The following is a 55,417-nucleotide window of genomic DNA, read 5'->3' as shown; positions in this document are numbered from 1 at the left end:
CCAATGACCCTTTGATTCAGAAGCATCTCCTTATGCTGGGAGAGGCAGTGGATACTGTGGGAGGACCGCAGATTAGAAATATGGGAACCATTGGAGGAAATATCTGTAACGGTGCAACCTCTGCGGATTCTGCGGCAAGTATCAGAGCGCTGGATGCGATAGTACATTTGGTAGGGCCGGAGGGAGAGCGAGAGGTGCCGATTTCCGAGTTTTATACCGGACCGGGAAAAACCGTTAGAAAATGGAATGAAGTCTGTACGGGCTTCAGAATTCCAAGAGAAAATTACGAGGGCTGGAGCGGAAAGTACATTAAGTACGGAAAGAGAAAGGCCATGGAGATCGCTACTCTTGGCTGCGCCGCTATGGTAAAGCTGAGTGAAGATAAGAAGAGCATTCTGGATTGCAGGCTGGCTTACGGGGTAGCGGCTCCGACGCCGATTCGTTGTAAGAAAGCGGAGGAAAGCTTAAAGGGTGCGGATATCCATGATGAAAAGCGGATGGAGGAATATGTAAAGATTGCTTTAACAGAAGTGAATCCCAGAAGTTCTTGGAGAGCTTCCAAGGAATTCCGTTTACAGATTATCGCGACTCTGGCAAAGAGGGCATTAGAGGAGGCAATTCGCCTGCAGGGAGGAGAGATTCATGCTTAAAATCATTCATTTTACCGTTAACGGAAAAAAAGTAGAGCTTGCCGTAGACGAGCGTGAGTCCCTGCTCGATACCCTGAGAAACCGCTTGGATCTCACTTCGGTGAAGAAGGGCTGTGAGGTAGGAGAGTGTGGTGCCTGTACCGTTTTGGTAGACGGAGAGGCGATAGACAGCTGTATCTACCTCGCAATGTGGGCGGATGGAAAATCGGTCATGACAGTTGAGGGATTAAAAGGCGAAAATGGAGAGTTAAGTCCGATTCAGAGAGCTTTTATCGAGGAAGCAGCCGTACAGTGCGGTTTCTGCACACCGGGGATTATTATGTCCGCTGTAGAGATTGTGGGATCCGGTAAGCGTTACACGAAAGACGAGCTTCGTAAGCTGATTTCCGGGCATCTTTGCCGTTGTACCGGTTATGAAAATATTTTAAAGGCAGTAGAAAGAGCAGTAGAGGAAACTTATTTGGCAACACATAAGTAAGCCGCAGGAGGTTAAAATGGAGCAATATCGTTTTATTGTAAATGGTCGAGAAGTGGGAACGGAGGAGGATAAGCCTCTCCTTCGCTATCTAAGAGATGATTTAAAGTGCAAGTCGGTAAAGGACGGTTGCAGTGAGGGAGCTTGCGGAACCTGTACTATCATTATTGATGGTAAGGCTATGCGTTCCTGCATTTTGACAACCAAGAAGGCGGTAGGGAAGAATATCGTGACCGTGGAAGGGCTAAGTACTAAAGAGAAGGAGGCCTATGTCTATGCCTTCGGCCGCTGCGGTTCCGTGCAGTGCGGTTTCTGTATTCCCGGTATGGTGATGAGTGCGAAGGCGCTTATCGATGAGAATCCGAATCCGACGGAAGAGGATATTAAAAAAGCCATTCGCGGAAATATTTGCCGTTGCACGGGATATAAGAAGATTATCGAAGGAATTGACCTGGCAGCTAAGGTGCTTCGCGGAGAAGAGAAGATTCTTTCCGGATTGGAGTGCGGAGAAGACTTCGGCATCGGGCAGTCCGCATTCCGTGTGGATGTCCGGGAGAAAGTACTTGGTACAGGAGAATACCCGGATGATGTGGAGATGGAAAATATGGCCTACGGCGGTGCAGTACGTACCGAGCATCCGAGGGCGAAGATTTTGAAAATCAATACGGAAGCTGCGGAAAGTCTCCCCGGAGTACTTTGCGTCTTAAAGGCGGAGGACGTTCCGAACAATAAGGTCGGACATATCCAGCAAGACTGGGACGTTATGATTGCCGAAGGGGACATTACCCGCTGTATCGGAGATGCGCTTTGTCTGATCTGTGCAGAGACTCCTTCTATTCTGGAGGCGGCTAAGAAACTTGTGAAGGTAGAATACGAGGTCTTGGAGCCGGTAAGAAGCATAGCGGAGGCCAAGGCGGAAAATGCCCCGAAGATTCATCAAAACGGAAATCTCTGCCAGCAAAGACATGTAAGTCGCGGAGATGCGAAGACAGCTATTGCGAACGCAAAGTATGTTGTGACGGACAGCTTCTCCACACCTTTTACAGAGCATGCCTTTATGGAGCCGGAGTGTGCTGTTGCCTTCCCGTATAAGGACGGTGTAAAGGTCTATACCACCGACCAGGGGGCATACGACACCAGAAAAGAAATTTCCATTATGATGGGCTGGGATCCTTCCCGTATTGTAGTGGAGAACAAGCTGGTCGGCGGCGGATTCGGCGGTAAGGAAGATGTTTCCGTACAGCATATTGCAGTGCTTATGGCTTTGAAGGCGAACAGACCTGTAAAGGTCAAGTTCTCTCGTCAGGAATCCATCAACTTCCACCCGAAGCGTCATGCCATGGAGGGAACCTTTACTCTGGCCTGCGATGAAAACGGCATCTTCCAGGGGCTGGATTGTGAAATCAACTTTGATACCGGAGCTTATGCTTCTCTTTGCGGCCCGGTTTTAGAGAGAGCCTGTACGCACTCCGTAGGTCCGTACACCTATCAGAATACGAATATTTTGGGATATGGGTATTATACCAATAACCCTCCTGCAGGAGCTTTCCGAGGCTTCGGTGTTTGTCAAAGTGAGTATGCTTTGGAAATGCTGATTGACAGGCTTGCGGAAATGGTGGGAATCAGTCCTTGGGAGATTCGCTTCCGTAATGCCATCGAACCCGGAAAGGTGCTTCCGAACGGGCAGATTGCGGATTGTTCCACGGCACTTAAGGAAACGCTTCTTGCGGTAAAGGATGTTTATGAAGCCCATCCCGGAAGAGCGGGCATTGCCTGTGCTTTAAAGAATGCCGGAGTCGGTGTAGGACTTCCGGATAAAGGTAGAGCAAGAGCGGAAGTGTTAGACGGAAAGCTTAGAGTCTATACCGCAGCTTCCGATATCGGACAGGGCTGTCGTACGGTATTCACCCAGATATTACAGAGTGAAACCGGCCTTCCCATAGAGAAACTCAGTATTTCCAGAGGATCCACCGAGGATTCCCCGGACTCCGGAACGACCTCCGGATCTCGTCAGACGCTGATTACCGGTGAAGCGGTTAGGGGACTGGCTGCCGAGGTTAAAAAAGATCTTGATGCAGCAGGAGGGAAGCTGGAAGAGCTGAACGGAAAAGAATATTTTTACGAGTTCTTTGATCCGACAGATAAGCTTGGTGCGGATCTCCCGAACCCGAAATCCCATGTAGCTTATGCTTTTGCAACCAATGTGGCTATTTTGGATGATGAGGGAAGAGTGACGGATGTATATGCCGCTCATGATTCCGGAAAAGTTGTGAATCCGGTATCCATTCAGGGACAGATTGAGGGCGGTGTACTCATGGGAATGGGCTATGCCTTAACCGAGGACTTCCCCTTAAAGGACTGTGTGCCTACTGCGAAATTGGGTACCTTGGGCCTTCTGCGTGCAAACCAGATTCCGAACATCCATGCCATTTATGTGGAAAAAGATACCCCTCTCCCGTTCGCACACGGCGCAAAGGGAATCGGAGAGATTGCAAGTATTCCTATCGCTCCGGCCATTGCAAATGCATACTATGCCTTTGACCATGAGTTCAGAACGAAGCTTCCGCTGGAAGGAACCTTCTATCGGAAGAAAAAATAAGGTATTTCTAACAGAATAAGTATTGGAGAAGCAGGTTAAAATCGAAAAGTACTTCTATTTTCGTCTTGCCTGCTTCTCTTTTTTTGTTTTTTCACAATATCAAAAAATTTGATAAAGGAAGGATGCCTTTTTATTCCTTTTTATTACCTAAAACGGCTATTTAAGAGGCTCAATCGCCTCAAAATAGAATGAAACCTTATCCGAATATGAAGTATAGAAAGAAAGTATGTTCTGTGTTATAATGCCAAAAGTCGAAGCTTTAAGCGTAGAAGAAGAAGGAAACAATACTGTTGCTGGAGCTTGTGTGACGGATACCCGTGATAAAAAAATTCTTATCTTATTGGAAGAGATATGTAAAAAGGAGAAAATATGGCTAGTAAAGTGAGTAAGGCCCCGGTAGTAGCGCTGGTGGACCATGAGGAGAAGCTGAAGGCACTGGATGCCGCCTTAACAAAGATAGAGAAGGACTGCGGAAAAGGATCCATTATGAAATTGGGAGATGCCGGAGTCAATAAGGATATCGAAGTGGTACCTACAGGCTCCCTTTCCGTGGATATTGCACTTGGTGCGGGCGGCTTTCCCAGAGGCAGAATTATAGAAATCTACGGGCCGGAGTCTTCCGGAAAAACCACATTGGCTTTGCATGCCGTTGCAGAGGTACAAAAGAGAGGCGGCATTGCAGCGTTTATTGATGCGGAACATGCTTTAGATCCCCGCTACGCGCAGGCAATCGGTGTGGATATTGACAATCTATATGTATCTCAGCCTGACTCCGGAGAGCAGGCTCTTGATATTGCGGAAACCATGGTTCGTTCCGGCGCAATGGATATTCTGGTTGTAGACTCCGTTGCTGCACTGGTACCCAAGGCGGAAATCGATGGAGAAATGGGAGACAGCCATGTGGGGTTACAGGCAAGACTGATGTCCATGGCACTTAGAAAACTGACAGCCATTATTTCGAAGTCCAATTGCATTCTTATTTTCATCAATCAGCTTCGTGAAAAGGTGGGCGTAATGTTTGGAAATCCGGAGACAACAACCGGAGGAAGAGCGCTGAAATTCTATGCTTCCGTGCGAATCGATATTCGGAAGGGAGAGTCTATTAAGGCGGGGGAAGGAGAGTTTAGCGGAAACCGTGTAAAGGTAAAGATTGCGAAGAATAAGATTGCTCCTCCCTTTAAGCAGGTGGAGTTCGACATCAGCTTCGGCAGTGGTATCTCCAAGGAAGGAGAGATTTTGGACCTGGCAGTAGAAAAGAAGATGATTGAGAAGAGCGGAGCATGGTTTGCTTATCAGGGCAATAAAATCGGACAGGGTAGAGAGAATGCCAAGACCTTTTTGAAGGATCATCCCAAGCTTATGGCGGAGCTCGAAAAAGAGCTTCGGAAGGAATACGGTTTAAAAGAGGATCCGTATCTGGAAGCGGTAATCAATGCGGTAGAAGAGGAAGAGAGCGCTGTGGATACCTCTGCTCAGGAAGCTTAAAGAATCAGAACGATGCTTTTTTCTATCAGAGAAGGAGTAAAAGTCAATGAAGGAATGGGAAGCAAGCATAGAAGTACATAATCCTTTGGACAGAGCTTCCCTCTCTTCGGAAGAAAAGCTTTTGCAAAGATGTAAGGAACGCAGTCTCTATCTTCTTACAGGGACAGCGAAAACGGAGAGGCGCCTCAGAGAAAAGTTAGAAAAGTCCCGGCGGTATCCGGAAGAGATTATTGCAAAAACAATGGCTTTTTTAAAGGAATATGAATATCTGAATGATTATCAATATGCTCTTCGTTATCTGGAAGAAAACGGTGGAAAGCGTTCCCTTCGCGATATGAAGGCAAAGCTCTTCCAACGAGGGGTGGATTCTGCGTCTTTGGCAGAAGCGATAGAAGCCTTTCAGGAAAAGCAGAGAGAAGAAGAGAACAATCCGGAAAGGGTGGCTCTCCTAAATTGCTTGGAAAAGAAAAAAAAGTCTTTAGACCTTACAGATCCGAAAGATAAAAAGAAACTCTATGCTTTTCTTATGAGAAAGGGCTTTTCTTATGACTTGATTCGGGAGGCCTTAAGCTTGGAGGAAGAGTTATAGGAAAAGTGTTGACATAATCAATTTGATTGTATACAATTGTTTTGATTCCAAGAGAAATCTTGCAGTTCACATAGATTTCGCTTTTGTAAAGGGCAAACAGGGTATCACAGGATTTGCCAAGGGCAATGAAGGTGATGGAAAAAGGATGATAAGATTCTTTTTGCAAAGCCCGATTCGTTTTGATTGATAGAGGAGGTTAAGTTATGTCAGCACCAAGTGTTACAGCAAAGGATTTTGAAGAGAAGGTTTTGAAGGCAAAGGAGCCGGTTTTGGTGGATTTTTGGGCTAGCTGGTGTGGACCTTGCCAGATGCTTTCCCCGATTATCGGAGAGATTGCGGAAGAGGCAAAGGACTTTAAAGTTTATGCAGTTAATGCGGATGAGGAGCAGGAACTTATGGTTCGCTATGGCGTGCGTGCCATCCCGACTCTCATCGTATTTAAGGACGGTCAGATATATAAGCAGAACACCGGCTTCCTTCCAAAGGAACAGGTTTTAGAACTTTTAAAATAAGGGCTATAGTCGAAGGCACAAAAAGGGCGGCTATGGCCGTCCTTTTTTGCGAGATAGACTTTGTTTCGAAGAGGGAGAAAATATGTTTGATTTAGTTATTATCGGAGCAGGAACTGCAGGGCTTTCCGCAGCAATCTATGGACTTCGTGCAGGAAAATCCGTTCTGGTTTTGGAGGCCTCCACTTATGGCGGACAGATTATCAATACTCCTGAGATAGAGAACTATCCTGCTATACAGAAGATTTCCGGTTTTGAATTTGCTACAAATCTATATAAGCAGGCGAAGGATCTGGGGGCGGATATACGGATTGAGAAGGCAGTCGCCATTAAAGAGGATGGAAAGTACAAAGTCGTAGAAACGAAAAACAATGTATATCAGGCAAAAACAGTTATTATAGCTACAGGAGCAAAAAACAGGACCTTGGGAATAGATAAGGAAGAAGAGCTTGTAGGGAAGGGCGTTTCTTATTGTGCAACCTGTGACGGGATGTTTTATAGAGGAAAGGTCGTTGCGGTAAACGGCGGTGGAAATACGGCGGTGGAAGATGCTGCTTTCCTTTCCGGTTATGTAGAGAAAGTGTATCTGATTCATAGAAGAGAGGAATTCAGGGCAGATAAGGCTGAGGTGGATCGCCTGATAGCACAGCCCAATGTGGAATTGGTTTTAAACTCCACCATTAAAGAATTAAAGAGCGACGAGAGCGGCCTTACCGGAATTGTAGTGGCGGATAAGGAAGGCGGCGAAAGAGACATTCAATTGGACGGACTTTTTGTTGCTATCGGACAGGTTCCGGACAACGGGGCTTTTGCGGGACTTGTGGATTTAGACAGTAAAGGTTATGTTTCTGCGGGGGAGAATACCTTAACGAGAACGGCGGGAATCTTTACAGCGGGTGATTGCCGAACCAAGGAAGTACGTCAGTTAACAACAGCAGCTTCTGATGGAGCGGTTGCGGCATTGGCCGCAGTGAATTACATTCACGAACATGAATTGTAAGTAGTTAAGGGTTGATTGAATCGGAATGAGCAATATTGCCCCATTTTATAACAAGGGAAGGAAAGAATAATGCAGGGAGAATATGAGGCGTTAAGATTGGAGAATCAGCTTTGCTTTCCTCTTTATGCATGTGCCAAGGAAGTAACCAGAAGGTATAAGCCTTTTCTGGATCCCTTGGGTTTGACATATACGCAGTATATTACCATGATGGTGATGTGGGAAAAGAAGGAAGTAAGAGTAAAGGATTTGGGTGAGGTCTTATATTTGGACTCCGGTACGCTTACTCCGCTCCTTAAGAGATTGGAACAGAAGGGCTTGATTAGCCGTTCCCGTTATCAGGAAGACGAAAGAGCGCTTTGTGTACGTATTACAGAAGAGGGAGAGAAGTTGCGGGAGACTGCGAAGTCGGTTCCGGTGGGTATGCGTGCCTGTATTCCGTTAAGTGATGAAGAAATGCTGGTTATGAAGAAGCTTTTAAGCAGGACGCTGGATGCTATCGAACAGAAGGATTAGCTTCAGGGAGAGATAAGAAGCTGCGAAAAAGCGAGTTTATGAATAGCTTTTATGTAGGATGGGTCTGAAAAAGAGGTACTATGATTGTGTCTCCATTTCGGACCCATTCTGCTAGACGGCGGAGTATGAATAGAGTAAAGATTTTCTCGGTTAAAATACGTAGACAGCTATAATAAAGAGTGAAAATTTGTTAAAATAGTCTGAAAGATTGTCGATACATAGAAGAGGAGTAGAGTATGGAAGATTTGGATTACCTTGTAGTAGGGGCAGGACTTTTCGGCGCCGTATTCGCACATGAGGCGAAGCAGAGAGGAAAGAAGGTCCTCGTCATCGACAAGCGGGACCACATCGGAGGCAATGTATATTCCTATGAGAAAAATGGGATTATGGTTCACCATTACGGAGCGCATATTTTCCATACAAACAATACGAAGGTTTGGAATTATTTACAGCAGTTTGCGGAATTCAACCGTTTTACGAATTCCCCAATAGCCAATTACAAGGGAAAAATCTATTCGCTTCCTTTCAACATGTATACCTTTAATGCAATGTGGGGAGTCATTACACCGGAGGAAGCCGCAGAAAAGATTGAAGCGGAAAGGCGGGAGGCTGGCATTACAGAACCGAAAAATCTGGAAGAGCAGGCGATTTCTCTTGTCGGAAAAGAGATTTACGAGAAGTTGATTAAGGGGTACACGAAAAAGCAGTGGGGAAGAGCCTGCAAGGACTTACCGGCTTCTATCATTCGCCGTCTTCCGGTGCGTCTCAGCTATGACAACAATTATTTTAATGCGCTCTATCAGGGAATTCCTGTAGAGGGTTATACCGCCATGGTAGAGAGGATGCTGGAAGGGGTTCCGGTAGAGCTTTCGGTGGATTTTCTGAAAAAAAAGGCAGAGTGGATGAGTAGGGCAAAGAAGGTCATTTTCACAGGAGCAATCGATGCCTATTATGACTACTGTCTTGGGGAGCTGGAGTATAGAAAGGTTCGTTTCGAGGTAGAAGAGCTTTCGATTCCGAACTTTCAGGGAAATGCAGCCGTAAACTATACGGATGAAGAGAGTCCATATACGAGAATTATCGAGCATAAGTGGTTTACCTTCGGAAAGGACCGAGAGGGAAAGGATATTCCGACAACCATCATCTCCAAGGAATACAGTGCAGAGTGGAAGAAGGGGGATGAACCCTATTATCCGGTTAATGATGAGAAAAACCAGGCTCTTTATGAACAATACCAAGCGCTTTCGAAGAAAGAGGAGAAGCTGCTTTTCGGGGGGCGACTCGGTGAGTATAAGTATTACGATATGGACGCGGTGATTGCTGCAGCACTCGAGTTTTCTGAAAAAATACTAGGATGAAATGGAGGAATCCGATAAAACGGAGGGGTTCAATAAAACGGGCATTTCGTAATGGTGCTGAAAGGAGGGGAGATGAAAAGTCTTGGCTTAATGGGAAGAGTTGCGGTCAGCTTCTGTGTCAGTACACTTTTGCCCATTTTCCTCTTTTTCCTCTCCACACAAGGTCTTACGACAATGGAGCAAAATATATTTATTCTTGTGATTGCCGGTATTTTTCTTGTGGCTTGGATTTATAACGGAATAGTTAAGCCGATTGATACTTTAAAAAATGCCGCCAGACGAATCGAAGGCGGAGACCTGAACTTTACCCTGGAAGCGGAGACGCATGACGAATTCGGGGAGTTGACGCAAGCTTTTGAAAAAATGCGTATCAAGCTGAAGCAGAATCAGGAAGAGAAGATGCGGGATGAAGAGGAAAATCGAGAGTTGGTCAGTAATATTGCACATGATTTAAAGACTCCGATTACGGCAATTCGAGGTTATGCAGAGGGGATATTGGAAGGCGTTGCTTCTACAGAAGAAAAAAGACGGAAGTATCTGCAAACGATTTATCATAAGGCAGTGGAGATGAATCGCCTGATTGATGAGTTAAACTATTATGCGAAGATAGAAACCAACAGGATTCCCTATCATTTTGTACGTCTGCCCGCACTGGAATATTTTCAGGACTATAGTGTGGAAATTGCAGTTGATTTGGACAGTCTGGGCTTTCAGTTCGGTACCGATTTTTTTGTGGAAGACACGGTGGAGGTCATTGCGGATCCGGAGCAGTTACGGAAGGTTTTAAACAATATTGTCTCCAATGCCGTAAAATATATGGATAAAGAAGAGCCGAAGATTCAGTTCAGTCTTTTGGATGCAGGTGATTTTGTCGAAATTGTTATAAAAGACAATGGAAAGGGAATAGAAAAAAAGGATTTACCGTATATCTTTGAACGGTTTTTTCGCTCGGACACAGCAAGAGGAACGGAAACAGGGGGCTCCGGCATAGGCTTATCCATTGTAAAAAAGATTATAGAGGACAGCGGGGGACGTATCTGGGCCGAAAGTGAGTTGGGAGAAGGAACAAGCATTCATTTTGTGCTCAGAAAATACTTTATGGAGAGTGGTACGAAGTCATAGCAGAGTTTGATTCGGAGAATCATTTCTTTCGCCAAAGGAAGGGGAAATATATGGATGAGAAACAGAGAATTTTAATCGTGGAGGATGATGCCTCTATTGCAGAACTGGAGAAGGACTATCTGGAGCTTTCCGGCTTTTTAGTGGATATGGAAAAGGACGGGGAAAAGGGGCTGCAACGGGCTCTTAGCACGGACTACGATCTTCTGATTTTGGATCTTATGCTTCCCGGTAGGGACGGTTTTTCCGTTACACAGGAGCTTCGAGCAAAAAAAGATATCCCTATTCTTTTGGTTTCAGCCAGAAAGGATGATATCGATAAGATTCGAGGACTTGGACTTGGGGCGGATGATTATTTGACCAAGCCTTTTTCAGCAAGTGAACTGGTGGCGAGGGTGAAGGCGCATCTATCCCGCTATAAGAGACTTAGAGACAGCGGAAAAGAAGAAAATGAAATCATAGAGATACGCGGACTGCGTATCGATACAACGGCAAGGAGGGTTTTTGTAGACGGCAAGGAAGTCAGTTTTACCTCCCGTGAATTTGACCTTTTGGCCTTTCTTGCAGCGCATCCGAACCGGGTATTTACAAAAGAAGAGCTTTTCCAAGAGATCTGGAAGATGGACTCAATCGGGGATATTGCGACGGTGACGGTGCATATCAAAAAGCTTCGTGAGAAGATTGAAATGAGTAATGCGGTAAAACCGCAGTACATTGAAACAATCTGGGGCGTAGGCTATCGATTTAAGGCATAGAAATATGAAAAAATCCGGATTTATCCCATTCGTCCCTTTACTTAAAATGCCCTGTCGTATATAATTCCGCTTAGTGCGTATTTGCCTATATTTAGGGAAAGCACGGGTTTCAAACAGGAAAATGTACATCATGTACAGCATTCAAACTTATCTTCTTTACATTCATTTGTAAGAGAGACATATAAGGAGGTTAAAGATGGCAAGAAAGTGGGTTTACCTCTTCACGGAGGGTGACGCAAGTATGAGAGAGCTTCTTGGCGGTAAGGGAGCAAACCTTGCGGAGATGACCAATATCGGTTTACCGGTTCCGCAGGGCTTCACAATCACAACAGAGGCTTGTACACAGTACTATGAGGACGGCAGAGAAATCAATGCGGAAATCATGGGACAGATTGAAGAGCATATCAAGAAGATGGAAGAAATTACGGGAAAGAAGTTTGGAGACCATGAGAATCCTCTTCTTGTATCCGTTCGTTCCGGTGCAAGAGCTTCTATGCCGGGTATGATGGACACGATCTTAAACCTTGGTTTGAATGAAGATGTAGTAAGAGTTATCGCAGAGAAGTCCGGAAATCCCAGATGGGCTTGGGACTGCTACAGAAGATTTATCCAGATGTACTCCGACGTTGTTATGGAGGTTGGAAAGAAATATTTCGAGGAACTCATCGACAAGATGAAGGAGAAAAAGGGCGTTAAGCAGGACGTTGAGCTTTCCGCAGAAGACCTTCATGAGCTTGCAGAGCAGTTTAAGGCAGAGTATAAGGAGAAGATCGGTAAGGATTTCCCGAGCGATCCGAAGGAACAGCTTTTCGGTGCTATCAAGGCGGTATTCCGCAGCTGGGATAACCCCCGTGCAAACGTTTATCGTAGAGACAACGACATCCCCTATTCTTGGGGTACAGCCGTAAACGTACAGTCCATGGCATTCGGTAACATGGGTGACGATTGCGGAACCGGTGTGGCTTTCACAAGAGATCCGGCAACCGGAAACAAGGGACTTTTCGGTGAGTTCTTAACCAATGCACAGGGAGAAGACGTAGTAGCCGGTGTTCGTACACCGATGCACATCAATGAGATGGAGCAGAAGTTCCCGGAGGCATTTAAGCAGTTTACAGAGGTATGCAGTACTCTGGAGAAGCACTACAGAGATATGCAGGATATGGAGTTCACCGTTGAGCACGGAAAGCTTTACATGCTCCAGACCAGAAACGGTAAGAGAACCGCACAGGCAGCACTTAAGATTGCGTGTGATTTAGTAGATGAAGGAATGCGTACCGAGGAAGAGGCAGTTGCCATGATCGATCCTCGTAACCTGGATACCCTTCTTCACCCGCAGTTTGATCAGAAGGCGTTGAAGGCTGCCACTCCGCTTGGAAAGGGACTCGGTGCATCTCCCGGAGCTGCTTGCGGTAAGGTGGTATTCTCCGCAGACGATGCTGAAGCTTGGGCAGCTCGTGGCGAAAAGGTGGTTTTAGTACGTTTAGAGACTTCTCCGGAGGATATCACCGGAATGAAGGTGGCACAGGGTATCTTAACCGTTCGTGGCGGTATGACTTCTCATGCAGCCGTAGTTGCTCGTGGAATGGGAACTTGCTGTGTTGCCGGTCTTGGCGATATCGTTATGGACGAGGCAAACAAGAAGTTCACTCTCGGCGGAAAGACCTTCCATGAGGGAGACTGCATTTCCATCGACGGAACTACAGGAAATGTATACGAGGGACTTATTCCGACAGTAGATGCAAGCATCGCCGGTGAGTTCGGTCGTATCATGGGATGGGCTGATAAGTACAGAAAGCTTGCTGTTCGTACCAATGCCGATACTCCTGCCGATGCAAAGAAGGCAAGGGAGCTTGGTGCTGAAGGAATCGGTCTTTGCCGTACAGAGCACATGTTCTTCGATCCGGAGAGAATCTTCGCTTTCCGTGAGATGATTGTTTCCGATACAAAGGAAGAGAGAGAAGAAGCTTTAGAGAAGATTCTTCCTTTCCAGCAAGGTGACTTCGAGGCTCTTTATGAAGCTCTTGAGGGGAATCCCGTTACCATTCGTTTCTTAGATCCGCCTCTCCATGAGTTCGTACCGCAGGAGGAAGAGGAGATTGAGAAGCTGGCTAAGGCAAAGAATAAGTCCGTTCAGGAAATCAAGGATATCATCACTTCCTTACATGAGTTCAACCCGATGATGGGACATAGAGGACTGCGTCTTGCTGTAACTTATCCGGAGATTGCCGTTATGCAGACAAAGGCTGTTATCCGTGCGGCAATCAACGTACAGAAGAAGCATCCGGATTGGAAGCTTGAGCCGGAAATCATGATTCCGCTTACTTCCGAAGTAAAAGAGTTCAACGTTGTTAAGAAGGTCGTTGTTGAGACTGCTGATGAGGAAATCAAGAAGGCCGGCGTGAAGCTTGCTTACCAGGTAGGTACCATGATTGAGATTCCGAGAGCTTGTCTCACCGCGGATGAGATTGCAAAGAATGCAGACTTCTTCTGCTTTGGAACCAATGACTTAACACAGATGACTTTCGGTTTCTCCAGAGATGATGCAGGAAAGTTCTTGAATGCTTACTATGATAGTAAGATTTTCGAGTCCGATCCGTTTGCCAAGCTGGATCAGGTCGGTGTAGGAAAGCTGATGAAGATGGCTATCGACTTAGGAAAGCCGGTTAATCCTCACTTACATGTAGGAATCTGCGGTGAGCACGGTGGAGATCCGTCTTCCGTTGAGTTCTGCCATAATATCGGCTTAGACTATGTATCTTGCTCTCCATTCCGTGTGCCGGTAGCACGTCTTGCTGCAGCACAGGCTGAGATTAAGAATCCGAGAAAGTAATAGAATTACCCGGTTAGAGGGAGTTGAGTTTGAAGGAGTCGTGGAACCTCACGGCTCCTTTTCTTTGACAGTTTTTCCTAGAAATACGGGAGAAGCATGGTATAATAGCCGTTATGAAATGAAGGATTGGGGCTCACAAGCTTAAATGACAAGGACAGGTGGATAAAAATGAACAGAGAAAAAAAGAATGGTTTGCACAAAGTCGGGATTTATATTGTAGTGTCGGGTCTTACTCTTTTGACTCTCTCTTCCTGTAAGCCGACATATGGAACCAAGGAAACTCCGGTTATGACGACTGCGGCGGCAGATGTGGATATTCCTATGGATTTTGACCAGATTCATGATGATGTTTTGGATGAGATGAATCCGAAGGATTATCCTTTTGTAAAGAACTTAAACATTTCCGGAGATAATGCATCAAAGACCGTGGAGGTCCAGGTGGAGATTGTTGATAATGTAAGTCAGGAAGCCCTGGCTGTCTTTATGGATGAACTGATGAAAAATATTGCAAATGAAGCTTTCATTCAGGACTTCCGTTATACCAAGTCCACGGATACGGAATATGGCAGCTTTTTCCGGAAGTATGCCGTACATTATATCATTACAAAGGGAGAGGAAACGGTAGAGGATGTTACGGTAAGTCCCGGAGAGAAATTTCCTTTTAAAGCATAAATCAACAACATGGAGTGACTGAGTATTCATGGAAAAAGAATTGAAAAAAAAGAAGGACGGATTTCGATTAGAACACTGGCATATTGTGGCCTTCGGACTTATGATTTACGATGCCTTGGCACTGGGGATTTCTTATCTTATTGCCTTGTGGTTACGCTTTGATCTGCGGTTCTCGATGATTGATCCTCCATATATAGAAGCTTGGAGGAGATTTCTCCCCATTTACGTCCTCTTTTCTTTGGCAGTTTTTTGGTATTTGAAATTATATAAGAGTATATGGCGGTTTGCCAGTTACTCGGAGCTGCTTCGAGTCAGTTTGGCAACCATGGTCAGCTCCCTCTTCCACATAGTAGGAATTACCATACTTTTTCGCAGAATGCCGGTTTCCTATTATTTTATCGGAGCATTGCTTCAGTATTTTGCGGTTCTGGGGATTCGCTTTTCCTATCGCTTTATTCTTCTGATTCGGAAAATCAATTCCAAGAGAATACAGTCGCGTATTATGGTGATTGGGGCAGGGGCAGCAGGACAGATGCTGGTTCGTGACATTCATCGTGCCGGTGAAGTGGGGGGCGACGTGGTATGTATTATCGACGATAACCAAAACAAGTGGGGAAGACTGATTGACAATATTCCTGTTGTAGGAGGAAGAGAAAGTATCTTGGAAGCAGTTGAAAAGTTTGCTGTCGATAAGATTTTTTTGGCAATTCCTTCTGCCACGGCAGAACAGCGCCGTGATATTTTGAATATCTGTAATGAAACCAGTTGTGAACTGAAAAACCTCCCCGGCATGTACCAGTTGGTTCTTGGAGAAGTAACAGTTTCCGCGATGAGAAATGTCTCTGTAGAAGATCTATTGGGAAGAGACCCTATTCGTGTTGACTTGGAGGATGTTTTTCGTTTTATCAACGGGAAAACCGTACTGGTTACCGGTGGAGGCGGAAGCATCGGATCGGAGCTTTGCAGGCAGATAGCGGCGCATAACCCGAAGGAACTGATTATCTTTGATATCTATGAAAACAATGCTTACAGTATTCAGTTGGAGCTGAAAGAGAAATATCCCAATCTGCGTCTTACGGTATTAATCGGTTCGGTCAGAGATTCCCGTCGTATGTTTCAGGTTTTTGAGGATTATCGCCCGGATATTGTTTATCATGCAGCCGCACATAAGCATGTTCCTTTGATGGAAGAAAGCCCTTGTGAGAGCATTAAGAATAATGCATTGGGGACTTATAAAACGGCATATGCCGCACTGACGCACGGCTGTCAGCGCTTTGTGCTGATTTCCACCGATAAGGCGGTCAATCCCGCCAATATCATGGGTGCAAGCAAACGTCTTTGCGAAATGATTATCCAAGCTTTTGATGCCAAAATAAAAGCAGGAAAGGCGGAAGAGATTCCACAACTTTATACCCATAAGGGAATGGAAAATGCGGATAAGGCCGGAGATGGAACTGTATTCCACAATATTCATACGGAGTTTGTTGCGGTTCGCTTTGGAAATGTTTTGGGATCCAATGGCTCTGTAATCCCTATTTTTAAAAAGCAAATCGAAAAGGGTGGTCCTGTTACAGTAACCCATCCGGATATCATCCGTTACTTTATGACTATTCCGGAGGCGGTAAGCCTTGTACTGGAAGCGGGAAGTTTTGCAAAGGGAGGAGAAATCTTTGTCCTGGATATGGGGTCTCCGGTAAAGATTGATACTTTAGCTCGGAATCTTATTCGTCTTTCCGGTTTTAAGCCGGATATGGATATCAAGATTCAATACACCGGACTTCGCCCCGGAGAAAAACTGTACGAGGAAAAGCTTATGGCGGAAGAGGGGCTGGAAGAAACGGAAAACAGCCGTATTCATATTGGTAAACCCTTGCATTTCGATATTGATGCGTTTTTGAAAAAGATAGACGGACTCATGCAGTGTGCCTATAAAAACAAGGATGCGGATGTCCGGGAAATGGTACAGGAAATTGTGGAGACCTATCATCCGGCAGAAATTCACTAGAGCAACACCCGGAGGGGCTGTAAAAAAAATCAAAATAATTTTCTAAGCAATATAGGTCTGAACTTGGGCACGCTCTCGCTAGCTTCGCCACGTAACGGATACTAAGCGAAAAACTGCATTTCTCTTGTTTTTCGCAAGTACCGACGGGCTCAGACTACCCCGCATTCAGACCTATATTGCAAAAATCACTTTATTATTTTGATTTTTTTTACAGCCCCTTTTTTTAATTAAAAAAGGTTATAAAATAAAAAAACTAGTCGATTTGCTATATGTGGAATATTTTAGACGAGAGGAGTGTCTATTTAAGTAAAAAGAAGCTGTCCGGATGTCAAAGCTCGGAGGTCTTATTCCGTGATGATTTTATAAGATATATTGAGGAAATCATCGAAAAATATTTATTAAACAGCATAAAAATTGTATGTGGAATAGTTTTTTGTGCGACATTACAATAGAGAAAGAATTATTACTGCTTGCGTGATGTATATGCTATTTAGGAGGAAAATAAATGAACATTGCTTGTGTGGTTCGCTTGGGGAATGATTCGGACATTGAAAAAGAGCTGAAAAATCTGGTAAGACTGGGTCTTCATAGTTGTCAGCTTATTTCATGGGACAGAAAGTTTTACAATTCAGAAAAGAATGCACAGAAAGTGAAAGAGGTGACTGCAGCTTTAAATGTGCAGATTAGTGCTTTTTGGTGTGGATGGGAAGGTCCGAAGTTTTCCAATTTCTTCGAGGGACCGATGACTATGGGATTGGTTCCGGAAGCGTATAGGATGGAGAGACTCATAAGCTTAAAGGAAGGATCTTTCTTTGCTAAGGATATTGGAGTTTCCGATTTGGCTACCCATGTGGGATTTTTACCGGAAGATCCTAAAGATCCAAAGTATGCAGGCACAATTTTAGCGCTGAAGGAATTGATGAAGGTCTGTGAAGCCAACCAGCAGTATTTTCTATTCGAAACAGGGCTGGAGACACCGGCTACCCTTTTGAGAGCAATGGAAGATGTCGGATCGGAATTCCTTGGTGTTAATCTCGATCCTGCAAACCTTCTCCGATATGGCAAGGCCAATCCGATTGATGCAGTAGAAATGTTTGGAAGCAAAATCCGCGGTGTACACGGAAAGGACGGCTTCTATCCGACTTCCGGACAGGAGCCGGGAGAAGAAGTCAGAATCGGTGACGGAAGAGTGAACTATCCTTTGTTTTTGAAGAAGCTGCAGGAAGTAGGATATCAGGGGGATATCACAATAGAAAAAGAAATTACCGCTGAAAAGATAAGAGATATTCTGTATACTAAGCAATTTCTTCAGGGACTGTTGGAAAAAATGTAGACTCATCAATGCGATGCATAGAGGTGGTGCAGAAGATAGTATTGTTTTCAAAAAGAAGAGACTTTTGTCTCTTCTTTTTTAATAGCTAAAGATATGACATTAGGACGAATTATGCATAATGCACAAAAAATATGATAAAATATCATAAAAACTATGAATAGATTTATTTGTAAAGTGACATTACAATTATGAATACAATAGTTATATATAATAATTCGAAATTGCTCGTGTTAATTTTTATAGAAAGATAAGGAGGGTTCCATGAGGATTGGCTTTATCGGTGTAGGAGGAATGGGATATACCCATTTGCTCTGTTTACAAGAAATTGCTAGTAAAGAAGATATTTTCGTGTCTGCAATTGCGGATAAACGAAAAGAACGTCAAGAGATGGCGGAAAAAATTTTTCCTGATGCCCAAATATACACAGATGGAATAGAACTCTTGGAAAAGGAGAATTTAGATACAGTATTTATCATTGCGCCAAGCTATGAACATTTTTCACTAATGAAGAAAGCGATGGAGAAGAAGCTTTCTATTTTTTGTGAAAAACCGGTATGCTTATCCCTAAAGGATTGCGATGCACTTGTAGCTATGGAGAAAGACTATACAAAACCTATATGTATTGGACAAGTGGTAAGACATATGCCTGAATATCGATTTTTGAAGTCATGTATTGAATCGGGAAAATATGGCAAGCTTCTAGATTTATCCTTTGAAAGGCTTTCTGGGGATGTGGGTTGGGGCTATGAAGATTGGTTCCACGACGAGAAAAAATCCGGGAGTGTTATTTTGGATTTACATATCCATGATTTGGATTTTATGAGATTTGTTTTAGGTGAGCCATTAAAAGCTGAAGTTATTCATTTTACGAAGTTTGAAAGCGGAATGGTGAATCATGTTTTGACTAAGGCCAAGTATTCTGATTTGGAAGTATTAAGTGAGGCTAGTTGGTATCATTCCGATTCCTATCCATTCCAAGCAAACTATCGTGCGGATTTTGAAAAGGCGACTATACAATATAATTCTGCGATTGATAAAGAGCATATTTTTCTATGTGCAGATGGAAAGCAGGAGAAGGTAAGGACTGCTGGAGATGAGATAGAGATTCAGAGTGAAATCAACATCAAGAGCTTGGGAGCCTACTTGATTGAAGATCGGAAGTTTATTTCTTACCTGCTGGGGAAAGATGAGGAAAAACCGGTATCTCTGCAAGATGCTATTGAGTCGGTAAGACTTGGGGTAGAACTTTGGGAACAAACAAAGCAAAGTTAAAAGCAGACCTTAGAGATAAGGTCTGTGTAGGAAAATATTTAAGTAAAGGAGAAAGTGTATGAAAAAAATGATGGCAGTAATGATGGCGGTGAGTCTTTCTGCTATGCTTCTTTGCTCTTGCGGGCAGAAGGCGGAAGAGAAGGAGAATCAGGCGGGGACGACTGTCTCTAAGGAGACAGAAAAAGCGGAGGAAAAAAAGGATGGACAGGAAATAGTCTTAAAAGTTTATGATTCCATGGCATATGGAATTGAAGCCTATGATGAAGTAATTAAAAAATTTGAGGAGAATCACCCGGGTGTAAAGGTGGAAATTCAGCATGCTGCAAATGATAGTAATACTCTTTTACAGTCTAGATTTAATTCTGGAGATATCCCTGATATTTTCTTAAATGAGCCAGGAGCAGGCGCTCAGCTTTACTACGAGTACTCTTATGACTGGTCGAAGGATGCAGAGATACTGGCGAAGTTCAAAGAGGATGCTTTAAACCTTACTAAGACTGAAGATGGTGCAATCTACGGTTTGCCTTGGACTTATGAGACTATGGCTCTTATTTATAATAAGGATGTTTTTGATAAGGCGGGCATAACAACACTTCCCAATTCTGTTGAAGAATTAGGGGAAGTTTGCAAGAAGCTTCAGGAGAATGGAGTAAAGCCTCTTTCCATTGCAGGAAAGGAAAAGTGGGCACTGGGACAGATGGCAACCCACTTTATTATGGATAAGACTTTGGATGCAGAAGGTACAGTAAAGGCTTTGAAGAGCGGGGAAAAAACCTTTAAAGATCTTCCACACTGGGATAACTTCTTTAAACTTTTAGATTTGGTTAAAGAGTATGATGGGGATAAGGCTGTGGAGACTGGTTGGGAGCCTGCTGAAAATGCAGTAGCTACAGGAGAAGCGGCAATGCTTCATATGGGAGACTGGGCACAGGCTAATTTTACAAAGATGGGACCGGATACTAAGCTGGCATTCCTTCCTGTTCCGGTTGGCAGTACTGAAGCAGATAATACAATCTTATCTTCTGTAGGTTGGGTATTTCAAGTTTATAAGGATTCTCCAAATCTAGATCTTGCAAAGGAATATTGCGAATATGTTCTCTGTAGTGAAGACGGCGCAAAGTGGATGACAGAGGGCGTTGATGCCGTTCCTGCAAGTACGACTTCTGATTTACAACCTTCTGGTGATCTTCCGCAGGATGCTCAGAAATACATAAAGGCTGGAAAGACTAATGGATGGATTCATACCATTTGTGATACGACCTACTCTGATACAGTAGGGCCATTGATTCAGGGTTATATTCTTGGAGAGTATACAAAAGATGAAGTAACGCAAGGCTTTGAGGATTACTTTAAAAATTTGCAATAAAAGCTTAAGGCTGGATCTATGGAGTTAATATACATTTCAATAAATTAAGAATTCATTTGATTAAGAACCGGGGCCAGTCTTGGGCTGTGCTCCGGTTCCTAATCAAAATAGGGATAGATGTTTATATATAGGATCCGGAGAAAGGAGAAGGTATGGGAAGCATACATCGAGGTCGGAGGCAATATATCCATTTTATACTCTTTGTTCTTCCGGCACTGTTTTTTGTGCTACTGGCTACGGATATACCATTCGTTTTAAATATGGTGTATTCCTTGTTTGAATGGAATGGAATCTCCAAGTCAGCAACTTTTGTGGGCTTGCAGAATTTTGCGAAAGTATTTCATGATAAAGTGTTTTGGAAGAGCTTTCTTTTTACCATGCGTTATACTTTTTTCTATGTTATTCTCGTGAATATTTTATCTCTTTTTGTGGCACTCCAATTATGGAAAAATACTTTTACAAGTAAGGTGGGAAGGACCTTGTATTATGTTCCTCACATTATATCTCTTACAGCAATAAGTTTGGTTTGGCAGTTTATATTGGGACCTGTGTTTTCCGGATTTTATGATATTACCGGTATTCCATTCTTTCATTATAGCTGGTTGGGAAGACCGAAACTTACTTTTATTATCATTTTAGTAATGACCATCTGGCAGAATATCGGTTTCTATATGGTGAACTATATTGCGGGTATTATTACAATTCCAAGAGAGCTTGTGGAAGCGGCTGTAATTGATGGGGCAAGCAGTAAGCAATGCTTTATGAAAGTGATGCTACCCCTAATGATCCCCTCCCTCTCTATTTGTATTCTCTTATCTATGATGTTCGGATTAAAGCTATTTGATATTATTATGGTTTTCACTCAAGGTGGGCCGGTGAATAGTACAAATACAGTTTCTTTTAACATTTATAAGGAGGCTTTTAGTGCAAACCATTACGGTCTTGCAACTGCAAAATCACTTTTCTTTGTAATGGTTGTACTTTGTATTACTGTTGCCCTGTTCCGACTTAGAAAAAAATGGGAGGTGGAGATGTGAAAAAGGCAATTCTTAGTAAAGGGATTTTCGTTATCACTATTTTTTTATCTCTCTTTTGGCTTATGCCTCTTATCTTTATCTTTATGAATTCTTTTAAGGGAGATGCAGAGATTATTAACCATTTTTTGGAGCTTCCTAAAGAATGGACCTTGCAATACTATTTTGCGACTTGGAACAAGTTTAATTTTCCTTTGCTCTTGAAGAATACGGTTTTTTATACTGTGATTACAACGGCAATGGTTTTACTTTTAGCGCCGATGGCGTCCTACTTTTTGGCAAGAAGAAAGCATATGTTCCTTTCTAAAATTAGCCTTATGCTACTTCTCCTTCCGATTATGGTACCATTTCAGACCTATATGATTTCTTTGACCAAATTTCTAGGAGGTTTTCGCCTCATAGGAACTCGTATAGGATATATTTCAGTGACTGTGGGCTTGTTATTACCCTTGGCAGTTTATATTATCTATAATTATATCAATACAATTCCTTTGACTTTGGAAGAAAGTGCGTATATTGATGGGGCGAATATTTATCAATGCTACTTCTATATTATTTTGCCTCTTTTGCGGCCCATACTAACGACGGTATTGGTCTTGGACGCTCTTTCTACTTGGAATGATGTTATTACGAATCAGTTAATTGTTGGAACAAAGATGAGTTCTATGAATATCCAGAATGCCTTATATATGTTTTTCTCTGTTCAAAGTACAGACTGGTCTCATGCTTTACCTGGTACGATGATGAGTATCATTCCAAGCTTGCTTTTTTTCTTAATTATGCAAAAGTATATAGTAACAGGAATAACAGCAGGAGCTGTAAAAGGATAGGAGATAAATCATGAATATCGGATGTGTTGTTCGCTTAAATTGTAGCTCGGATATTGAAAAAGAGTTTAAAAATTTAGTTGATCTTGGTCTTTACAGTTGCCAAGTGGTGTCGTGGGATAGAAAGTTTTTTAATTCTGAGAAAAATGCAAAAAAAATAAAAGAGGTGACAGAAGCACTAAAAGTGCATGTTACTGCCTTTTGGTGTGGATGGGAAGGACCTACATTTTGGAATTTTACAGAAGGACCAATTACCTTGGGTTTAGTTCCGGAGACATTTAGGATGGAGAGATTAATAAGCTTAAAGGAAGGTTCTTTCTTCGCTAAAGATTTAGGTGTTTCTGACTTGGTCACGCATGTAGGTTTTCTGCCGGAAAACCAGAATGATCCGCAGTATACAGGGACTCTTGCGGTCTTAAAGGATTTAATGAAGGTGTGTGAAGCAAATCAGCAGTATTTTCTTTTTGAAACAGGACAGGAGACACCTATAACACTTATGAGAATGATAGAGGATATAGAATCGGATTTTTTGGGAGTAAATTTAGATCCCGCGAATCTCTTATTATATGGTAAAGCGAACCCTGTAGATGCAGTGGAGATTTTCGGTAGTAAGATACGCGGAGTTCACGGGAAGGATGGCCTTTATCCTACTTCTCCTAAAGCGCTGGGAAAGGAAACTAGGATTGGAGATGGAAAGGTGAATTATCCTCTCTTTTTAAAAAAGCTTCAAGATGTAGGTTATCAGGGAGATATTACAATTGAAAGGGAGATATCCGGAGAAGAGCAAATTAGAGATATTCTTTATGCGAAGCAGTATCTTGAAGGCTTAATGAACTAGAAATAATAGAGTTGAAAAAAGATATAGTAAAGTCAAAATTTATACTCTTCTACGTGTTGTTAGGTTAAAGGTCGATGGGATGAGACAAATCAAACAAATCGATATACGAGAACGAAATTTAAAAAATGTTTATGAATATGTGCTGCATAACTCCAATGTCTCTAGGGCAAAAGTTGCAAAGGCTTTGGAGTTGAGCAGGCCTTCAAGCTCCTCCTTGGTGGATGAACTCATCTCCATAGGAGCTCTTTTTGAGGACGGAAAAAAAGAAGAAGATGGCTGTGTGGGAAGAAATCCAATACTGATAAAAACAGACTTTCGCTGTTTTTTTTGTATAGTACTTTTTTGGAAGGCGACAGGAATTGAAGCAAGTGTAGTAAGTATGTGTCAAGAGTGGGCTGCAGAGAAAAGAGTATTATACAGTTCTCATTTTTCTGTTTTATCGGTTTCTGATTATGGTAAGCGCTCAATAGCGATTATCCGTGCCTTAAGAAAAGAACTTGAAAAAAATCACCATTATATTGGGACTTCAGTTATGTTACCGGGCATTGTGGATTTGCACCGAAAAGGTATTCTTTCACACCCTTTGGGGATTAATGAAGATATGGGAAAGCGGATTGTTTCTGATATAGAAAATGCAGGAGAAGATGCTATAGCCCTCTTTAACGATAATGCGATTTTAGGATTTGCCGCGATGAATCAACTTGGACTGCAGGATAAAAATTTTCTTTACATAAATTTATCGAGCGGTATTGGGGCGGCATATTTTATGAAAGGTCAACTGTTCGGAGATGCGGGAGGAAAATTGACTCAATTTGGACATTGTATTGTTTGCCCTGGGGGAAAGAAATGTAGCTGTGGATCTAGAGGATGTTTAGAAGCAGAAATAGGAGAAATTACCTTAAGAGAAAAAATCCAAAGTTATATTGGAGAAAAAAATGATTATGCTTTAGGAGAAGGAAAATATTTTCAATGGGTATTTGAAAGGAAAGCGTTAGATGGAGATTTTTTTACGGAAATAAAAGAGAAATATATACATGACTTGTCTTTGGCTATATGTAATGCATCTACAATGGTCTTTCCAGATTTAATTCTTTTAGGGGGATTCTTTTATTTATGGGGGGAGGATTTTTTAAAAGAATTAAAAAAAGAAATCAATCGAATTGGATTTACTTATATTATGCAGGATTTGCATTTAAACTACAGAAAGGAGAGAGAGGAAGAGATTCAGATTGCCTGTGCAGACTACTTATTTTCAAGATATTATCATTTTACTAGTAGGGGTATACAGGGGATACATTTAGGTTAGTTTGTTTTTGGTTAAAAGAAAGATTGGAATAGAAAGGGGCAAAATGAAGAAATTAAAAATCGGAATTGTCGGTTGCGGGAGGATTTCGGAGTGTTATCGTGATGTGTTTCATAAACTTTCGGATAAAATAACAGTGGAATATGCTGTAGATAAGGATATAGAAAAAGCGAAGAAATTTGCGGCAGACTTTTCATCCCGATATACAGCTACGTTTGAAGATATTTTGGATGAGGACTTAGATGTAATCCATCTTTGCCTTCCTCATTTTCTACATAAGCCTTATAGTGTAGCGGCAATGGAACATGGAAAAAATGTGCTTACAGAGAAGCCGCTTGCAATGAGTTTAGACGAAGCAGATGAGATGATAAAGACAGAAAAGAGAACGGGAAAAATATTGGGCTGTATTTTTCAAACCAGATTTAACCAATCGGTTTCTACTTTGAAGAAACGATTTGAAGACGGTATTTACGGGAGAATCAAGACGGTCAGCTCTATTTTAACATGGGATAGACCGGATTCTTATTATGAGGAGAGTGATTGGAAGGGAACATGGGAATACGAGGGCGGAGGAACAATCATAGACCAAGCAATTCATAGTATTGATAGAGTTCGCTATATTTTGTCTACAGATGTGGATTGGGTTGAGGCTTCTATTTTCAATCGTAGCCATCCCAAATTATCTGTGGAGGATACGGCAGAAGCCTTTATTATGTTTAAAAATGGAGTAAAATACCATCTTTATGCTACTAATACAAATGGCTTTGACACTCCGATTCAGATTGAGTTTTGCGGAGAAAAAGGACGATTCGGCTTGATTCAGGACATGGGATATTCTTTTTTGGGAAAAGACTATGAAGAATTTCGAGAAGTAAAGCCGAGTGTTACCGTGGGGAAAGATTACTGGGGGACGACTCATCTTATGCAGTTGGAAGATTTTTATGCTTCGGTTATAGAAGGAAAAAAACCTCTGGTGGATGGAGTAGAAGGCAGAAAAACTCTAGAGTTGGTAAAGGCTATTTATCTATCTGCAAAATATAAAAAGCGAATTACTTTGCCCTTTAAAGATGAGACGCTTACTAAGGAAGAAATGAGAAAAATTCTCTTTTATTAAGGAAAACTTTGCTTGTGTGAAAGCGGCATATCTCCTATAATGCTCAGTGTTTAGGCGCTTATTTCGTCTTATTCATGGATTCGAAATCATAGGAGGAAAATGCTTTGATTATTACAAAGACCCCTTTCCGTATGTCTTTTTTTGGCGGCGGAACGGATATGGAAGAGTATTTTAAGGAATATGGCGGTGCAGTACTGTCCACCAGCTTTGACAAATACTGCTATGTCAATGTTCGCCATCTTCCTCCGTTTTTTCAGTACAGTACCGAGCTTTCCTATTCCAAGACGGAGCGTGTTAACAGTTTGGAGGAGATTCAGCATCCCGCAATCAGGGAAGCCATGCGTATGCTCGATATGCAGGAGATTCGTCTGATGTATGAGGCGGATTTGCCGGCACGCTCGGGACTTGGAACGAGCTCTTCCTTTGCGGTGGGGATGCTCCATGCCTTTCATGCCTTAAAAGGAAAATACGTGGATAAAAAGACTTTGGCAGATCAGGCAATTCACTTGGAAAGAGTTCTTTGCAAGGAAGCCGGTGGCTGGCAGGATCAGATTGCGGCATCTTTTGGAGGGTTGAACCGTATTGATTTTTCAGAGGAAGGCTATCGGGTCAGTCCAATTCTTATTTCTCCGGAAAGGAAGCAGCGTTTAAATGAAAATCTGATGCTTTTCTTTACCGGCTTTACCCGTTTTTCTTCCGAAATTCAGAAAGCGAATCAAAGCAGTTCCCCGGAAGACAAGAATGCGCTTCTTCGAGAGATGAGAGCCCTTGTGGATGAGGGCGCGGATATCCTTTGCTCTAAGGGGAGAGATTTGGATGATTTCGGAAGGCTATTGCACAGTACTTGGGAATTAAAGCGAAAGACGGCAAAGAGTATCAGTACCGACAGCATTGATCTCCTCTATGAAATGGGACTTCGTGCTGGCGCACTTGGTGGAAAGCTTCTTGGTGCGGGCGGAGGCGGTTTCCTGCTTTTTTATGTGGAGAAAGAAAAGCAGCAGGGTGTAATGGAGGCCATGCGGGATCTCCTCTATATTCCTTTCTCCTTTGAAAACGGAGGAACACAGGTGGTTTACTATTCTCCGGAGACCTTTGAAAAGAAAGGGTAAAAAGAATGCTGAGTGAGTGGTTGTCTTATCTGCAAACCGGTTTACAATCCAGGGCGGGGGATTCCTTTTTTCCCCTACTCTTTGGGGTTTTTCTATTTCTTCAGCTACTTTGTCTTTACCGAAGATTTTCGATTCTGAAAACCGGCGGGCATTTTTGGGATAGTTATCATATTACGGGGGATACCTTATATATTCATGCCGGGCTTTTCTGTATAGGAAGGCGGGATGTTCCTTTCTCGGAGATGAGAACGGTAGATATTGATTATGTCAGAGGAAAAGGGGGCGCAAGGTTTACCGTGCAGATTCATAGAGAAAAAGGTCTGAATAAGCGCTTTGTTATTTCTGCAGATGAGAAAGGAAAGAGGCAGCTCAAAGACTTGGAGCGTGCACTTTTTCAGCACAGGATTGCCGTAAGAAAATGGGGATATTAAGATGCATGTTCTTTTATCTATGTATTTTTTGAAAAAGAATGTCCCTTCTGAGAAGAAAGGCAGGAAGAGATGACGGAGATGCTGGAAAAGTTTTCAATTTCCCTGCAAGAGTGGTTGATGAATCCGCTTTTAAATCCGTTTCATTATCTCTTGGCGGCAGTCTGCGCCTTTTGGCTGTTCCGCAGAATATCTATTCTCCGGACCGGCGGGGAGTTTTGGGAACCGTTTCATATTGTGGGAGATACTCTTTATATTCATGCTGCATTTTACTGTATAGGAAGACGCGTAGTGCCGTTCTCGGAAATGGCAGCGGTGCACATCAGCTATGCCTCCGGGAGAGGCGGCAGACGCTATATCGTAAAAATCCGGCGAAAGAAGGGAATCGCAAAAGTCTTTATGATCGGTACGAATAAGAAGGAACTTCAGAAGCTCGAGGAATTGAAAAAAGCTCTTAAAAAGCATCGAGTGGGAGTGCGAGAGTGGGGATAAGGGCTCAAGAATTACCGCTCTGCACAGTTTTGAATGGAATAATTAAAATAGATTAACATTATACAAAATATAATTGACAAGTTTTCTTTCCTCTGTCATAATACAGCCTGAAAAAATAGTTTAAACTAACTGTATATTTGTTTGGACTATCCGGGCTAATGGAATTAAAAAAGCATCAGCCTATTCATGAATAGGAGGATGCTTTTCGTATTCTTAACAAGTATCGCTCGCAAAATCTGCGGTATCTTGCTTTAAGAAGGGAAATGAGTGATATCTCGTTTTTTCTGGGATCTTACAGGATAGTGAGAAGCAGTTAAATGGAAGGAAAGGGGAATTATGAGAAAACATTGGATTCTTGGGGCATCGGCAATCATTTTGGCATCCTCCGTATTGGCTTGCGGAAAAAAACAGGAGGATGTATCCACTACCGCACAAGGCACGGAAAAGGCGGCAGAAACCACTGCGGCAGCAGAGGAAAAAGCAGATTATGTCTTTGTGAAAATGACGGTTCCCTATGCGGACTTTTACTATGGAGAATTAAAGGATATTGCCCCGGAAGAGGGAAAGGACGTAAAGGCACAGCTCGATGCGGAAGACAAGGTAGCGAAGGACGGCTTTCGTGAAACCGGAATGTATGACAGTGTAAGTTCTCCCACGAAGGAGAAGGTGGAGAAGTTTGTGATGGCGGACGGTGCAGTGGAGGGAGAAGGCTCCGTTTATAAGGGAATTAAGCATGTAAATGTTGCGATTCCGAAGTCTCTCTATGAGGATGCCAAGAAGGCTTTAGAGGAGAAGAAGGAAAGCAAGAACGCGCTTCTTACCCTGATGGGAGCGATTGAAAGTGAAGTGAGTACGGAACCGAAGGAGTATAAGGTATTAAATTCTGACGGAACCCTTTCCAAGACGCAGGGTACCACTACGGAAGCAAAGGATGCAAAAGCAGATATTACCACTACTTCTTCCTATGGGAATTATGAGATTGATGTAGACGGTTTGGATATCGACTCCGAAATTGTACAGGGAGCGATTCTGGAAACCAAGGACGGTGCGAAGTATGGCTTAAAGCATGAGGACAATATCTGGTTAAAGCCGGAAGAGCTGGCATTTTCCGCGGTGGCTTTCGAAGATAAAAACCATAAAGCACAGAAGGAATTCAAACGCTTTGAAGATCTGCAGGACAAGGATATTGTGAAAATCACCTATTTCTTAATGGATGAGGATGATGTGGAGATTCCTGTAGACCTTCATGTAAAGAAGATTGCGCCGGCAGAGTACAAGGTGAGCGGAGATGAGAAGGTTAGCTATAGTCCGGAAGGAACGAAGGTTAACTATCAGCTTTCTACCGGAGAAGATAGCTACAGCCTTAGTAAGGTTCTCAGTAAAAAGAGTGAGGTTAAGGGCGATGTAAATACGGAAACGGCAGGAGTTTTGGTACTGCCGAAGGAGATGACTCCCGGAAAGTATCAGCTGGTATTCTCTAACGACAATCTTTCCGATGTATCCTTTACTGTTTTGGTAGAATCCGGCTTAAAGGCGGAGGACTTCCATTTTGAAAACAATAAGTTAAGCCTTGCTGATAATGCAGATCAGCTGACGATTGCAAACTACATTGCCTCCACAAGTTCTGCAACCATCGGAGAGCAGGAGTTTAAGGGCGGTGCCGGAAGAAGATTCGGAAAGAATATTTTCAATGAAGACGGCAGCGTGAATACGGATGCTACATATAAGAAGGATGATAAGGAAGTGAAGTACTTTGACGGCCCCGGAACCTATCCGGTAAGCATCAAGGCTGACGGATATCCTGATGTACAGTTTGAGGTAGTTGTACAATGATTCTGACTCTTACTTTACTATGCAGTTTGGCGTTTTTCCATTTCTTTGGAAAAGCAGTAAAGAAGAAGCCGGCAGTGTTATATGGGATTTGCATCCTCCTTTCCTTGGTGAGTATTTTTTATCCAAGGGAGGGAGGACTTCCCTTTTTGGACTTCTTTTTTAAGAAAATCATGCAAAGGGGAATACTCGCAGGCTCTCTCTTTATCTTAGTTATGCTGGCACCGGTGCTTCCCAAGAGCTTTTCCGGAAGAAAGACCATCTATCTTCTTCGAGGGGAAATGGCTATTTGTGCATCTCTGATTACTTTAGCCCATAACTTGGCCTTTGGCGGAAAATACTTTGGCGCCTTATTCCTTGGACAGGGCCACATCAGTCTGATGGAGCTTCATGCGGCTATCGTGTCTTGCCTCATGATTCTTTTGTTAATTCCGCTCACTATTACCTCCTTTCAGACCGTTCGGCGGAAAATGCAGGCTAAGACTTGGAAGAGGTTACAAAATTGGTCTTATCTTTTTTACCTGCTTTTGTATCTGCACATTTTCTTTATCTATCAAGGAGCGTTGATTCGAGGAAAGGGAGAGTATTTCTTCACCCTGATGCTTTACAGCTTCATTTTTGGATTCTACGGATTCTTACGAATCAGGCAGTATAGAGTGCAGAAGGAGTCTAGGGAGAAAAAGGCAGTCCCGCTGCTTCGCATTGGGGGGATTTTACCGATTGTCTGTCTTTTTCTAAGCGTCTTTTACAGTGCCGGAAAATACCGCGCCGCATTGGAAGCAAATGTAGATAAAATCAGAGCGCAGGAAACCGTAGCGGAAAGCAAGGAAAGTGCGGACAATGCAGCCGAAAATAAAGGAAGTGTGGAAAGCATCGGAAACGGGGAGGAGAAAAGTGATTCTGCATTAGAAGCTAGCGGAGATAAAGCCTCTGCGAATTCTACGGCTGCTTCTTCCGATTCTAAAGCTGTGGATGCGAATAGTGCATCAGGTACTTATAAAGACGGAGAATACTTTGGAAAGGCTTCTGCTTACAATGGCAATGTGGAGGTGAAGGTCACCATTTCCGGCGGAAAGATGACAGCTATTGACATTGTGAAAACGAAGGACGATGAGGAATATTTCTTTGACGCACAGAAGAAGGTAATTCCGGAAATTCTGGAAAAGCAAAGCACCGATGTGGACGCCGTGGCGGGAGCCACCACCAGTAGCGAGGGCATTGCCCATGCGGTGGAAAAGGCTTTGGAACAGGCGAAACAATAGGAAACGGTAGGAATTGGAGAAGGGCATTGCTATTTTTGTTTTGCAATACTACAATATCCTTGCGTTTTGCTTTCGGGAAAAGAATGCGCAGCACAGCGCATTCTTTTTTAGTTCTTAACATGTGGAGCAGGTGAAGCCTGCAAAATCTTGTCTAAAGTGATTGTTATATAAGGAAGAGGAGAAGAGATGCGTACAATTTTCGACACGGAAACATTTCATTTTGAAGCGAAAGGAATGCTGGGAGGCGGGCACAGCTTAACGGTTTCCAAGGATGGTTTTTCTTATCAGAGCGCAAATGGAAAGAAGGCGTTTTCCTTTCCTTTTTCAGCGATAAAAAGAACCCTCATTACCAACTATTGCAATTCCAATCAGAATTACGACGTGCGTTGCTACTTGAAAGACAGTAAGGAGATTCCCGAGTTTGAACTGGATACCCAAGCTTGGAATAACGGGCACAATATTAAAGAAACAAAAGCACTTCTTGTGGCGCTTTCCGCGAGTAAATTAGGGAGCGCTTTTCCGAACAATCTGGATAGCCTGGAAACCGACCTCGGTTTTACCTTGGGAGAGAAGGATATTATCTTGAAGGACGGTGTGATTATCGGGGCAAAGCATCAGATTCCCCTTCATGCCATTAAGCGTTGTAAGTGTGTCAGTAACGGAACACTCGGCTATCTTTGTGTTTATCTAAAGGAAAAAGGCGGGTTTTTCATCGATATTCCTGACATGAAACTGCCTATCAATGAAGTCACCCTCCCGGTTCTCGAGGCGGTCATGCGTAGGAATACGGGGAATGGAATTGATTTTTCCCGCGGAAACGGTTTTGACCAGAAAGATTCCGGCTATATTATTATCCGATATATGAATGCGGACTTCTTTATCAGTGAAGACGGAACTTTCCGGGAAAGCTGGCAGGAGTCGGCTTACAGACGGATTTATGCCTATGGCTATGATGTGGATGCCAACTGGTGCGAGAGAATGGGGCAGTAAAGGAGAAGAGGATTTATGGGAAAATGGAAGAGCGAAGCGGAGGCCCGTGAAGAAATCAAGAATTTGGTAGCGGAATATTACCACAGATTTAAGGAACAGAAGAAAGATTTTGAGCCGGGAGACAGAGTAAGCTATGCTTCCCGCGTATTTGACGAGAAGGAAATGCTGTCCTTAACCGATGCCACTTTGGATTTTTGGCTCACTACGGGACGCTTTGCCGATGAGTTTGAGAAGAAGTTTGCGGAGTGGATTGGCGTAAAGCGCGCCTATCTGGTCAATTCCGGATCTTCGGCCAATCTTCTTGCTTTTATGACGCTTACGGCACCGGAACTGGGAGAAAGGCAAATTAAAAGAGGAGATGAGGTCATTACGGTGGCTTGCGGTTTCCCTACTACAGTGACCCCCATACTGCAGTACGGGGCGGTTCCCGTTTTCCTTGATGTTACGGTGCCGGAGTACAATATTGATGTAAGCCGTCTGGAAGATGCGCTCTCCGAGAAAACGAAGGCGGTGATGATTGCGCATACCCTGGGAAATCCCTTTAACCTGGAAGTTATCAAGAAATTCTGTGATAAGCATCATCTCTGGCTTATCGAAGACAACTGCGACGCTTTGGGATCCCGCTATACCATAGACGGAGAGACCCGCTTTACGGGGACTTTCGGCGATATCGGCACCAGCTCCTTCTATCCGCCGCATCACATGACGATGGGCGAGGGAGGCTGCGTTTATACCAATGACAGTAAGCTGGGCCGATTAATTCTTTCTTATAGAGACTGGGGACGAGATTGTATCTGCCCCTCCGGACAGGACAATTTTTGTAAGCACCGTTTTTCGGGACAATACGGTCAACTTCCGAAGGGATACGACCATAAGTACACCTACAGCCACTTTGGTTATAACTTAAAGGTAACCGATATGCAGGCGGCTGTCGGTGTGGAGCAGTTAAAGAAATTCCCGCGCTTTATCGAGAAGAGGAAGGCGAACTGGGCCTTTTTGAAGGAGGCGCTCTCCGATATAGAAGGCTTAATTCTTCCGGAAGCGGCTAAAAATGCGGATCCCTCCTGGTTCGGCTTTTTGCTTTCCGTGAAGGAGGAGTCCGGTGTAAAACGAAATGATTTGACGGCTTTCCTCGAAAAGGCAAATATCCAGACCAGACTGCTTTTTTCCGGAAATCTGATAAAGCACCCCTGCTTTGATCAAATTCGCGGAACGGATGCGTACCGCGTGGTAGGAGAGCTGAAGAATACCGATTATATTATGGAACATAGCTTCTGGATCGGCGTCTATCCGGGCATGACGAAAGAAATGCTTCAGTATATGGTGGATAAGATTCACGAGGGCATGAGAGAGTGTAAGAAAAAATAAAGCTTATTCTTCATCGTCTTCCTCTTCGGTTTCCTCCTCTTCATTATCATTATAGTCAGGGGGATCAGGCACTTCTTCCGGGAAGATTTCTTTCATGTCATATTGCCGCATATCGACATATTCTTTATTCGCCCATGGATTTTGGGGACCGGGATCGAAGGTTCCGTTCGGGTTATAGCCAAAGTGTGTAATGAAGGTCGGATTTCCTATTCCTGCAATTCTGGGAATAGAAAGCTGCTCCTGTTCTTTTTCGGCCTTTGCCATAAGCTCATCCATTACAGTGCTTGGCTTTGTACGAAAATTACTTTTTTCATAGTACTTTGCTTTGCCGTCTTCTCCAATGAACTGTCCGTTTTCATTTACGGGATATTTTCCTTGGACTGTGGTTTTTTCCGCCATGGCACCGTTTTCATCAAAATAGTAAGCATAGCCGTCTATAATGCACCAGGAGCAGTACATTTTGCCCAGGCTTTTTGATCTGTTGCTGAGAAAATACCATTTTCCTCCATAAAGAAGCCAACCTGTGAGCATGCGTTCTCGGGCAGGGTCAATATAATACCAGTATTCCTTATATTTCACCCAGCCCGGAATAACCTTTTCATATTCATCAACATACGTCCATTCCTGCTTTTGCATAATCCAATTTCCGTTTTGTGCCGATGTTTCCTTTGCGGGAAAGAGGAAAAGCAAAAGAAGAAAGAGGCAACTCCATCTTCTAATCATTTACTTCCGTACCTTTCTGAAAAGTCCTCACCACTACTTACAACTTTTTACTCTCGACTACTCTTACTCTTTACAACGACTCCAAACTTTTCCAACTCCTTTCAACTACTTCTGATTGTTTCTGAGTGCTTCCGGTTGCTTCCGGTTGCTTCCGGTTGCGTCTAACTACTTCAACAGCACTTGGCTATCTATCTGTCTATCGGAAAAAGAAGAGCAAAGAATAACTTTTTTGTCTATAAGGGCAGTAAATCAGTCTAGAGTATCAGTATAGAGCCGGAGAGAATCGAATTTATACAGAGTGAAAAAGGTAGCTTTTCCTAACTAAATCCTGTATTATGGAGAACACTGCGTAAAATCCATCGGAATAAAGGTAGAAAAAAGATATAAATTGAGGTTGAAACAGTACAATGAGAATCTATTTTTGGGAAAAAAAATCATGGAGACTTTGGGCTTTTCTGGGGCTTGTCCTCCTTGCTTTTTCAATAGTGGGCTGCGGAAGGAAAGAAAGATATCAGGATCAGTTTACCGATGTTTTTGATACGGCCTCCATGGTCATCGGATATGAAGAATCGGAGAAAGCGTTTCAAGAAAAATCGACACTGGTCCATGAGACTTTGCTGCATTATCATAAGCTTTTTGATGTTTATACGGACTATCCTGACTTGGAAAATTTGAAGAAGGTCAATGAGGAGGCCGGAAAAGCGCCTGTGAAAGTGGAGCCGGAAATTATGTCTTTGTTGCAATTCGGAAAGCAAATCTACGAGCAAACAAACGGAAAAGTTAATATAGCCTATGGCGCGGTCCTTTCCCTTTGGCATGAGAAGCGAGAGGCAGGGATTGCTAATCCGGAAAATGCAAGTCTACCGGATGCAAAGGATTTGGAAGAGGCTGCCAAGCACTGCAATATAGAAGATTTAATCTTGGACGAAGAGAGTATGACCGTGTTTTTTAAGGATCCGTATCTTCGTTTAGATGTGGGAGGAATCGCAAAGGGCTGGGCAGTGGAAAAAGCGGCAGAGCTTTTAGAAAAGGCAGGCGGTAAAGCTTATCTTTTAAACATAGGGGGAAATCTTCGAGCAATCGGAAAGAAAGGGGACGGTGCCAAGTGGGTTTGTCCGGTACAAAATCCCTTCTATATAGATGGCACGGAGGAGGAACCCTACGCTGTTTCCGGAGAAATTGAAGATGTTTCTTTGGTGACGAGCGGCGACTATGAGCGCTATTTTACCGTGGATGGAGTCCGTTATGCGCATATTGTGGATCCCGAAACAAAGTATCCTGCAAACCTGCACCGCTCTGTGACCATTCTGACAAAGGACTCCGGTATAGCGGATGCGCTTTCGACGGCACTCTTTATCCTTTCTGTGGAAGATGGGAAAGAGCTGCTTGAAAAGATGCGGAGGGAATACGCAATAGAAATAGAAGCGATGTGGGTGGAACCAGATCACGGCATGGAATATACCGAGCATTTCTTAAAAAAAGTCGGTGCTGAATAAAATATCTTTTTTTATTTATAAAACAGGGGCTTTACAAGGCTCCTTTTTTGTTATAGTATTTATGACACGCTCGGAGGCGTGGAAAAAAGAAGTCTATGTACAAGCAAAGCCGCTCCATAAGAAGAAATAGAGATTTTTGATTGTTTCCTATTTAATACAAAACTTGCAAAAAATACCTTGCCAGACCACGGACTTTATGTTATCCTTGTACGGCTGTGGCATGATAGCGATGAAGGAGAAGATTACTATAGAAGCGAAAACCGTAAGGCATAAGTTTCTACAGAGAACTTTCCGGAGCGAATGTCAAGTTTAGAAACTGACGGCAGGTCACTGTACTACAATTTAAGCACCAAGCAGCGGGTGCGGCGTGTGTATTTGTATAAGATACGCGCGGAAACGTGTACAGTCACCAACTTATCGTCAATAACCCGATAGGAGGCGACTTTTTTTATGGCAAGTCAAGTAATGAGAATCACCTTAAAGGCTTATGAGCATAGCCTTGTGGACGAATCAGCCGCAAAAATCGTAGAGAACTGCAAAAAGACAGGTTCTCAGGTTTCCGGCCCTGTACCACTTCCCACGAAGAAGGAAGTAGTTACCATCCTTCGTGCGGTACACAAGTACAAGGACTCTCGCGAGCAGTTTGAGCAGAGGACACACAAGAGATTGATTGATGTCATCAATCCGAACCAAAAGACTATGGACAGTCTTCAGAGACTGGAGATGCCTGCAGGTGTATTCGTAGACATCAAGATGAAAAACAAATAATTCTAGTATGAACCGATGAGGTTCCGCTGTAGAAAGGAGAACAGATGAAGAAAGCTATTTTGGCAACAAAAGTAGGAATGACACAGATTTGGGATGAAAACGGCGTGTTGATTCCAGTAACTGTACTTCAGGCAGGTCCCTGTGTAGTTACCCAGGTGAAGACCCTTGAGAACGACGGTTACAAGGCAGTTCAGGTGGGATTTTTAGAGAAGAGAGAGAAGCTTTTGAACAAGCCTCTTAAGGGACAGTTCGACAAGGCCGGCGTTTCTTACAAGAGATTCTTAAGAGAATTCCGTTTTGAGAATGCAGAAGAGTATAAGGTTAAAGATGAGATTAAGGCAGATATCTTTGCTGAGGGAGATAAGGTAGACGTAAGTGCTACTTCCAAGGGTAAGGGATTTGCATCTGCTATTAAGAAATATGGACAGCACAGAGGGCCGATGGCTCACGGTTCCAAGTTTCATCGTCATCAGGGATCTAACGGTACATCCGCAACACCATCCAGAGTGCTTCCCGGTAAGGCAATGCCTTCCCACATGGGTGCAGTAAAGGTGACAACGCAGAATCTTACTGTAGCGCGTGTTGATGCGGAGAAGGGGATTATCCTTGTGAAAGGTGCAGTTCCCGGACCGAAGAAAGCTCTTGTTACTATCAAAGAAGCTGTAAAGTCCTAAGACGAAAGGAAGGAGGAACATAGTAATGGCTAACGTATCTGTATTTAATATGCAGGGTAAGGAAGTTGGCAAGATGGATCTGAATGATGCGATTTTCGCCGCTCCGGTTCACGAGCACTTATTACACCTTGCAGTTGTGGCACAGCTTGCCAATAAACGCCAAGGCACACAGAAAGCCTTAACTCGTTCGGAAGTTTCCGGAGGAGGAAGAAAGCCCTGGAGACAAAAGGGAACAGGTCATGCAAGACAGGGTTCCATTCGCGCTCCGCAGTGGAAGGGCGGCGGAGTAGTATTTGCTCCGACACCGAGAGATTACACCACTACCATGAACAAGAAAGAGAAGAGAGCTGCATTAAAGTCTGCATTATCCAATGCAGTGGCAGAGAATAAGCTGATTGTTGTGGATGAGATTCATTTTGATGAAATCAAGACCAAGAATTTCCAAAACATGCTTAATGCCCTCAATGTACAGAAGGCTTTCGTTCTTTTAGATGAAAATGATAAGAATACCGTGCTTTCCGCAAGAAACATTCAGGATGTAAAGACGGCTCAGGTAAACGAATTAAATGTTTATGATGTTCTGAGATATGGCACAGTATTAGCTACGAAGGCGGCTCTTTTAAAGGTTGAGGAGGTATACGCATAATGGCTAACTTACAATATTTTGATGTAATCCTTCGTCCTGTAGTAACAGAGAAGTCTATGGCAGACATGGCTGAGAAGAAGTATACCTTCTTGGTTCATCCTGAAGCAAACAAGGTTCAGATTAAAGAAGCTGTAGAGAAGATGTTCGAAGGAACAAAGGTAAAGGCTGTAAACACCATGAACTTGGATGGTAAGACCAAGAGAAGAGGCATGGTATTTGGAAAGACAGCAAAGAGAAAGAAAGCAATCGTTACATTGGCCGCCGAGTCCAAGGAAATCGAGATTTTCAGCGCTCTGTAATTTAAGCAAAGACCTGCGTGAAAAAATTTCTCAATTATACGCAGGAAGAAAAAAAGGAGAAAAGTATTCATGGGTATTAAGACATATAAAGCTTATACACCGTCCAGAAGAAACATGACCGGTTCCGACTTCTCTGAAATCACAAAGAAGACTCCGGAAAAGTCCCTTCTGGCGAAAAACAAGAAGACTGCCGGAAGAAACAACCAGGGTAAGATTACGGTTCGTCACCACGGTGGTGGAAACAGACAGAAGTACAGAATTATTGACTTCAAGAGAAATAGCAAGGACGGCGTTTCTGCAACGGTTATCGGTATCGAGTACGATCCGAACCGTTCCGCAAACATTGCTCTTCTTTCTTACGAAGACGGTTCCAAGGCATACATCCTTGCGCCGAACGGTTTGACAGACGGTATGAAGGTTATGTCCGGTGAACAGGCTGAGGCAAGAGTAGGAAACTGCTTACCTCTCGCTGTTATCCCTGTCGGTTCCGAGATTCACGCCATTGAGTTAAAGCCGGGTAAGGGCGCTCAGCTCGTTCGTTCTGCAGGTAATGCTGCGCAGCTTATGGCAAGAGAAGGAAAGTATGCAACTTTAAGACTTCCTTCCGGTGAGATGAGAATGGTTCCCATCCAGTGCCGTGCAACCATCGGTGTAGTAGGAAACGGAGACCACAACCTCATTAACCTCGGTAAGGCAGGTAGAAAGCGTCACATGGGTATCCGCCCGACAGTCCGCGGTTCCGTAATGAACCCCAACGACCACCCGCACGGAGGTGGAGAAGGTAGAGCTCCTATCGGACGGAGCGGACCTTGCACACCTTGGGGTAAGCCTGCACTTGGACTGAAGACCAGAAACAAGAAGAAGCTTTCCAATAAGCTTATCGTAAGAAGACGTGATGGTAGAGCCATCAAATAATTGAGGAGGAGAAAGAATAATGGCACGTTCTATTAAAAAAGGACCATTTGCAGATCAGAGTCTTTTAAAGGCAGTAGATGCACTGAATGCACAGAATCAAAAGACAGTTGTGAAAACCTGGTCTCGTCGTTCCACAATCTTCCCGTCATTTGTTGGACACACCATTGCGGTTCATGACGGAAGAAAGCATGTTCCTGTATATGTTACAGAGGATATGGTTGGACATAAGTTAGGCGAATTCGTTGCTACAAGAACTTACCGCGGACATCACGGTAACGGCGACGAGAGAAGAGGATAATCTGCATAATTGAAAGGAGGACATGAAAAATGTCAAAGGGTCATAGATCTCAGATTAAAAGAGAGAGAAATGCAAACAGCGATAAAAGACCTTCCGCTAAGCTTTCTTATGCTAGAGTATCTGTACAGAAAGCTTGCTTTGTTTTAGATGCTATTCGTGGCAAGGGATTGGAAGAGGCCTTAGGAATTGTAACCTACAACCCAAGATATGCTTCTACATTGGTTAAGAAACTTCTTGAGTCCGCAGCTGCAAATGCAGAGAACAATAACAATATGAATAGGGATACGCTTTATGTTGCAGAGTGCTTCGCAAACAGCGCACCGACATTAAAGAGAATTCATCCCAGAGCACAGGGAAGAGCTTACAGAATCTTCAAGAGAAGCTCTCACATCACTGTTATTTTGGACGAAAGAAAGTAAAAGGAGGCAAGGAATGGGACAGAAAGTCAATCCGCACGGTATGAGAGTCGGTATCATTAAGGACTGGAATTCCAAATGGTACGCAGACAAGAAAAACTTTGCTGATACACTTATCGAAGATCATAAGATCAGAGAGTTTTTAAAGAAAAAACTGTATTCCGCAAATGTCTCTAAGATTGAAATCGAAAGAGCAGCTGAGGATAAGGTACGCGTAACAATTTACACTGCTAAGCCGGGTTATGTTATCGGTAAGGGCGGTGCAGAAATTGAGAAGCTGAAGAAAGAAGTACAGAAGTTCACAAGCAGAAACATCTTTATCGATATCAAGGAAATTAAGAGACCGGATAGAGATGCACAGCTTGTAGCAGAAAGCATTGCGCTTTCTCTGGAGAACCGTGTTTCTTTCCGTAGAGCATTGAAGCAGGCTATGAGTAGAACCATGAAGGCCGGCGCACTCGGAATCAAAGCTTCCGTAGGTGGACGTCTTGGTGGTGCCGATATTGCAAGAAGAGAATTCTACAGCGAGGGAACCATTCCTCTTCAGACTCTTCGCGCAGACATCGACTATGGATTTGCAGAAGCTGATACAACCTATGGAAAATTAGGTGTAAAGGTTTGGATTTATAAGGGCGAGGTTCTTCCTGCCAAGAAAAATAAGGAAGGGAGCGAGAAATAACTATGTTAATGCCTAAGAGAACGAAATTCCGTAAGCAGATGCGTGGCAGAATGACCGGTAAAGCTACCAGAGGTAATACCATTAGCCACGGTGAGTTCGGTATTGTTTCCATGGAACCTTGTTGGATCAGATCCAATCAGATCGAGGCAGCCAGAGTTGCCCTTACAAGATACATCAAGCGTGGTGGTAAGGTTTGGATCGATATTTTCCCGGATAAGCCCGTTTCTGCTAAGCCGTTAGGAGTACGTATGGGATCCGGAAAGGGTGCTACCGATTACTGGGTAGCGGTTATTAAGCCGGGCCGCGTTTTATTCGAGATTGCCGGTGTACCGGAAGAAGTTGCCAGAGAGGCGCTTAGACTTGCTTCTCACAAGCTTCCCTGTAACTGCAAGATCGTCGCAAAAGCAGATCTGGAAGGCGGTGATAACTAATGAAAAAGAATACCTATTTAGAAGAGCTGAAGGCAAAGTCAGCTGAGCAGCTGAATGAAGAGCTGGTTTCCGCAAAGAAAGAACTTTTCAATCTGCGATTCCAGAATGCAACCAATCAGTTGGATAATACAGCCCGCATTACCGAGGTTCGGAAAAACATCGCTCGGATTCAGACTGTTATCACTGAGAAAGCGAAAGCGTGAGAAGGGAGAACAGAAGAATGGAAAGAAATCTGAGAAAAACCCGTACCGGTAAGGTGGTTAGTGCAAAGATGGACAAGACCATCGTTATCGCTATCGAAGATCACGTGAAGCACCCTCTTATTGGGAAGATCGTAAAGCGTACCGTTAAGATTTACGCTCATGATGAAAACAATGAGGCTGGTGAGGGAGATACAGTAAAGGTAATGGCAACCAGACCTTTGTCCAAGACCAAGAGATGGAGACTCGTTTCCATCATTGAGAAGGCGAAGTAATACAGGAGCAAGGAAGGAGCATATATGATTCAGCAGGAAACAAGACTTAGAGTTGCTGATAACACAGGTGCAAGAGAGCTTCTTTGCATCCGCGTTATGGGTGGCTCAACCAGAAGATATGCCGCTATTGGAGACACCATTGTGGCTTCCGTAAAGGATGCTATTCCAGGCGGACAGGTAAAAAAGGGTGATGTTGTAAAGGCTGTTGTGGTTCGTACTGTTGACGAAACAAGAAGAAAAGACGGAAGCTATATCCGTTTCGATGAAAACGCAGCGGTAATCCTCAAGGAGGATAATACTCCGAAGGGCACCCGTATCTTTGGACCGGTAGCAAGAGAGTTAAGAGATCATGGTTACATGAAGATCGTTTCCCTTGCCCCGGAAGTATTATAAGGAGGGGAGCCGTATGCGTAGAATTAAGAAAGACGATATGGTAAGAATCATTACCGGTAAGGATAAAGGTAAAGAGGGTAAGGTTTTGTCCTTCGATCCGAAGACCAACAAGGTAGTGATAGAAGGTTGCAACATGGTAACCAAGCACCAGAAGCCGAGCCAGGCTAACCCGCAGGGAGGTCTCTTAAAGAAGGAAGCCGCTTTAGATGCATCCAATGTAATGCTTGTTGTAGACGGACAGGCAACCAGAGTCGGATTTAAGGTAGAGGACGGCAAGAAGGTGCGTGTAGCGAAGAAGACCGGTAAGGTTATTGACTAAGAGAAAGGAGGAATGAAAGATGGCTAGATTAAAGGAAATTTACAATAGCGAAATCAAAGAAGCTATGCAGAAGAAGTTTAACTATAAGAATGTTAACGAAATTCCGAAGCTTGAAAAAATCGTCATCAACATGGGTGTTGGTGAAGCAAAAGAAAATTCCAAGGTTCTCGACAGTGCAGTACGTGATTTGGAGATTATTACCGGACAGCATGCAGTAACCACCAAGGCTAGAAAGTCTGTTGCAAACTTCAAGATCAGAGAGGGACAGGCTATTGGTTGTAAGGTTACTCTCCGTGGAGAGAAGATGTATGAGTTCGCTGATCGTCTCATAAACTTGGCTCTTCCTCGAGTAAGAGACTTCCGTGGTGTGAACCCGAATGCCTTCGATGGCAGAGGAAACTATGCCCTTGGAATCAAAGAGCAGATCATTTTCCCTGAAATCGAGTTCGATAAGGTAGACAAGGTTAGAGGAATGGACATCATCTTCGTAACAACAGCGAAGACTGACGAAGAGTCCAGAGAGCTTCTTACCCTGTTCAATATGCCTTTTGCGAAATAATCGGAGGAAAATATGGCAAAATTATCAATGAAATTAAAGCAGCAAAGACCTGCAAAGTTCTCCACAAGAGAATACACAAGATGTAAGATTTGCGGACGTCCGCACTCTGTACTTCGTAAGTACGGAATCTGCCGTGTATGCTTCCGTGAGTTGGCATATAAGGGAGAAATCCCCGGTGTTCGTAAGGCATCTTGGTAAAATGATTGTAAAACGAATATCCTGTGCGCATGCACAAGATATTTCGTTTACAAATAGAGGATAGTGCATAGGGCGCATCCCAATAGAAAAGAAGAAAGGATATCCGTAAACATGAGTATGAGTGATCCAATCGCAGATATGCTTACAAGAATTCGTAATGCAAACACTGCAAAACATGATTCAGTATTGATTCCGGCATCGAAGATGAAGAAGGCTATTGCTGAAATTCTTCTTAAAGAAGGATACATTGCAAGCTGCGAAATCGTAGAGAACGGAAAGTTCCAGGACATTAAGATTGGCTTAAAGTATGGAGCTACAAAGAACGACAAGATTATCTCCGGAATTCGAAAGATTTCCAAGCCGGGTCTTCGAGTATATGCCGGCAAAGAGAACATGCCGAGAGTCCTTGGCGGTTTAGGTACTGCAATCATTTCTACAAACCAGGGTGTTATCACCGACAAGGAAGCAAGACAAAAGGGTGTAGGTGGAGAAGTCCTTGCCTTTGTATGGTAATCTGTCGGAATATATTTTCTGAAAACAGTATTTTACTGAGAATTTAAGAGAGGAGTATACTATGTCACGTATCGGAAAGTTACCGGTCGCGATCCCGGCAGGTGTTACTGTTGAGATTAAGGACAACGTAGTAAAGGTAAAGGGACCAAAGGGAACCTTAGAGAGAACCTTTGCAAAAGAAATCACAATTAAGGAAGAGGATGGCCACTTGGTGGTTACTCGTCCGAATGACAATAAAAAAGAGAAGTCTCTTCACGGACTGAGCAGAGCTTTGCTTTTCAATATGGTTGAGGGTGTAAGCAATGGTTACGAGAAGAAACTGGAAGTTAACGGTGTAGGATACAGAGCAGCTAAGCAGGGTAAGACTCTGACTTTGACTTTGGGGTATTCTCATCCTGTAACGATGGAAGATCCGGAAGGCGTGGAGACAGTACTGGAAGGAACCAATACCATTTTCGTAAGAGGAATCGATAAGGAAAAGGTTGGACAGTATGCTGCAGAGATTCGCGGTAAGAGAGCTCCGGAACCCTACAAGGGCAAAGGAATCAAGTACTCTACCGAAGTTATCCGTCGTAAAGTCGGTAAGACAGGTAAGAAATAATAGGAGGAAAGTAGAATGGTTAGTAAGAAAAATAAAGCCGAGCTTCGTCAAAAAAAGCACGCAAGAATCAGAAACCGTTTGTCCGGAACTCCTGAGAGACCTCGTCTTGCAGTTTTTCGTTCAAACAAGCACATGTATGCACAGCTTATTGATGATGTTGCAGGGACAACTCTCTGCGCAGCTTCTACCTTAGATAAGAATGCAGATTTGCAGTTTACCGATAATATTGAGGCAGCTCAGTTTGTTGGTAAGGCTATTGCTGAGAAGGCTGTTGCCAAGGGAATCAAGGAAGTCGTTTTCGACAGAGCAGGTTTCCTGTATCATGGTAAGGTTCAGGCCCTTGCAGATGCTGCAAGAGAAGCCGGACTTGTATTCTAATCGAGAGGAGAAATCACTAAGATGAAGCGCGAAAAAATTGACGCAAATCAGTTAGAACTGAACGACAGTGTTGTAGCTATCAAGCGTGTAGCGAAGACTGTTAAGGGTGGTCGTACCATGAGATTCTCCGCTCTTGTTGTAGTAGGAGACGGTAATGGCCATGTAGGTTGCGGAACCGGTAAGGCAACTGAGGTTCCGGAAGCAATTCGTAAGGCAAAAGAGGCTGCAGTAAGAAATATGGTTACTGTACCTGTAAATGAGGATAAGTCTGTACCGCATGATTACATCGGAAAGTTCGGTGCTTCCACCGTTCTTTTGAAGAAGGCTCCGGAAGGAACCGGAATCATCGCCGGCGGTCCGGCACGTATGGTCTGCGAGCTCGCAGGAATCAAAAACATCCGTACTAAATCCTTAGGATCAAACAATAAGACAAATGTGGTTTATGCTACATTACAGGGTCTTACTTCCATGAAGACACCGGAGCAGTTCGCTATTCTTCGTGGAAAGACCGTAGCAGAGATTACAGGTTAAGGGAGGGTTATCATGGCAGATAAATTAAGAATTACTTTAGTAAAGTCTCCAATCGGTGCCATCCCTAAGCAGAAGGCAACTGTGCAAGCTCTTGGATTAAAGAAGATTCGTCAATCCGTTGAGCTTCCCAACAACGGCGCTACCAAGGGGATGATTCAGAAAGTGAATCACTTGGTTAAAGTGGAAGAAATCTAAGGAGGCGAAATATGGAGTTAGCAAAGTTATCACCTGCAGAGGGCTCTAAGCACTCCCAGAATTTCCGTCGCGGCAGAGGCCACGGTTCAGGAAATGGTAAGACGGCAGGTAAGGGACATAAAGGACAGAAGGCTCGTTCCGGTGCACCAAGACTTGGTTTCGAAGGTGGTCAGATGCCACTCTTCCGTCGTATTCCGAAGAGAGGATTTACAGATCCCAACTCTAAGGTAATTACCGGAATCAATGTTTCCGTATTGGAAGATCGTTTCAATGCCGGAGATGAGGTTACACTGGAGAGTTTACTGGAGAAACGAATTGTTCGTAAGTTAAATGACGGTGTTAAGATTCTTGGAAACGGAGAGTTGACAAAGAAGCTTACCGTTAAGGTAAATGCATTTTCTCAGAGTGCAAAAGAAAAGATTGAGGCTTGTGGCGGAACCTGTGAGGTGATTTAATGCTTCAAACAATACGGAATGCATTTAAAGTGAAGGATTTACGAAATCGTCTGATTTTCGTACTCCTGATGCTTGTAGTAATTCGTTTTGGCTCAAATCTTCCTATCCCGGGTGTAAATCCGGGATATTTTGGAGATTTATTTAAGAGTATGGCCGGAAACGATGCTTTCGGATGGTTTAATACCATGACCGGAGGTTCCTTCGAGCAGCTCAGTATATTTGCATTATCCATTACGCCCTACATCACTTCTTCCATTATTATTCAGCTTCTAACCGTGGCAATTCCTGCCCTGGAAGAGATGCAGAAGGATGGAGAAGAGGGAAGAAGAAAGCTCACGGAATATACCAGATATGTAACCATCGGTCTCGCCCTTTTGGAGTCGACAGCGATGGCGGTAGGCTTTGGCGGTTCCGGACTTTTGATTGGATATGCTGAGGGAAGTGTTCTACGTAAAATTGCGGGTATTGTGATTTGCGTAGTGGCCATGACTGCAGGGTCGGCACTTCTGATGTGGATTGGTGAGAGAATGACGGATAAGGGAGTAGGAAACGGTATTTCCTTAGTGCTCTTGTTCAATATCCTTTCTTCCATTCCGCAGGACTTTATTACCTTATATGAACGCTTCATTATGAATCATAATGTAGCGACCATGGTTGTTGCGGCAATCATTATAGCAACGGCTATTTTCTGCATGGTTTGCTTTACAGTAGTATTGCAAGATGCGGAAAGAAGAATTCCGGTACAGTACAGCAGACGTGTGCAGGGAAGAGGAATGGTAGGAGGCCAGCAGTCTCAGATTCCTCTGAAGGTCAATACGGCAAACGTTATGCCGGTTATCTTCGCATCCTCCCTTATGACGATGCCCGTAGTACTCGGACAGATTCTTCATGTCAATAACGGAACAATCATCGGGAAGATTATTATGGCGCTGAATTCCGGTTCTTGGATGAACCCGAATGCTCCGATTTATTCTATAGGTCTGGTGCTCTATATCGCATTGCTGTATTTCTTCGCCTATTTCTACACTTCCATTTCATTCAATCCATTGGAAGTAGCGAATAATATGAAGAAGCAAGGCGGATTTATTCCGGGCATTCGTCCGGGTAAGCCGACCAGCGATTACTTAAATGGAATTCTCCGTTATATTATCTTTATCGGAGCAACGGGACTTGCCATTGTGGCACTGGTACCCATCATAATCTCCGGAGTCTTCAATGTGAGTCGTATTTCCTTCTCGGGAACATCTCTCATCATTATTGTGGGTGTGGTTCTGGAGACCTTAAAAGCAATAGACTCACAGATGGTAATTCGTAATTATAAGGGATTCTTAGACAATTAATCTATAAGCCTCCTTAGCTTCAGATTTTTATAGAATATCTGTAAGTTAAGGGGGCTCATAGTGGTTTTTCACACTTTAGAAGAGGCTGAAAATGAAAATTATTATGTTAGGTGCTCCCGGCGCAGGCAAGGGAAGCCAGGCTAGTCGCATTGCAAATGAATATCATTTGCCACACATTTCAACAGGTGATATTTTCAGAGCCAACTTAAAGGAAGAAACGGAGCTTGGAAAACAAGCAAAGAGCTTCATGGATAAAGGAGAGCTCGTGCCCGATGATATTACCATTGCGATGCTCCTTGATCGAATTCACAAAGAGGATTGTAAGAACGGCTATATTTTGGATGGTTTTCCGAGAACAATTCCACAGGCAGAGGCACTGAAAGAAGCTTTAGCAAAGCAGGGAGAGAAAATAGATCTCGCTTTGGATGTGGAAGCTCCGGATGACCTCATTATTAAAAGAATGGCCGGTAGAAGAACCTGTCCAAACTGTAGCGCAATCTACCATACAGAAACATTAAAACCTAAAAAAGAGGGGATTTGTGACTTGTGTGGAGCAGAACTGGTTCAGCGTAAGGATGACAATGAGGAGACAGTGAAAAACCGCTTAAAGATTTACCATGAAATGACGGAACCGCTTATTTCTTATTATAAGAAGGAAAATATCCTGGAAGAAGTAGACGGAATGGAAAAGCTGGATGCAGTATTTGAGAAAGTAAAGGAAATTATTAACAAAAGAAGCTGAAGTAGAGAAGCTGAAGCAGAGAATCTAAAGAAGAAAAGGTTTAAGCATGATTGAAATAAAGTCTAAAAAAGAAATTGAACTGATGCGGGATGCCGGAAAGGTACTTGCCGAGGTTCATGAAAAGGTCGGAGAAGCGGTTGCTCCCGGAAAAAGTACTTTAGAGTTAAACGATTATGCAGAAAGTCTCATCCGAAAGGCCGGATGCACACCAAGCTTTTTACACCTATATGACTTTCCGGCAGCTTGCTGTGTTTCCGTAAATGAAGAGCTTATTCACGGGATACCGACGAGAGATAGAATCTTAAAAGAAGGAGATATCGTTTCCTTCGATATCGGCACCAACTATAAGGGCTATCACTCGGATGCGGCACGGACTTGGGCAGTGGGAAAGATATCCCTGGAGGCGAAAAGGCTTGTGGATACGGCAAAGGAAGCCTTCTTCAAAGGAATTGAACAGGCGATACCCGGAAATCACCTAAATGATATTTGCGGAAGCATAGGTGATTTTGTGGAAAGTCGAGGTTACGGTGTGGTTCGGGAATATGTGGGACATGGCATAGGTCATCAGGTGCACATGGATCCGGAGGTGCCAAACTTTAGAATGAACCGAAAAGGACCGAAGCTGCAGGCCGGGATGACGCTCGCGATTGAACCCATGATTACAGAGGGGGATCCCGCAGTAAGAGTTCTTTCCAATGACTGGACGGTGGTTCCGTTTGACGGAAAGCTGACCGCACATTATGAAAATACAATATTGATCACAGACAACGGACCGGAAATCCTGAGTCTTATGAAAGGATAAACAGAGTATGTCGAAATCAGATGTAATCGAAATTACAGGAAAAGTACTGGAGAAGTTACCGAACGCTATGTTTCAGGTGGAACTGGAAAATGGACACCAGGTACTTGCTCACATCTCGGGAAAACTTCGTATGAATTATATTCGTATCTTACCCGGAGACAAAGTAACGATCGAGCTCTCTCCCTATGACCTTTCCAAGGGAAGAATAATCTGGAGAGATAAGTAAAGGTTTCGCTTTACATTTATAGACTGTTTTGCTAGAATTATACGGCAACTCTGTTCAAATTCGTAAAGGAAAGGGGAATTTTACTTATGAAAGTAAGATCATCAGTAAAACCGATCTGCGAAAAATGCAAAGTAATCAAGCGAAAGGGCTCCATCAGAATTATCTGTGAAAACCCTAAGCATAAGCAGAGACAAGGTTAATTAACAGGAGGAAACAAAGATGGCTCGTATTGCAGGTGTGGATTTACCTAGAGAAAAGCGAATCGAAATCGGTTTGACTTACATCTATGGAATCGGAAGATCATCCGCTGATAAGATTCTTCAGGCTACCGGCGTAAATCCGGATACCAGAGTGAAGGACTTGACAGACGATGAGGTGAAGGATCTTGCCAACTATATCGCAGAGAACCAGATGGTAGAGGGTGACCTTCGTAGAGAGATCGCTCTGAACATCAAGCGTTTACAGGAGATTGGTTGCTACAGAGGAATCCGTCACAGAAAGGGACTTCCGGTAAGAGGTCAGAAGACCAAGACCAATGCAAGAACCCGTAAGGGACCAAGAAAGACCGTTGCTAACAAGAAGAAGTAAGGTCTAAAAAGTAACTAAGAGGATCTTCATGTTTTAATTACAGGAAGAAATGAAAAAGGAAAGTAGGTTAGTTTAACTATGGCTAAGTCAACTGGTAAGAGAGTGACAAAAAAGCGCGTAAAGAAAAACGTTGAACGCGGACAGGCACATATCCAATCATCTTTCAATAACACAATCGTTACTTTGACAGATGCACAGGGAAATGCTCTTTCTTGGGCAAGTGCCGGCGGTCTGGGATTTAGAGGTTCAAGAAAATCTACTCCATATGCAGCTCAGATGGCTGCTGAAACTGCTGTAAAGGCAGCTTTGGTACATGGCTTAAAGTATGTGGATGTAATGGTTAAAGGACCGGGTTCCGGAAGAGAAGCAGCGATTCGTGCCTTACAGGCAAACGGACTCGAAGTAACATCCATTAAGGACGTTACACCGGTTCCCCACAACGGATGCCGCCCGCCGAAGCGCAGAAGAGTATAATTATTCAGCTTATCATTCTATAAATGGTTTATATTTATAAGGAGAGAATCTGCTATATAAGAGAGAATCTGCTATAGCGGAGTAAGCATTATACGTAAACAGTATGACCGTTTGGTCAGCCCGAAGAAGCCGATGGTGTAAAGGGCGTATCAAATTTTGGAGATGTTACTATTAAAGTAACAGAACTTGATATTTAGGAGGATAATATGGCAGTAGATAAGGTTCCTGTGCTTAAAAGATGCAGGTCACTTGGACTTGACCCTGTATTCTTGGGAGTCGATAAGAAATCAAACAGACAGGCTAGAAATGCCAGAAGAAAGATGAGTGAGTACGGTCTTCAGCTTCGTGAAAAGCAGAAGGCAAAGTTTATCTACGGTGTTTTAGAGAAGCCTTTCCGTAACTACTATGCAAAGGCAGAGAGACTTCCCGGACAGACCGGTGAGAACTTAATGGTTCTTTTGGAGAGTAGACTTGACAATGTCATTTTCCGTATGGGGATGGCGAGAACAAGACGTGAGGCAAGACAGGTAGTAGGGCACCGTCACGTTACCGTAAACGGTAAGATTATAAACATTCCTTCTTACCTTGTATCTGCAGGAGATGTTGTGGCTATTAAAGAGTCCATGAAGACTGCTCAAAGATATAAGGACATCACGGAAGTAACCGGCGGCAGAATGGTACCCGCTTGGTTGGAAGTGGATGAAGAGAAACTGAGCGCAACCATTAAGAATTTACCGCACAGAGAAGATATCGATGTTCCGGTAAACGAGATGTTAATCGTCGAGTTGTACTCTAAGTAATAATGCATAGCAAGAATCACACATGAAAAGTGTGCATTCTTATTTTCACGACTAAGCTGTGCCATGCACAGAGAAGGTCGTTTGGCCTAAAAAAGGAGGCGGCATGTTTGATTTTGAAAAACCAAACATTGAAATTCTTGAAATTTCAGAGGATAAGCGCTTCGGTCGTTTTGTTTGTGAACCTTTGGAAAGAGGATACGGCGCGACCTTAGGGAATTCTTTACGGAGAATGATGCTGTCCTCTCTGCCCGGGGCTGCGGTTTCTGCAATTAAGATTCAAGGACTTTCAGGGGATAAAATTCCCGGTGTAAAGGAAAGCTACGACGAGGTTTTAACCAATTTAAAATCTCTCGTGGTCTCCATTCCGGAGGATGTAGAACAGCTGGAGGCACATCTGGAGGTCAGTGATAAAGAGGAAGCGAAGGCTTCGGATTTTAAAGCAGAGTCGGAACTTGTCATCATTAATCCCGACTTGCGTATCGCAAGTCTTGAGAAGGGTGCGAAGCTCTCTATTGGAGTAGTAATTACTAAGGGACAAGGCTATGTAGGGACAGTAAAGGAGAAGGCATCACAGTATCCGAAGGGCTATACTCTTTTGGATGCGCTGTATACTCCTGTCGACAGGGTCAATATGACTGTGGAGAATACCCGTGTGGGTAATATGACAGACTATGACAAGCTGACTTTGGATGTGTATACGGATGGCGGTATGCTTCCTCAAGACGCAGTTTCCGCTGCGGCAAAGATGCTGTTCCAGCATTTGGATCTCTTTGTAACACTTTCCTCTGAAGGAGCCGAAACACAGCTCATGGTAGAAAAAGCAGAGGATGATAAGGACAAAGTTTTAGAAATGAACATTGATGAACTGGAGCTCAGTGTCCGCTCTTATAATTGTTTAAAGAGAGCAGGGATTAACACGGTATCGGAATTAACTTCCAAGACACCGGAGGACATGATGAAGGTTCGTAACCTGGGAAGAAAGTCACTCGAAGAGGTACTTGCGAAATTACGCGAGTTAAACTTAGGACTCTCCACTCCGGAAGAATAACCGGACTCAGGATTTTACCCGATAAGACTAAAAAGCACGGATAAGGAGAAATAAAATGGCAATGTATAGAAAATTAGGAAAGGCAACAGCACCTAGAAAGGCTATGCTTAGATCCTTAACTACAGATGTACTTCGCTATGGTAAGGTTTTTACCACGGAGGCAAGAGCAAAGGAAGTTTGTAAGCAGGTTGAGAAGCTTATCGCTCTTTCCGTAAGAGAGAAGGATAACTATGAGATGGTTGCCGTGAAGGCAAAGGTAGCGAAGAAAGACGCTGACGGAAAGAGAGTGAAGGAAGTAGTAGACGGTAAGAAGGTAACTGTTTACGAGGAAGTGGAGAAGTCCATTCAGAAGGATAAGCCCTCTCGTCTTCAGGCTCGTCGTCAGATTTTAGCCGCAACTTATGTTCCGACAGAAAGACCGGGCACTGTAGCCGGCAGAAAGAAGAACACCAAGAAGGTAGACATCGCTAAGAAGCTTTTCGATGAGATTGCACCGAAGTATGTTGACCGTAAGGGTGGATATACAAGAATTGTTAAAGTGGGTCTTCGTAAGGGAGATGCTGCTATGGAAGTTCTTTTAGAGTTAGTATAAAGAATTTCGACAAGTGCATTAACGGAATAGTACTTGTAACAAACGAATGAACAGATTGCAAAAGAGGCTGTGATTTTCCACAGTCTCTTTTTTCTTAACGGCAGTCATTATCTTGTAAGAGAAAAGCAAGTTGATTCTGAACTTAAAAATGCTTTATACTAGGCAAGGAATAAAGAAATGGAGGGAGCATATGTTTAGAAAAAGAGTGGGATTCCTTTTGTCCCTTTTATGCATGGTTCTTTTTGCAATTCCTGCATTTGCAAAGGACAGTACCAGTACGATTACCAATATCAGTATCAAGGTGGATAAGAATCTTAGTAAGTTAGAGGCCGGATCATCTCTTGGAAACATCAGTGAATCGGACTTTAGTACGGGAAATACCGACAGATATCACGTGGATGCGGTACAGTGGGTGGAAAGCGGCAATTTCGATGTTCTTCGTGTAGGAAGTGAGCCTAAGGTACTTTTGTATCTTGTAGCTGACAGCAAAGAAAAGAACAACGGAGATGTTATTAATTACCAATTTGCCGGAGCATACAGCAGTAATAACGTAAGAGTAAGTAACGGAAGTTTTGTCAGTGCAAAGCGTGTCAGCGGTACGGAGCTGGAGATTGTGCTTCAACTTAAGCCGATTTCCGGAAGCTTTGATGCGCCGGAGAATCTTGCCTGGTCCGCTTCAAGTCTGGGACGCGCCACCTGGTCTCAAGCTGAGAACAGCTCAGGATATTATGAAGTAAAGCTTTATAGAGAAGGAAGACAGCTTGCAAAGATTACTACGGATGCATTAAGCCTGAATTTTTATCCTTGGATGACGGAAGAAGGAAATTACAGCTTCAATGTAAGGAGTATTCCATATACAGATTCGCAGAAGAAAGGTGGAAAGGCATCGGAAGATGCAGAATCCGATACCTTATACATTGCTGCAAACAATCGCTCTAACGGAGATGGAAAGTACAGCGAAACACAGATTTTCGGACAGAATAAAGCACAGAATAATACACCGGGCAATGCTAACATTCCCTCAACTATCGGCTGGAGCTTGATTAACGGAAAGTGGTATTTCCGCTATCCAAACGGTCAGCCTGCAATTAACAGTTGGGTGGACTGGAACGGACGTTGGTACCATTTTAATGGACAGGGAGAAATGGAAACCGGTTGGTTTAAGAGTGCATACGGCAATTGGTTCTATTTGGAGCCGGGTAACGGTGATGCAAAAACCGGCTGGAAGCTGATTAACAATATATGGTATTATTTTATACCGGATGCCGGTGATCGCCAGTGCATGATGGTCTCAAGTGGAATATTCCAAATCGGACAGGAAAGCTATTACTTTGATGCAAGCGGTGCAATGCGTACAGGCTGGATTGCTATCAATGTAAACGGAAAACAGATATACTATTATTTTAAAGATAATGGTGCTATGGCGAAAAATACAACAATTAACGGTTTCCGGGTAAATGAACGCGGAGAGTGGGTACAATAGCTTTTCTTGTCTCCTGCTTCCGGCTGTGGTAGAATACCTCGGAAGGAGGAGTTCATGAACGATTTTAGAGAAAAGAAAAATGCCCGTCTCATGATGGCCATCAATGGCATGAAAAATGAAGGCGGTAGAGATTGGGAAGATAAATTAGTAGATGCCTTGATTCATCATGCCGAGTTTTATGTGCCTATGCGTACAATGGGAGAAGGCGAAGATAGAAAGCCTGCCTTTGCTGTTGTGGAAGATAAGGATCACAATCATTTTTATGTACTCTTTACTTCGCAGGAAAAAGCCAAGCAATGGAAACACGAAAAAGAGACCACGGCGATTCTGAGCTTTCATCAGGCAGCTCTAATGGCACTTGGAGATCCCAGAATTTCCGGCTTTGTGATTAACATGAACAGCGATAATTTTATCCTTTGGAGAAAATTTATTGTGGACTGCATTCATGTGGAGCAGGCTGAACTTATGGGAGAAGTTCCGGTAAGACCGGATGAGAATATGGAGTTTACGGAGCCTCTGGGAGACAGCAAGGAGCTGGAAGAGGCACTTGCAGAGTATATGCGTGATGATCGTAATGTTACAGCTGCCTATCTCCTTGGCGCAAAGCAAAACGGAAAGAGCTTCAATCTTTGTATTGTCAGTCATGTAGGAAGCATACAGCCGAGTTTTGCAAACATTACTACGGTAGGAAACGACTTTTCAGAGGGAATTCCCTTTGCGGTAATGTCGTATAGGGCCGATATAGCGGAAAAGGCAGTAAAAGACAGGATGCCTTTCTATCGAAGACCCTTTGTTGTGTAGTAAAATATAGAAAAAAGAAGAAAGCTGTGCTAAAGAATCAAAAGAGCTTCTTTAGTACAGCTTTTTTAATGCAATTTTATAGAACGTATATTCGAAAATATCTTTACAAAACGAATGTTCTGTGTTATTCTTGTGAAACAATAAAAACAAACTGGCGTTTAGATAAAGGAGTAAAACATGAGAATAAATTTGAGAACATTCGAAATTTTTATTACATCCCTACTGCTGTTTTCATTATTTGGAATCTTGTCCATCCTTCCGGAGATTCGTGCTATAAGCTGTGGACTTACCTTGACTTCCCTATTCTTCTTATATGAGATTGAAAGGGAGTGGCAGCGAAGAAAGAAAAAGGCAGTATTTTATAAAAAAATAGAGAGAATTATAGCGAGAAGACTTAGCGGAGAATAAGCCGATAGCCAAAAGAAGGATATTGTGGCTCATGGAGTAAAACTAATGCTGAATGTTGTTCTATGCTTAGGACTTAGGCATAAACGCCTTTTGATCTATAACTCCATAACTCTCTATATGCCTTTTATAAGCCTAAAAAGAAAAGAGCTGTCCATCCGGACAGCTCTTTTAAACTATACTCTGCTTATGTTAATTATTCAGCAGCAATAGCACCTGTTGGGCAAGGCTCTTCACAAGCGCCGCAATCGATGCAAGTATCCGGATCTACAACATACTTTGTTGGACCCTCGGAAATAGCTTCTACAGGACATACTGCTGCGCAAGCACCACAGCTTACGCACTCATCACTAACTACGTGTGCCATATTCGTTCCTCCTTATATAAATAGACCAAATACTTTACTCCCGGTAAAGTTCTATTCATTCTAATGCATTTCGGAAATATTGACAAGAATTTCTCGAATTTCTCATGTTCAAAATAAGAAGCAGAATCGAACTGCTCTATGTGGAGAGCTCATCGGGAAGGGGCAGAATAGGAAGAGTATATTTAGCTTTTATTCCTTGGCTAATGGTATAAACTGGAAATAGAGATACTAAACAAGCTCTAAAGCGAAAACATCGGGAAAAAAGGATAGCCGAATATGCAGGAATCCAGTATACTAAGTCCTATGATTTTAAATGTATCCATGCTAAGTAAAGCATACGTAGGAAAGACTGTGCTGAAGGATGTATCGTTTCATCTGGAAGATAAGGAAAAAGCGGCCATTGTCGGAATCAACGGTTCAGGCAAAACAACTTTGCTCCGATGTATTCTGGGAATTGAGGAGGCAGATGAGGGGAGCATCGCATTTTCCAAAGAGAAGAAAATGGACTACCTGGCACAGCAACATGCTGATATAGAAACGGAGAATGAAGACTACGACACTCTTTCCGGAGGCCAGAAGACGAGGAAGCGCCTCGAGGAAATCTTGCAGGAGAAACCCGATCTGCTGATTCTGGATGAGCCGACAAACCACTTGGATATCGG

The 55,417-nt window shown here is 43.4% G+C and carries 66 protein-coding genes (2 of these 66 cut by a window edge); 64 read left to right on the top strand and 2 right to left on the bottom strand.

Annotation, left to right across the window (positions count from 1 at the left end; genetic code table 11):
- The 29 genes from xdhB to rfbH form a co-directional block, all read left to right on the top strand.
- Positions 1-650: the 3' portion of a xanthine dehydrogenase subunit XdhB gene (gene xdhB, locus HMPREF9625_RS04410; RefSeq protein WP_009535792.1), read on the top strand. The gene continues 241 nt to the left of window position 1, outside the view; only the last 650 of its 891 coding nucleotides appear in the window; its start codon lies beyond the left edge, outside the window; it ends in the stop codon at positions 648-650.
- Positions 643-1,128, top strand: coding sequence for a xanthine dehydrogenase subunit XdhC (xdhC, locus tag HMPREF9625_RS04405; protein ID WP_009535791.1), 486 nt, complete (start codon positions 643-645; stop codon positions 1,126-1,128). The genes xdhB and xdhC overlap by 8 nt, the downstream gene beginning before the upstream one ends.
- A gap of 16 nt (positions 1,129-1,144) precedes the next feature.
- Entirely contained in the window at positions 1,145-3,724 is a 2,580-nt protein-coding gene (gene xdh / locus HMPREF9625_RS04400) for a selenium-dependent xanthine dehydrogenase (RefSeq protein ID WP_009535790.1), read from the top strand.
- A 369-nt stretch (positions 3,725-4,093) separates the two neighbouring features.
- The gene (gene recA, locus HMPREF9625_RS04395; RefSeq protein WP_009535789.1) at positions 4,094-5,209 is read left to right on the top strand and encodes a recombinase RecA; all 1,116 of its coding nucleotides are present in this window, start codon (positions 4,094-4,096) and stop codon (positions 5,207-5,209) included.
- A 46-nt stretch (positions 5,210-5,255) separates the two neighbouring features.
- A complete protein-coding gene (locus HMPREF9625_RS04390; protein WP_009535788.1) occupies positions 5,256-5,798 on the top strand; it encodes a regulatory protein RecX in 543 nt (180 codons plus the stop codon).
- 203 nt (positions 5,799-6,001) lie between these two features.
- Positions 6,002-6,310, top strand: coding sequence for a thioredoxin (gene trxA / locus HMPREF9625_RS04385; RefSeq protein WP_009535787.1), 309 nt, complete (start codon positions 6,002-6,004; stop codon positions 6,308-6,310).
- Between the two features lie 82 nt (positions 6,311-6,392).
- A complete protein-coding gene (locus HMPREF9625_RS04380) occupies positions 6,393-7,307 on the top strand; it encodes an NAD(P)/FAD-dependent oxidoreductase (protein WP_009535786.1) in 915 nt (304 codons plus the stop codon).
- Positions 7,308-7,376: 69 nt separating this feature from the next.
- Positions 7,377-7,820, top strand: coding sequence for a MarR family winged helix-turn-helix transcriptional regulator (locus HMPREF9625_RS04375; RefSeq protein WP_009535785.1), 444 nt, complete (start codon positions 7,377-7,379; stop codon positions 7,818-7,820).
- A 236-nt stretch (positions 7,821-8,056) separates the two neighbouring features.
- Positions 8,057-9,178, top strand: coding sequence for a UDP-galactopyranose mutase (glf, locus tag HMPREF9625_RS04370; RefSeq protein ID WP_009535784.1), 1,122 nt, complete (start codon positions 8,057-8,059; stop codon positions 9,176-9,178).
- A 72-nt stretch (positions 9,179-9,250) separates the two neighbouring features.
- Positions 9,251-10,300, top strand: coding sequence for a sensor histidine kinase (locus HMPREF9625_RS04365; RefSeq protein WP_009535783.1), 1,050 nt, complete (start codon positions 9,251-9,253; stop codon positions 10,298-10,300).
- Positions 10,301-10,350: 50 nt separating this feature from the next.
- Positions 10,351-11,052 carry a response regulator transcription factor gene (locus HMPREF9625_RS04360; RefSeq protein WP_009535782.1) on the top strand — a complete coding sequence of 234 codons (702 nt, stop codon included), beginning with the start codon at positions 10,351-10,353 and terminating at the stop codon, positions 11,050-11,052.
- A gap of 196 nt (positions 11,053-11,248) precedes the next feature.
- Positions 11,249-13,882, top strand: coding sequence for a pyruvate, phosphate dikinase (gene ppdK / locus HMPREF9625_RS04355; protein WP_009535781.1), 2,634 nt, complete (start codon positions 11,249-11,251; stop codon positions 13,880-13,882).
- 168 nt (positions 13,883-14,050) lie between these two features.
- A complete protein-coding gene (locus tag HMPREF9625_RS04350) occupies positions 14,051-14,554 on the top strand; it encodes a hypothetical protein (RefSeq protein ID WP_009535780.1) in 504 nt (167 codons plus the stop codon).
- A gap of 28 nt (positions 14,555-14,582) precedes the next feature.
- The gene (locus HMPREF9625_RS04345) at positions 14,583-16,559 is read left to right on the top strand and encodes a polysaccharide biosynthesis protein (protein WP_009535779.1); all 1,977 of its coding nucleotides are present in this window, start codon (positions 14,583-14,585) and stop codon (positions 16,557-16,559) included.
- A 505-nt stretch (positions 16,560-17,064) separates the two neighbouring features.
- Positions 17,065-17,892 (top strand): sugar phosphate isomerase/epimerase family protein, encoded by an 828-nt coding sequence (locus HMPREF9625_RS04340; protein ID WP_009535778.1) that lies wholly within the window; start codon positions 17,065-17,067, stop codon positions 17,890-17,892.
- 261 nt (positions 17,893-18,153) lie between these two features.
- A complete protein-coding gene (locus tag HMPREF9625_RS04335; RefSeq protein WP_009535777.1) occupies positions 18,154-19,164 on the top strand; it encodes a Gfo/Idh/MocA family protein in 1,011 nt (336 codons plus the stop codon).
- Positions 19,165-19,222: 58 nt separating this feature from the next.
- A complete protein-coding gene (locus HMPREF9625_RS04330) occupies positions 19,223-20,530 on the top strand; it encodes an ABC transporter substrate-binding protein (protein ID WP_009535776.1) in 1,308 nt (435 codons plus the stop codon).
- A gap of 152 nt (positions 20,531-20,682) precedes the next feature.
- The gene (locus tag HMPREF9625_RS04325; RefSeq protein ID WP_009535775.1) at positions 20,683-21,567 is read left to right on the top strand and encodes a carbohydrate ABC transporter permease; all 885 of its coding nucleotides are present in this window, start codon (positions 20,683-20,685) and stop codon (positions 21,565-21,567) included.
- A complete protein-coding gene (locus tag HMPREF9625_RS04320) occupies positions 21,564-22,394 on the top strand; it encodes a carbohydrate ABC transporter permease (RefSeq protein ID WP_009535774.1) in 831 nt (276 codons plus the stop codon). Before HMPREF9625_RS04325 ends, HMPREF9625_RS04320 begins: the two co-directional genes overlap by 4 nt.
- Positions 22,395-22,404: 10 nt before the next feature.
- Entirely contained in the window at positions 22,405-23,229 is an 825-nt protein-coding gene (locus HMPREF9625_RS04315; RefSeq protein WP_009535773.1) for a sugar phosphate isomerase/epimerase family protein, read from the top strand.
- Positions 23,230-23,308: 79 nt separating this feature from the next.
- Positions 23,309-24,535, top strand: coding sequence for an ROK family protein (locus HMPREF9625_RS04310; RefSeq protein WP_009535772.1), 1,227 nt, complete (start codon positions 23,309-23,311; stop codon positions 24,533-24,535).
- Positions 24,536-24,578: 43 nt separating this feature from the next.
- The gene (locus HMPREF9625_RS04305) at positions 24,579-25,646 is read left to right on the top strand and encodes a Gfo/Idh/MocA family protein (RefSeq protein ID WP_009535771.1); all 1,068 of its coding nucleotides are present in this window, start codon (positions 24,579-24,581) and stop codon (positions 25,644-25,646) included.
- 104 nt (positions 25,647-25,750) lie between these two features.
- The gene (locus HMPREF9625_RS04300) at positions 25,751-26,755 is read left to right on the top strand and encodes a GHMP family kinase ATP-binding protein (RefSeq protein WP_009535770.1); all 1,005 of its coding nucleotides are present in this window, start codon (positions 25,751-25,753) and stop codon (positions 26,753-26,755) included.
- Positions 26,756-26,760: 5 nt separating this feature from the next.
- Entirely contained in the window at positions 26,761-27,186 is a 426-nt protein-coding gene (locus tag HMPREF9625_RS04295; protein WP_009535769.1) for a hypothetical protein, read from the top strand.
- A gap of 69 nt (positions 27,187-27,255) precedes the next feature.
- A complete protein-coding gene (locus HMPREF9625_RS04290) occupies positions 27,256-27,675 on the top strand; it encodes a hypothetical protein (RefSeq protein ID WP_009535768.1) in 420 nt (139 codons plus the stop codon).
- 336 nt (positions 27,676-28,011) lie between these two features.
- On the top strand, positions 28,012-29,508 hold the full coding sequence (locus tag HMPREF9625_RS04285) for a hypothetical protein (RefSeq protein WP_009535767.1): 1,497 nt from the start codon (positions 28,012-28,014) through the stop codon (positions 29,506-29,508).
- Entirely contained in the window at positions 29,505-30,767 is a 1,263-nt protein-coding gene (locus tag HMPREF9625_RS04280) for an FMN-binding protein (RefSeq protein ID WP_009535766.1), read from the top strand. The genes HMPREF9625_RS04285 and HMPREF9625_RS04280 overlap by 4 nt, the downstream gene beginning before the upstream one ends.
- Positions 30,768-30,953: 186 nt before the next feature.
- Positions 30,954-31,757, top strand: a complete 804-nt coding sequence (locus tag HMPREF9625_RS04275; protein WP_009535765.1) for a hypothetical protein — start codon at positions 30,954-30,956, stop codon at positions 31,755-31,757.
- A 15-nt stretch (positions 31,758-31,772) separates the two neighbouring features.
- The gene (gene rfbH, locus HMPREF9625_RS04270; RefSeq protein ID WP_009535764.1) at positions 31,773-33,125 is read left to right on the top strand and encodes a lipopolysaccharide biosynthesis protein RfbH; all 1,353 of its coding nucleotides are present in this window, start codon (positions 31,773-31,775) and stop codon (positions 33,123-33,125) included.
- Between the two features lie 3 nt (positions 33,126-33,128).
- On the opposite strand, the gene HMPREF9625_RS04265 is transcribed toward rfbH, so the two are convergent.
- Entirely contained in the window at positions 33,129-33,848 is a 720-nt protein-coding gene (locus HMPREF9625_RS04265) for a hypothetical protein (RefSeq protein WP_009535763.1), read from the bottom strand.
- A gap of 407 nt (positions 33,849-34,255) precedes the next feature.
- Here HMPREF9625_RS04265 and HMPREF9625_RS04260 point away from each other — a divergent pair, with 407 nt between their 5' ends.
- The 34 genes from HMPREF9625_RS04260 to HMPREF9625_RS04100 all read left to right on the top strand — a co-directional run bounded on the left by HMPREF9625_RS04260 (position 34,256) and on the right by HMPREF9625_RS04100 (position 53,983).
- Positions 34,256-35,344 carry an FAD:protein FMN transferase gene (locus tag HMPREF9625_RS04260; RefSeq protein ID WP_009535762.1) on the top strand — a complete coding sequence of 363 codons (1,089 nt, stop codon included), beginning with the start codon at positions 34,256-34,258 and terminating at the stop codon, positions 35,342-35,344.
- A 450-nt stretch (positions 35,345-35,794) separates the two neighbouring features.
- On the top strand, positions 35,795-36,112 hold the full coding sequence (rpsJ, locus tag HMPREF9625_RS04255; protein WP_009429182.1) for a 30S ribosomal protein S10: 318 nt from the start codon (positions 35,795-35,797) through the stop codon (positions 36,110-36,112).
- Between the two features lie 44 nt (positions 36,113-36,156).
- Positions 36,157-36,786 (top strand): 50S ribosomal protein L3, encoded by a 630-nt coding sequence (gene rplC / locus HMPREF9625_RS04250; RefSeq protein WP_009535761.1) that lies wholly within the window; start codon positions 36,157-36,159, stop codon positions 36,784-36,786.
- Between the two features lie 25 nt (positions 36,787-36,811).
- Positions 36,812-37,432 carry a 50S ribosomal protein L4 gene (gene rplD / locus HMPREF9625_RS04245; protein WP_009535760.1) on the top strand — a complete coding sequence of 207 codons (621 nt, stop codon included), beginning with the start codon at positions 36,812-36,814 and terminating at the stop codon, positions 37,430-37,432.
- The gene (rplW, locus tag HMPREF9625_RS04240; RefSeq protein WP_009535759.1) at positions 37,432-37,731 is read left to right on the top strand and encodes a 50S ribosomal protein L23; all 300 of its coding nucleotides are present in this window, start codon (positions 37,432-37,434) and stop codon (positions 37,729-37,731) included. Before rplD ends, rplW begins: the two co-directional genes overlap by 1 nt.
- Before the next feature lie 69 nt (positions 37,732-37,800).
- Positions 37,801-38,646, top strand: a complete 846-nt coding sequence (rplB, locus tag HMPREF9625_RS04235; protein ID WP_009535758.1) for a 50S ribosomal protein L2 — start codon at positions 37,801-37,803, stop codon at positions 38,644-38,646.
- 19 nt (positions 38,647-38,665) lie between these two features.
- A complete protein-coding gene (rpsS, locus tag HMPREF9625_RS04230; RefSeq protein WP_007157676.1) occupies positions 38,666-38,944 on the top strand; it encodes a 30S ribosomal protein S19 in 279 nt (92 codons plus the stop codon).
- A gap of 29 nt (positions 38,945-38,973) precedes the next feature.
- Complete coding sequence (gene rplV / locus HMPREF9625_RS04225) at positions 38,974-39,363, top strand: 50S ribosomal protein L22 (RefSeq protein ID WP_009429205.1); 390 nt, start codon at positions 38,974-38,976, stop codon at positions 39,361-39,363.
- Positions 39,364-39,376: 13 nt separating this feature from the next.
- Positions 39,377-40,039 carry a 30S ribosomal protein S3 gene (rpsC, locus tag HMPREF9625_RS04220; protein WP_009535757.1) on the top strand — a complete coding sequence of 221 codons (663 nt, stop codon included), beginning with the start codon at positions 39,377-39,379 and terminating at the stop codon, positions 40,037-40,039.
- 2 nt (positions 40,040-40,041) lie between these two features.
- A complete protein-coding gene (rplP, locus tag HMPREF9625_RS04215) occupies positions 40,042-40,470 on the top strand; it encodes a 50S ribosomal protein L16 (protein ID WP_009428107.1) in 429 nt (142 codons plus the stop codon).
- Positions 40,470-40,673, top strand: a complete 204-nt coding sequence (gene rpmC / locus HMPREF9625_RS04210) for a 50S ribosomal protein L29 (RefSeq protein ID WP_009429537.1) — start codon at positions 40,470-40,472, stop codon at positions 40,671-40,673. Before rplP ends, rpmC begins: the two co-directional genes overlap by 1 nt.
- A gap of 17 nt (positions 40,674-40,690) precedes the next feature.
- A complete protein-coding gene (gene rpsQ, locus HMPREF9625_RS04205) occupies positions 40,691-40,945 on the top strand; it encodes a 30S ribosomal protein S17 (RefSeq protein ID WP_009535756.1) in 255 nt (84 codons plus the stop codon).
- Between the two features lie 24 nt (positions 40,946-40,969).
- Positions 40,970-41,338, top strand: coding sequence for a 50S ribosomal protein L14 (gene rplN / locus HMPREF9625_RS04200; protein ID WP_009428822.1), 369 nt, complete (start codon positions 40,970-40,972; stop codon positions 41,336-41,338).
- A gap of 13 nt (positions 41,339-41,351) precedes the next feature.
- Positions 41,352-41,657, top strand: a complete 306-nt coding sequence (rplX, locus tag HMPREF9625_RS04195) for a 50S ribosomal protein L24 (RefSeq protein ID WP_009535755.1) — start codon at positions 41,352-41,354, stop codon at positions 41,655-41,657.
- Between the two features lie 19 nt (positions 41,658-41,676).
- A complete protein-coding gene (rplE, locus tag HMPREF9625_RS04190; protein WP_007157668.1) occupies positions 41,677-42,216 on the top strand; it encodes a 50S ribosomal protein L5 in 540 nt (179 codons plus the stop codon).
- Between the two features lie 12 nt (positions 42,217-42,228).
- Complete coding sequence (locus tag HMPREF9625_RS04185) at positions 42,229-42,414, top strand: type Z 30S ribosomal protein S14 (protein WP_007157667.1); 186 nt, start codon at positions 42,229-42,231, stop codon at positions 42,412-42,414.
- Positions 42,415-42,525: 111 nt separating this feature from the next.
- The gene (gene rpsH / locus HMPREF9625_RS04180) at positions 42,526-42,927 is read left to right on the top strand and encodes a 30S ribosomal protein S8 (RefSeq protein ID WP_009429951.1); all 402 of its coding nucleotides are present in this window, start codon (positions 42,526-42,528) and stop codon (positions 42,925-42,927) included.
- 61 nt (positions 42,928-42,988) lie between these two features.
- Positions 42,989-43,528, top strand: a complete 540-nt coding sequence (rplF, locus tag HMPREF9625_RS04175) for a 50S ribosomal protein L6 (protein WP_009535754.1) — start codon at positions 42,989-42,991, stop codon at positions 43,526-43,528.
- Between the two features lie 15 nt (positions 43,529-43,543).
- Positions 43,544-43,906 (top strand): 50S ribosomal protein L18, encoded by a 363-nt coding sequence (rplR, locus tag HMPREF9625_RS04170; RefSeq protein ID WP_009535753.1) that lies wholly within the window; start codon positions 43,544-43,546, stop codon positions 43,904-43,906.
- Positions 43,907-43,927: 21 nt separating this feature from the next.
- Positions 43,928-44,437, top strand: a complete 510-nt coding sequence (gene rpsE, locus HMPREF9625_RS04165; RefSeq protein ID WP_009429890.1) for a 30S ribosomal protein S5 — start codon at positions 43,928-43,930, stop codon at positions 44,435-44,437.
- Between the two features lie 12 nt (positions 44,438-44,449).
- Positions 44,450-44,632 (top strand): 50S ribosomal protein L30, encoded by a 183-nt coding sequence (gene rpmD / locus HMPREF9625_RS04160; protein ID WP_009428035.1) that lies wholly within the window; start codon positions 44,450-44,452, stop codon positions 44,630-44,632.
- An 11-nt stretch (positions 44,633-44,643) separates the two neighbouring features.
- Positions 44,644-45,087: a 50S ribosomal protein L15 gene (gene rplO / locus HMPREF9625_RS04155; RefSeq protein WP_009535752.1), complete on the top strand. Its 444-nt coding sequence runs from the start codon at positions 44,644-44,646 to the stop codon at positions 45,085-45,087.
- Positions 45,087-46,427, top strand: a complete 1,341-nt coding sequence (gene secY / locus HMPREF9625_RS04150) for a preprotein translocase subunit SecY (RefSeq protein ID WP_009535751.1) — start codon at positions 45,087-45,089, stop codon at positions 46,425-46,427. The genes rplO and secY overlap by 1 nt, the downstream gene beginning before the upstream one ends.
- Positions 46,428-46,518: 91 nt before the next feature.
- Positions 46,519-47,169, top strand: coding sequence for an adenylate kinase (locus HMPREF9625_RS04145; protein ID WP_009535750.1), 651 nt, complete (start codon positions 46,519-46,521; stop codon positions 47,167-47,169).
- A gap of 46 nt (positions 47,170-47,215) precedes the next feature.
- The gene (gene map / locus HMPREF9625_RS04140; RefSeq protein WP_009535749.1) at positions 47,216-47,971 is read left to right on the top strand and encodes a type I methionyl aminopeptidase; all 756 of its coding nucleotides are present in this window, start codon (positions 47,216-47,218) and stop codon (positions 47,969-47,971) included.
- Positions 47,972-47,978: 7 nt separating this feature from the next.
- A complete protein-coding gene (infA, locus tag HMPREF9625_RS04135; RefSeq protein WP_009428414.1) occupies positions 47,979-48,197 on the top strand; it encodes a translation initiation factor IF-1 in 219 nt (72 codons plus the stop codon).
- A gap of 86 nt (positions 48,198-48,283) precedes the next feature.
- The gene (rpmJ, locus tag HMPREF9625_RS11165) at positions 48,284-48,397 is read left to right on the top strand and encodes a 50S ribosomal protein L36 (protein WP_003022746.1); all 114 of its coding nucleotides are present in this window, start codon (positions 48,284-48,286) and stop codon (positions 48,395-48,397) included.
- Between the two features lie 19 nt (positions 48,398-48,416).
- Positions 48,417-48,785 carry a 30S ribosomal protein S13 gene (gene rpsM / locus HMPREF9625_RS04130; RefSeq protein ID WP_009535748.1) on the top strand — a complete coding sequence of 123 codons (369 nt, stop codon included), beginning with the start codon at positions 48,417-48,419 and terminating at the stop codon, positions 48,783-48,785.
- Between the two features lie 78 nt (positions 48,786-48,863).
- Entirely contained in the window at positions 48,864-49,259 is a 396-nt protein-coding gene (gene rpsK / locus HMPREF9625_RS04125; RefSeq protein WP_009429169.1) for a 30S ribosomal protein S11, read from the top strand.
- A gap of 206 nt (positions 49,260-49,465) precedes the next feature.
- Positions 49,466-50,059 (top strand): 30S ribosomal protein S4, encoded by a 594-nt coding sequence (gene rpsD, locus HMPREF9625_RS04120; RefSeq protein ID WP_009535747.1) that lies wholly within the window; start codon positions 49,466-49,468, stop codon positions 50,057-50,059.
- Between the two features lie 103 nt (positions 50,060-50,162).
- Positions 50,163-51,107, top strand: coding sequence for a DNA-directed RNA polymerase subunit alpha (locus HMPREF9625_RS04115; protein WP_009535746.1), 945 nt, complete (start codon positions 50,163-50,165; stop codon positions 51,105-51,107).
- A 55-nt stretch (positions 51,108-51,162) separates the two neighbouring features.
- Complete coding sequence (locus HMPREF9625_RS04110) at positions 51,163-51,699, top strand: bL17 family ribosomal protein (RefSeq protein WP_009535745.1); 537 nt, start codon at positions 51,163-51,165, stop codon at positions 51,697-51,699.
- 190 nt (positions 51,700-51,889) lie between these two features.
- Positions 51,890-53,182, top strand: a complete 1,293-nt coding sequence (locus tag HMPREF9625_RS04105) for a PspC-like choline-binding domain-containing protein (RefSeq protein ID WP_009535744.1) — start codon at positions 51,890-51,892, stop codon at positions 53,180-53,182.
- A gap of 54 nt (positions 53,183-53,236) precedes the next feature.
- Positions 53,237-53,983, top strand: a complete 747-nt coding sequence (locus tag HMPREF9625_RS04100; protein ID WP_009535743.1) for an enhanced serine sensitivity protein SseB C-terminal domain-containing protein — start codon at positions 53,237-53,239, stop codon at positions 53,981-53,983.
- A gap of 601 nt (positions 53,984-54,584) precedes the next feature.
- Here the strand turns inward: HMPREF9625_RS04100 and HMPREF9625_RS04090 are convergent.
- A complete protein-coding gene (locus HMPREF9625_RS04090) occupies positions 54,585-54,755 on the bottom strand; it encodes a 4Fe-4S ferredoxin (RefSeq protein ID WP_007156965.1) in 171 nt (56 codons plus the stop codon).
- 303 nt (positions 54,756-55,058) lie between these two features.
- On the opposite strand from HMPREF9625_RS04090, the gene HMPREF9625_RS04085 reads away from it, so the two are divergent.
- Positions 55,059-55,417 carry the beginning of an ABC-F family ATP-binding cassette domain-containing protein gene (locus tag HMPREF9625_RS04085; protein ID WP_195891288.1) on the top strand. It continues 1,372 nt past the right edge of the window, so only the first 359 of its 1,731 coding nucleotides appear in the window; the start codon lies at positions 55,059-55,061; its stop codon lies beyond the right edge, outside the window.

This window comes from Oribacterium parvum ACB1 (assembly GCF_000238055.2).
GTDB classification, from domain to species: domain Bacteria; phylum Bacillota; class Clostridia; order Lachnospirales; family Lachnospiraceae; genus Oribacterium; species Oribacterium parvum.
Note: the sequence above shows the minus strand (reverse complement) of the source record. Positions and strands in the feature narration are given on the sequence as shown.

Excerpts from the sequence above, each read along its gene's own strand:
- xdhC (WP_009535791.1), top strand. The coding sequence starts at position 643 with ATGCTTAAAATCATTCATTTTACCGTTAACGGAAAAAAAGTAGAGCTT.
- xdh (WP_009535790.1), top strand. The coding sequence starts at position 1,145 with ATGGAGCAATATCGTTTTATTGTAAATGGTCGAGAAGTGGGAACGGAG.
- recA (WP_009535789.1), top strand. The coding sequence starts at position 4,094 with ATGGCTAGTAAAGTGAGTAAGGCCCCGGTAGTAGCGCTGGTGGACCAT.
- HMPREF9625_RS04390 (WP_009535788.1), top strand. The coding sequence starts at position 5,256 with ATGAAGGAATGGGAAGCAAGCATAGAAGTACATAATCCTTTGGACAGA.
- trxA (WP_009535787.1), top strand. The coding sequence starts at position 6,002 with ATGTCAGCACCAAGTGTTACAGCAAAGGATTTTGAAGAGAAGGTTTTG.
- HMPREF9625_RS04380 (WP_009535786.1), top strand. The coding sequence starts at position 6,393 with ATGTTTGATTTAGTTATTATCGGAGCAGGAACTGCAGGGCTTTCCGCA.
- HMPREF9625_RS04375 (WP_009535785.1), top strand. The coding sequence starts at position 7,377 with ATGCAGGGAGAATATGAGGCGTTAAGATTGGAGAATCAGCTTTGCTTT.
- glf (WP_009535784.1), top strand. The coding sequence starts at position 8,057 with ATGGAAGATTTGGATTACCTTGTAGTAGGGGCAGGACTTTTCGGCGCC.
- HMPREF9625_RS04365 (WP_009535783.1), top strand. The coding sequence starts at position 9,251 with ATGAAAAGTCTTGGCTTAATGGGAAGAGTTGCGGTCAGCTTCTGTGTC.
- HMPREF9625_RS04360 (WP_009535782.1), top strand. The coding sequence starts at position 10,351 with ATGGATGAGAAACAGAGAATTTTAATCGTGGAGGATGATGCCTCTATT.
- ppdK (WP_009535781.1), top strand. The coding sequence starts at position 11,249 with ATGGCAAGAAAGTGGGTTTACCTCTTCACGGAGGGTGACGCAAGTATG.
- HMPREF9625_RS04350 (WP_009535780.1), top strand. The coding sequence starts at position 14,051 with ATGAACAGAGAAAAAAAGAATGGTTTGCACAAAGTCGGGATTTATATT.
- HMPREF9625_RS04345 (WP_009535779.1), top strand. The coding sequence starts at position 14,583 with ATGGAAAAAGAATTGAAAAAAAAGAAGGACGGATTTCGATTAGAACAC.
- HMPREF9625_RS04340 (WP_009535778.1), top strand. The coding sequence starts at position 17,065 with ATGAACATTGCTTGTGTGGTTCGCTTGGGGAATGATTCGGACATTGAA.
- HMPREF9625_RS04335 (WP_009535777.1), top strand. The coding sequence starts at position 18,154 with ATGAGGATTGGCTTTATCGGTGTAGGAGGAATGGGATATACCCATTTG.
- HMPREF9625_RS04330 (WP_009535776.1), top strand. The coding sequence starts at position 19,223 with ATGAAAAAAATGATGGCAGTAATGATGGCGGTGAGTCTTTCTGCTATG.
- HMPREF9625_RS04325 (WP_009535775.1), top strand. The coding sequence starts at position 20,683 with ATGGGAAGCATACATCGAGGTCGGAGGCAATATATCCATTTTATACTC.
- HMPREF9625_RS04315 (WP_009535773.1), top strand. The coding sequence starts at position 22,405 with ATGAATATCGGATGTGTTGTTCGCTTAAATTGTAGCTCGGATATTGAA.
- HMPREF9625_RS04310 (WP_009535772.1), top strand. The coding sequence starts at position 23,309 with ATGAGACAAATCAAACAAATCGATATACGAGAACGAAATTTAAAAAAT.
- HMPREF9625_RS04305 (WP_009535771.1), top strand. The coding sequence starts at position 24,579 with ATGAAGAAATTAAAAATCGGAATTGTCGGTTGCGGGAGGATTTCGGAG.
- HMPREF9625_RS04295 (WP_009535769.1), top strand. The coding sequence starts at position 26,761 with ATGCTGAGTGAGTGGTTGTCTTATCTGCAAACCGGTTTACAATCCAGG.
- HMPREF9625_RS04290 (WP_009535768.1), top strand. The coding sequence starts at position 27,256 with ATGACGGAGATGCTGGAAAAGTTTTCAATTTCCCTGCAAGAGTGGTTG.
- HMPREF9625_RS04285 (WP_009535767.1), top strand. The coding sequence starts at position 28,012 with ATGAGAAAACATTGGATTCTTGGGGCATCGGCAATCATTTTGGCATCC.
- HMPREF9625_RS04280 (WP_009535766.1), top strand. The coding sequence starts at position 29,505 with ATGATTCTGACTCTTACTTTACTATGCAGTTTGGCGTTTTTCCATTTC.
- HMPREF9625_RS04275 (WP_009535765.1), top strand. The coding sequence starts at position 30,954 with ATGCGTACAATTTTCGACACGGAAACATTTCATTTTGAAGCGAAAGGA.
- rfbH (WP_009535764.1), top strand. The coding sequence starts at position 31,773 with ATGGGAAAATGGAAGAGCGAAGCGGAGGCCCGTGAAGAAATCAAGAAT.
- HMPREF9625_RS04265 (WP_009535763.1), bottom strand. The coding sequence starts at position 33,848 with ATGATTAGAAGATGGAGTTGCCTCTTTCTTCTTTTGCTTTTCCTCTTT.
- HMPREF9625_RS04260 (WP_009535762.1), top strand. The coding sequence starts at position 34,256 with ATGAGAATCTATTTTTGGGAAAAAAAATCATGGAGACTTTGGGCTTTT.
- rpsJ (WP_009429182.1), top strand. The coding sequence starts at position 35,795 with ATGGCAAGTCAAGTAATGAGAATCACCTTAAAGGCTTATGAGCATAGC.
- rplC (WP_009535761.1), top strand. The coding sequence starts at position 36,157 with ATGAAGAAAGCTATTTTGGCAACAAAAGTAGGAATGACACAGATTTGG.
- rplD (WP_009535760.1), top strand. The coding sequence starts at position 36,812 with ATGGCTAACGTATCTGTATTTAATATGCAGGGTAAGGAAGTTGGCAAG.
- rplW (WP_009535759.1), top strand. The coding sequence starts at position 37,432 with ATGGCTAACTTACAATATTTTGATGTAATCCTTCGTCCTGTAGTAACA.
- rplB (WP_009535758.1), top strand. The coding sequence starts at position 37,801 with ATGGGTATTAAGACATATAAAGCTTATACACCGTCCAGAAGAAACATG.
- rpsS (WP_007157676.1), top strand. The coding sequence starts at position 38,666 with ATGGCACGTTCTATTAAAAAAGGACCATTTGCAGATCAGAGTCTTTTA.
- rplV (WP_009429205.1), top strand. The coding sequence starts at position 38,974 with ATGTCAAAGGGTCATAGATCTCAGATTAAAAGAGAGAGAAATGCAAAC.
- rpsC (WP_009535757.1), top strand. The coding sequence starts at position 39,377 with ATGGGACAGAAAGTCAATCCGCACGGTATGAGAGTCGGTATCATTAAG.
- rplP (WP_009428107.1), top strand. The coding sequence starts at position 40,042 with ATGTTAATGCCTAAGAGAACGAAATTCCGTAAGCAGATGCGTGGCAGA.
- rpmC (WP_009429537.1), top strand. The coding sequence starts at position 40,470 with ATGAAAAAGAATACCTATTTAGAAGAGCTGAAGGCAAAGTCAGCTGAG.
- rpsQ (WP_009535756.1), top strand. The coding sequence starts at position 40,691 with ATGGAAAGAAATCTGAGAAAAACCCGTACCGGTAAGGTGGTTAGTGCA.
- rplN (WP_009428822.1), top strand. The coding sequence starts at position 40,970 with ATGATTCAGCAGGAAACAAGACTTAGAGTTGCTGATAACACAGGTGCA.
- rplX (WP_009535755.1), top strand. The coding sequence starts at position 41,352 with ATGCGTAGAATTAAGAAAGACGATATGGTAAGAATCATTACCGGTAAG.
- rplE (WP_007157668.1), top strand. The coding sequence starts at position 41,677 with ATGGCTAGATTAAAGGAAATTTACAATAGCGAAATCAAAGAAGCTATG.
- HMPREF9625_RS04185 (WP_007157667.1), top strand. The coding sequence starts at position 42,229 with ATGGCAAAATTATCAATGAAATTAAAGCAGCAAAGACCTGCAAAGTTC.
- rpsH (WP_009429951.1), top strand. The coding sequence starts at position 42,526 with ATGAGTATGAGTGATCCAATCGCAGATATGCTTACAAGAATTCGTAAT.
- rplF (WP_009535754.1), top strand. The coding sequence starts at position 42,989 with ATGTCACGTATCGGAAAGTTACCGGTCGCGATCCCGGCAGGTGTTACT.
- rplR (WP_009535753.1), top strand. The coding sequence starts at position 43,544 with ATGGTTAGTAAGAAAAATAAAGCCGAGCTTCGTCAAAAAAAGCACGCA.
- rpsE (WP_009429890.1), top strand. The coding sequence starts at position 43,928 with ATGAAGCGCGAAAAAATTGACGCAAATCAGTTAGAACTGAACGACAGT.
- rpmD (WP_009428035.1), top strand. The coding sequence starts at position 44,450 with ATGGCAGATAAATTAAGAATTACTTTAGTAAAGTCTCCAATCGGTGCC.
- rplO (WP_009535752.1), top strand. The coding sequence starts at position 44,644 with ATGGAGTTAGCAAAGTTATCACCTGCAGAGGGCTCTAAGCACTCCCAG.
- secY (WP_009535751.1), top strand. The coding sequence starts at position 45,087 with ATGCTTCAAACAATACGGAATGCATTTAAAGTGAAGGATTTACGAAAT.
- HMPREF9625_RS04145 (WP_009535750.1), top strand. The coding sequence starts at position 46,519 with ATGAAAATTATTATGTTAGGTGCTCCCGGCGCAGGCAAGGGAAGCCAG.
- map (WP_009535749.1), top strand. The coding sequence starts at position 47,216 with ATGATTGAAATAAAGTCTAAAAAAGAAATTGAACTGATGCGGGATGCC.
- infA (WP_009428414.1), top strand. The coding sequence starts at position 47,979 with ATGTCGAAATCAGATGTAATCGAAATTACAGGAAAAGTACTGGAGAAG.
- rpmJ (WP_003022746.1), top strand. The coding sequence starts at position 48,284 with ATGAAAGTAAGATCATCAGTAAAACCGATCTGCGAAAAATGCAAAGTA.
- rpsM (WP_009535748.1), top strand. The coding sequence starts at position 48,417 with ATGGCTCGTATTGCAGGTGTGGATTTACCTAGAGAAAAGCGAATCGAA.
- rpsK (WP_009429169.1), top strand. The coding sequence starts at position 48,864 with ATGGCTAAGTCAACTGGTAAGAGAGTGACAAAAAAGCGCGTAAAGAAA.
- rpsD (WP_009535747.1), top strand. The coding sequence starts at position 49,466 with ATGGCAGTAGATAAGGTTCCTGTGCTTAAAAGATGCAGGTCACTTGGA.
- HMPREF9625_RS04115 (WP_009535746.1), top strand. The coding sequence starts at position 50,163 with ATGTTTGATTTTGAAAAACCAAACATTGAAATTCTTGAAATTTCAGAG.
- HMPREF9625_RS04110 (WP_009535745.1), top strand. The coding sequence starts at position 51,163 with ATGGCAATGTATAGAAAATTAGGAAAGGCAACAGCACCTAGAAAGGCT.
- HMPREF9625_RS04105 (WP_009535744.1), top strand. The coding sequence starts at position 51,890 with ATGTTTAGAAAAAGAGTGGGATTCCTTTTGTCCCTTTTATGCATGGTT.
- HMPREF9625_RS04100 (WP_009535743.1), top strand. The coding sequence starts at position 53,237 with ATGAACGATTTTAGAGAAAAGAAAAATGCCCGTCTCATGATGGCCATC.
- HMPREF9625_RS04090 (WP_007156965.1), bottom strand. The coding sequence starts at position 54,755 with ATGGCACACGTAGTTAGTGATGAGTGCGTAAGCTGTGGTGCTTGCGCA.